We start from the raw sequence: 57332 nt of genomic DNA, 5'->3' as shown, positions 1-57332 counted from the left end.
TGGTGGCCCAGTCCTTGGAGCCCTTCCCCTCAACCATGTAGCAGGCGAGGGTGAACGGCGCCCCGCCGAAGCCGATGAGGGGAACCTTGCCGGCCAGCTCGTTGCGGAGGATCTTGATGGCATCGATGACGTAGGGGACATCTTCCTCGGGCTTGGGAATCCTGAGCCGCTCCACGTCGGCCATGGTGCGGACCGGATTCTCGAAGACCGGACCGGGGACGAAATCGAGCTTGAGCCCCATGGGCTCCACCGGGGTGAGAATATCGGAGAAGAGAATCGCCGCATCGACCCCCAGGATGTCCACCGGCTGGATGGTCACCTCGGCAGCCAGCTCCGGGGTCTTGCAGAGCTCCAGGAAGGTGCACTTGGAGCGCACCGCCATGTATTCGGGGAGGTAGCGCCCGGCCTGGCGCATGAGCCACACCGGGGTACGGTCAACGGGCTTTCCCCAGCAGGCGTCGAGAAAACGATTGTTCATTGAAAATCCTCCTCAGAGAAATTGTTTTGGAATTTTGATCAAAAACTCAGGAACGTGAGATTTGCGTCAGATTGGTGCACCCGCAGAAGCTCCCGCGGAGGCGTAGCAGCGCTACGCCGCACAAGGAGAGATTCGAGGACGGCGCCAAGATGGCGTAAATATCGCGTTCCTCCCTACGCCTTCTTCTGAAGGCGTATCGGCACATAATTGCAGAACGGCTCCTCCGCCATATAGTCCCCGTACACCGCGTCGGCCCTTGCTCGGCAGCCGCCGCAGACGTTGATGAACTCGCACTCGCCGCACTTCCCCTTGTAGGCCTTGAAGTTGCGCAGGTCCTTGAAGATCTCGGAGTTCTCCCAAATCTCCCGGAAGGGGGTCTCCTTCACGTTGCCGGCGGTGCGATGGAAGTAGGAGCAGGGCTTCACGTTGCCGAAGCAGTCGATGAGGCAGATGGTCTGGGCCGCGATGCACCCCTTGCCGCCGCCGGTGGAGAAGGTGAGGGAGCGGCGCTCGAATTTCACCCCCTCTTCCTTGGCCCGCATGGGTACCATCCGGTAGTAATGGGGGGCACAGGTGGGGCGCATGAGGATCTCGTCCTCCAGCTTCTCCTGCTGGTAGTGCCACTCCAGAATCTCCTCGTAATCCTCCTTGGAGATGAGCTCGTTCATGATCTCCTCGCCCCGCCCCGTGGGTACGATCATGAACATGTACCAGGCAGTGGCGCCCAGCCCCTTGGCCACCTTGAAGGTGTTGGCGATGTCGTGCTGGTTCCGCTTGGTGAAGGAAGAGTTGATGAGGAACTTCTGGCCGTTCTTGCGGAAGAGCTCCGCGGCCCGCACCACCCCTTCGAAGGCGCCGGGGCACTGGCGAAAGTCGTCGTGGACCGCGGCCGTTGAGCCATCCAGGGAGAGGGATACCATCTTGATGTCGGCCTTCCGCATCTTCTGGCAGATATCGTCGGTGACCAGGGCGCCGTTGGTGGCCATGCACATGCGCAGCCCCAGGGAGGTGCCGTACTCGGCCAGCTCGAAGATGTCCTTGCGCATGAGGGGCTCGCCCCCGGAGAGGACGACGACCGGCTTGGAGAAGTCGGCAATCTCCTTCAGGAGCTTCTTTCCCTCCTCGGTGGTGAAATCACCCTCGGAGGAGGTCAGGTCGGAGGAACAGCGGCAGTGGACGCACTTGAGGTTGCACTTCTGGGTGGTTTCCCAGGCAACCCACTTGGGAATGAATTCTTCGGCCATGGGTTCTCCGTTTCGTGTGGCAATCCTGTAAATCCTACTATGAATAACGCAGGCAGCACAAGCAGTTTCCCTGCCGGCACCGTCCCGCGGCAGGTGCCGGCCCCTGCGTGTCCATCAAAAAAGGGGCACCGACACCGATGCCCCTTTCAGACCTTGCCTCCCTGTCAGCAGGGGTGCACTGACGCACTACCCACCACACGGGGTGGCACATACCGTTTTTTCATGACAACACACCTCCTTATGTTTATGTTCCTGCGTGCACATCTGTTTTATGGCGTGTCTATACGGCGCTTCAGCTCCTTGACTATTTCAGCGATGGTATGCTGGTGGAGCTCCTTGATGCCGATAACCACCGAAGCCGATTTCCCTGTCCGCAGGTTGTAGAGATCGAGCCTGAGCTTCAGCTCCTGGATCATGCCGACGGTGGGGGCCACATTCTCGTCACGCTCCAGAATCTTGCCCGAAAGGATGGCATCGGGAGCCCACTTGAGCTTCAGCTGATCCTGCACTTCTTCAGGCGCTTTTGCCCGAAGGGCTGCCAAGGTCTGGGGACCTTTGCCGTATTCCCGCTCCATGGTGAAATCCGTCGTGTACAGCCCCTGCTTCTGGAGCTCCGAGGCCAGGTTCGCCTCATCCTCTCCGCGGCAGATGAAGTATGCCCCTTCAGCCTTCTCGAAGGGGGCGAAAACGAGCACCTGCTTCACGGCGCGGAAATCTCCGGCACTCCCTTCCGAAAACTCGAAAGCCTTCACGCCGTTGGTGGCACGCATCGCCTGCCCGATGATCGGACCGCAGCCGGCAGCAACCGCCAGGGCAAGGACGACACACACCACGGAGAATAATTTCTTCATTTCAACACCCCCTGCAGATTATGTGGCACTTCGTGCAATCGTCGCTGTTGGAATGGTGGGGCACCGACGCCACCTCATGGCACTCCAGACAGTTTTTCTGCTGCACCGCCTGCCGATGTGCCGCCGAATCGGGTATCCGCGGCGAATAGCGCTCCACCCTGGACGGGCATCCGGCCAATACAGCAACGGAAAATATACCAATCGTCAACCGGCAAAGCTTTCTGTACATACCTTCCCCCAATCCGGTCCATCCGGAGCAGTAAACGTTCCTATATTATACTTTTCCGACTATTAAAGTCCAGTATCAACAAAACGATGTCAATCGGCTTGATTGCGCATAATGCCGCCTCACTCCGCCATCTTCCGGTTGAAGATGGCCACCGTTGCGGCAAAGGCAACCAGGGCGGTTACGGCGAGGATTGAGATAAGGCTCCCGTCGAAACCGCCAGTCAGAAGCGCCCGGCGCGACCCCTCGAAGAGGGCGGTTGTGGGGATCGCCATGACGGCGGTTCTCAGGGACTCGGGATAGGAAGATACCGGAAAGAAAACCCCGGAAAGGAAGATGAGCGGCATGATGATAACCGCCTGGACCTTGCCGATGGTCTCGGGCTTGTCGAGGATGGTGCCGCAAACGGTACCGGCGCAGGAAAACACCATGGAGCCGAGGACGATGAACGCCAGGTATCCCGCCAGATGGGCCGGGTCGAAGCGGACTCCGGTCAGGAGGAAGATGACCGCAGCCACCGCCACCCCCTTGAGGGCTCCCTGGGTGAAACCGGAGATGATCTTGCCGATGACGATGTCGTAGACCGTGATGGGGGTAACCCGGTAGGCCTCGATGGTCTGCTGCACCTTGCGGTGGAACCACATGCTCCAGGCGCTTTCGTCGAAGGCGGCGGAAACGGCCGTCATGGTGATGAGGCCGGGCGCCATGAAGACGGTGTAGGGAACCCCCTCCACATCGGCGATGTAGCCGCGCAAACCGAAGCCGAAGGCAAGGTAGAAGGTGAGGGGTGAGGCCACCACCGCCACCAGTTCCGAGAAGAGGCTGCGGCGGAGTACCAGCATGTCCCGCTTCCAGATGGAAAAGGCGCCCTTCAACATTATTCCCGCACCTCCCGCCCCGTCAGCTCGATGAACACATCCTCCAGGGTCGGCTCCCGCAGGCAGATCTTGCGGATGTCTTCGGTGCCGATGGCATCCATCAGAGGCTTGAGGCTCTCCTCACCGGCAAGGGAGAGGCGGAAGAGGTCGCCGGTGCGCTGGAGTGAGCGGACAAAGGGAAAACCGGCCAGGACCGATTCGTAATGGTCGGTGTTGGCCCGGAACTGAAGCTCGTAGCAGTGGGCGTGGGCCATCCTGTCCTTGAGCTGGGCGGCGGTCCCGTCCACCAGGGCCTTGCCGTGGTCCATGATGACGATCCGGTCGCAGAGGGCATCGGCCTCGTCCATGTAGTGGGTGGTGAGAAAGATGGTCATGGAATCCTTCAGGGACTCGACATACTCCCACACGGCCCGGCGGGACTGGGGGTCGAGGCCGGTGGTGGGTTCATCGAGAAAGAGGACCCGTGGGGTGTGTACCAGTGCCCTGGCCACCACCAGGCGCCGCTGCATGCCGCCGCTGAAGGTGTCGGGAAAGTCGTTGCGCCTGCCGGCAAGCCCCACCAGATCCAGAAGCTCGTCCACCCGCCGGCTGGTCTCGGCAGCCCCCATGCCATGGAGCCGGGCCTGCATCACCAGATTCTCCCGGGCGGTGAGGTAGCGGTCGAGGTTGTTGTCCTGGGGAACGACACCGATGAGGCGCCGCACCTCCTTCCCCTGCCGCTGGACGTCGAATCCCCCCACCAGGGCCGTGCCGGAATCGGGACGAAGCAGGGTGGTAAGTATCCGGATAATGGTGGTTTTGCCGGCGCCGTTGGGGCCGAGAAGCGCGAAAATGGACCCCTGCTCCACTTCCAGCGAGAAGGAGTCCACGGCCGCAAGCGGGCCGAAGTGCTTGGTTATGGAGCGAAGAGTGAGGGCCGAGGCCATGGAGTTATCGCTCCTCCTTGCGATTGGGAATGATGCAGGTGTTGTCCATGGGGAAAAGAAGCGAGAACGCGCTACCCCGGCCATTTTCCCCCGGCTTCACCCAGACCATGCCGCCATGGGCGTCCATGATCCCCTTGACGATGGAGAGGCCGAGCCCTGACCCCTTTGACATGAAGCCGGTCCTGCCGGAAGAGTGGTAAGCGATGTCGCCGACGCCATAGAATTTCTCGAAGATCCGCACCCGCTCCTCGGGGGGGATGCCGATTCCGGTATCGGCGATTTCGAGCCGGTAAAAGGCGGGATGCCCCGAGATATTGGCAGGGAACTCCCGGTAAAAGGGACGGAGGTAATCGGCCTGGGGGAGGAGGTCGTCCAGGGAGGCAAGCTCGCCGCTGATGGTGATCCGTCCCCCGTCGGCGGTGAACTTGATGGCGTTTTCCAGGAGATTGCGGGTCACGAGCCGGCAAAAACCCTCGTCAGCCGGCACGCTGCAAGTGTCCTCGGCAATGGCTACCTGGATATCGCGCTCCGACAGGGGAAGAAGAAGGGTCTGCCGCACCTCGCCGCAGAGTTTGAGAAGGTTCACCATCCGCTTGTTGACGGCAAACCCCTTGGTTTCGATCCGCGAAATGGAGAGGAGATCATCCACGATGCCCCGAAGCTGGGTCGCCCCCTCGTAGACGGACTCCATCATCTCCTTCTGCTCGGGAGTCATCTCCAGTCCACTGTATTTGAGAAGGAACTGGAGCCCCCCGATGACCGAGGTAAGGGGGGTTTTCAGCTCATGGGAAGCCATGCCGATGAAGGTATTCTTGGCGGCGTTCAGGCGCCCCAGCTCCATGTTGGCCCGTTTCATCTCCTCCAGGTTCTCCCGGAGGGTCTGGCGGCTCTGGATCAGCTCCTGGGTGGTGAGCTCCTTCTCTTCTTCCATTTTCTTGCGATTGGTCACATCTTCAACGACATAGACGAAACCATGTTCATGTTCGGTGGGGTGCATGGGGAAACAGCACGCCTTGTACCACCCGGTTAACATGGGAAATTTTACATCGGAGCAATTTGTTTTGGGGTCGGTGCACTGGTCGAAGATGCTTTCCGGTGCCTGGTGCTTTCCGTAAAAGAGCTCGGTAATATCCCGATTGAGAATGTCGCTGTAAGTGGCGTTGAAATATTCTATGACCCGCTTGTTGCAGCGGATGATCGTGTTGTAGGGGTCCGTGAGAAGAACCAGGTCCGAGATGGTATCGAAGGCCGCTTCCCATTCCATCTTCCCCTGGCGGATCGACCGCTCGGCCCGGCGCCGGATACGGCGCTCCGCCGCCTCCCGCAACTCCCGCTCCACGGCCGGAATCAGGCGCGACAGATTCCCCTTCATGAAATAGTCATTGGCACCGGCCCGCATGGCATCCACCAGCATGTCCTCGGCTATTTTCCCCGAGACAATTATGAAGGGAAGATCGAGACCGCTTTCCTTGAGGGTATTGAGGGCCAACGGCGCGGAAAAGCGCGGCATCCGGTAGTCGGAGATGACAATGTCCCACTCCCGGCCGGCAAGGGCCTTTTTCATGGCTGCGCCGGTCTGTACCCGCTCACACTCAACCGCATACCCCCCCCGCTCCAGTTCCTTCAGGAGAAGGAATGCATCATCCTCCGAATCCTCTATCAGCAGTACTTTAAGTCTTGTTTCCGCCATTGACTATCCCTTGTCATCGTTCGCAGGAGAGTGTAATTCTCCCAGGGTAAAATAAAATGTAGCTCCCTCTCCGGTGCGGCTTTCGGCCCAGACCCGTCCGCCGTGCCTCTCAACCACCCGGCGCACCGTTGCCAGGCCGATGCCGGTACCCTCGAATTCGTCCACACCATGGAGCCGCTGGAAGGGATGGAACAGCTTGCCCACATGGGCCATGTCGAACCCTACCCCGTTGTCGCGCACGAAGAATACCGGCGCATTCTCCCCTTCGGCAACCCCGAACTCTATAACCGGACTAGGTTCCTTCCCAGTGTACTTCCAGGCATTCCCCAGCAGGTTCTGGAGGACGACCTGCAGAAGGGCGGGGTCTCCCACGGCCCGGACTCCCGGGGCAATGGCACAGGCCACTTCGCGCTCGGGTGCGGTCTGCATAAGTTCGGTTACAATAGCGCGGGCGATGTTGCTGAGACTCACGGGACGCCGATGGAGTTCGTTGCGGCTGACGGAAGCCAGTTGGAGAAGATCGTCGATGAGCTGTCCCATCCGGTTGGCTCCCGCGCAGATTCTGTTGAGGTAACTCTTCCCCTGGGAATCGAGCTGTCCGGCGTAATCCTCCAGAAGCATCCGGCTGAAGCCGTCGATGTGGCGAAGCGGCGCCCTCAAATCATGGGAAACCGAATAGCTGAAGGACTCCATCTCCCGGTTGGCCCGCTCCAGTTCGGCGGTCCGCTCCTCCACCCGCCTCTCCAGATCGGCGTTGAAGCGCAGTATCTCCTCCTCGGCCCGAATCCTGTCGGTAACGTCGCTGGAAAGAACCACCTCGGCGCGTCTTCCGGCAAAGTTGATGGTGTGGGAAGTTATTTCCACATGGATGATGGAACCGTCCTTCTTCCGGTGACGCCAGACACCGGCACGGTCGATGCCCGAGGTGACCTGCGCCACATTCTCCGTAAGCTTGTCAACGTCCTCCCTGGGGCGGATATCCTTGATCGTCATGGACAGGAACTCATCGCGGCTGTAGCCGTAGTGTGCCACCGCGGCGTCGTTCACTTCGAGGATCGACAGGGTTTCCAGGTCGTAAATCCACATGGGGTGCGGATTGCTGGAAAAAAGTATCCGGTAGTTTTCCTCACTCTCCCGGAGTTCATGCTGGCTGCGCTCGGACTCGTCCAATTGCTGGCGGAGTTCCTCCTCCACCATGGAGAGCTCCTCGTTTCGTGCCTGCAAGAGCTCTTCCCGACGCATTACTTCCTCGACGAAACGGCTAATCACCACATAGAGGAGAAGAGCGGTAACTGCAACGAACAGCCACCCCTTCACCGTCGCCAACCTGATCATGAGATCGTGGTCACGCACGAACAGGCCCAGGAACCAATCGGACAAGAGTATCCAAAGCCCGGCAAAAAGAGCGTAATACGCTGCAATTCTATAAGGTGCGCCGTGGTATGGCTGCTTCATGGACAAGAATCCTTAACGTAAGCGGTCAGTCTGCCTCCAGCGGGAAGAGCATGGAGAAGGTGCTGCCTTTTTCCTGTTCGCTCTCCGCCCAGATGAAGCCATGGTGGGCATCCATGACCTTGCGGCAGAATGCGAGGCCAAGACCGGTGCCGCTCGACTTGCCCATTTTCCGGTTGCGGGCCTGGACGAAGCGGTCGAAGATGGTGACGAGGGAATCGGATGGTATCCCCGCACCCGTGTCGCTCACCGTAACCAGGATATGGCCCCCATGCCGGGGAATGCTCTCCGGCGGATAGGCCGCGGCGGGAATGCGCTCGGCAACGGCACCGGCGTTTTCCAGTCGCTCCGCCCGCACCCGGATGCTCCCCTCATCGGTGAATTTCAGGGCATTGGACAGGAGATTCCCCACGAGACGCCCGAACTGCTTCGAATCCACCGCAAAGGTAACGGGATGCTCCGGGAGGTTAAGGACAAGATCAAGTCCGTTATTGCGGGCCACCGGCTCGAACCGGCTGACGATGCGATGCAGGAGCGGCCCGACTTCCACCTCCACCCTGGTGGTCACCATCCGCCCCGCTTCGAAGCGGTGTACATCAAGGAGGGTGTCGATCATATCCACCATCTCCGCGCAACTCTCCACGGCAGCTTCCAGGTACGACTTCTGCTCCGTGCCCACCGCGCCGAGCAGCCCATCCTTCACCAGGTCGATGGAGCCGACAATGGCCGTGATGGGGGTCTTCAGGTCGTGGGAAAGCATGCTGACGAAATCCTCCCGCTCCTGCTCCAGTGCCTTGAGGGCGGAAATGTCGCGGATGATTTCCACGCTGCCGATCATTTCTCCGGAGGCGTTCACCAGGGGGGAAGCACTGGAGAGCACCGGCACGACGCGCCCCGGCAAGACCAGTTCGTAGGCCACGTCCAGGCAGGGCTCACCGGTGGCCAGCACCTTGCGGCAGGGGAGCCCGCCGGAAGGGAGGGCGGTGGCAAGGAGCTCTTCCACGGGGCGGGAGTTGACCTCTGCCGGATCGATCCTGAAAAGTCCTGCGGCAGTGCGATTGATGCTCATGACGAGCCCCTGCCGGTCCACGGCAATGAGGGCTTCGGCCATGCCGTGGAGAATCGCCTCCATTTTGCGGCGCTCCTCCTCCACCTCCCGCTGCAGGCGCTCGTTCTCGAGCCGCGTCCGGTTGTACTGGATCGCCCGCTCCACCCGTTTCTTCATGTCGTCGGAGGAGAACGGCTTGGAGATGTAGTCCACCGCCCCCTTCTTCATGGCCTCAACAGCGATGTCCTCGCTGCCGTGGGCGGTCATCATCACCACCACCATCTCAGGCCAATCGCTCCTGATGCGCTCCAGTACCTCTATGCCATCCAGTCGCGGCATCCGGATATCCAGGAGAACCAGATCGAAGCTTTCACGGCCCAGCACTTCCAGGGCCTCCAGGCCATCCCGGGCGCGGGTCGTGCGGTACCCGGCGTCCTCAAGCTGAAGCTTCAGTATGAGGGCGATATCCGCTTCGTCATCGACAATGAGAATCCTGGCGTCGTTCATGATTGTTCCTCGTAGACGGGGACCGTGAAGGTAAAGACGTTCCCGCCTTCGTTCCCCTCGCTGTAAAAGATTCTACCATGGTGCCGCTCAACAATCTCCTTGCAAATGGCCAGTCCCAACCCTGTCCCGCCGCGCAGACGGCTTTCAGGGTCGTTCATCTGCTGGAATTTCTTGAACAGCTTGTCCCGGTCCGACCACTGAATCTCCCTACCCCGGTCTGCCACGGAAATCGCCACGTAGTTTGCCGTCCGCTTCGCCGTTACCACCACCTGTTCCCCGGGGGGAGAAAAATTAATTCCATTGGAAATCAGGTTGACCAGTACCTGCACCAGCCGCTCCCGGTCGCCGTAAATGGGAGGAAGGCCATCGTCGCAGCGGTTTTCGACGATAACCCCGTTCTCTTGGGAAAATGCCGCCAGTTCCTTGATGGAATTAGCAACCAGAGCCGGCACATTCTGGGGCACCAGGGAAAATTCCAAACGTCCCGATTCGATGCGGGCTATATCCAGAATATCGTTCACCAGGCTGATCAGCCGGTCGGTGTTGCGGAGGCAGACGCCGAGAAGCTCTCCCTCAACTTCGTCGACCCCGTTTCCCCGGTCATGGATGAACTGGAGCGAGCCCTTGATGGACGTAAGTGGAGTCTTGAGCTCATGGGAAACGGCGGAGATGAACTCGGTCTTCATCTGGTCCACCTTTTCCTCGGCAGTCACATCCCGCACCGACATGACGACACCGGCCAGGGTACCTCCCAGGTCGACGAGGGGGGAAAGATTGATTTGCAGCTTCTTCCCCTTCACGGCCAGGGGCACATCCCGGCGGGCTGTCAAATCGTTGTTTTCCCTCATGGTGCGGAAATATTCCACAAGGGGACAGAATTCCCCGGTCGAGCAGAGCTGTTCGAGCCGTTGTCCCAGCACCCGGTGGGGAACCATCTCGAATATCCGCTGGGCCGCGGGATTGAACAGGATTATCTTTCCATCCCTGTCGGTGACCGCGATACCTTCGACCATGCCGGTAATGATCGCCTCCAGGCGCCCCATCTCCACCTGAAGGGCAGCGGTCCGCTCGCTCACCCGCTTCTCCAGAAGCTCGTTCATCTCCTGGAGCCTGCGGTTGAGCGTCTCCTGTTCATGGGCCGTGGCGCGGATAGTACGGTCCCGCTCCTCAAGGCTAAGGGCCATGCGGTTGAAAGCATCCCCAAGCTCCCCCAACTCGTCTGAAGCGCTCACATCCACCCGCTGCCCCAGATCTCCGCCTTCAATCATCCGCACGCCGTCCGCAAGGGCCTTGACGGGCATGGTCAATCTGCGGGCTACGAAGTAGGCAATGAAGAAAGTGAGGACTATGCCGATGGCAGCTGAAGCGAGAATGTTCCGCAAACTGCTCTGGAGCATCCCCTTGAAGTCGTCGCGGGAGAGGGCGACATAAAGGGAACCCACATAATCACCGCGGCTGTTGGTGAGGGGATCGAAGGCCGTCTTGTAAACTTCGCCGCCGATGGAGGCTTCGCCGCCGAACGACATTCCCCGCTCCAGTTTGGCAAGGATTTTAGGGGCGATGGCGGCAGGGTAGGGGAAGGAAGGATTGACGCTTGCCGGTGCAATCATGTTTCCCCGGCTTACGGCCACCTTCACCTGTTTGCCGAAGATATCCTGCACGTGGCCCGACAGCTTGACATCCCGCTCGATGACGTCTCCGGCAATGATGGCGCCCAGGGGCTCCCCGCCGGCGGCAAACACCGGGACGACAACCGTGATCATGACCATGCCGTCATCGCCGGCAGAAGCTTGATCGGAACAGAATTCCCGAATTCCGGAACTGCAGAGAAACCCGGCGCTCACCAGTTCGGTGGCAATGACCGGTTGTTTTTCCCGCAGGGACCGTTTCACGATTGAAGCAAGTTCACCGGTATCCTGCGGCTCAGACTCGCTCCAGCTGGCCATGACCTTGCGGCTAGAGTCAACGAAAAGTAAAAGTTCGGCAAGGGGAAGGTTTTGCCGCCATCTCCGGGCGGCATCCCGGAGCCAAGCCCTGTCCCTCCCGGCCATCCGGTCTTTAACCGGCTGCGCCGAAGCGGGGAGCATAAGGGCGGCCTTCATCTGTTCAGCACGGGCGGAATACTGGTCCTTGGCGTAGTGCAGAGTCGCCGAGAGCTCCCTGGCCAGGTGGTCTTCAAGGGAAGCGTTAATGCTGGTGACGGTCGTCTGGATGAGGATGGCGTAGGATACAAAGAGAATGAGCAAAATCGCCAGAAAAAGCTTGTTTCTGATGGCAAGGCGCAGTTTCATTGCACACCCTCCGAGGGGCGCTGGCTAAATCCAGCCCTACCCCTGCTCCGCCTTCGGGTCCCGGGTCATGAGCTCCAGCACGGCCTGCCGGGCAGGCTTGTCCTCGTAGAGCACCTGGTAGACCTTCTCGGTTATGGGCATATCGACCCCCATGCGGCCGGCAAGGCGCCAGGCCGACTCTGCGGTTTTCACTCCCTCGGCCACCATCCGCATCTCGCCGAGGATTTCCGCAAGGAGCATCCCCTGGCCCAGCTTCATCCCGACGGTCCGGTTGCGGGAAAGGTCGCCGGTGCAGGTGAGGACCAGGTCTCCCATCCCCGCAAGCCCGGCAAAGCTGGCCGGGTCGGCTCCCATGGCGCGGCCGAGGCGGTTCATTTCGGCAAGCCCGCGGGTGATGAGGGCTGCCCGGGTGTTGTGGCCGAGCCCCAGGCCGTCGGAGATCCCCGCAGCCAGGGCGATAACGTTCTTGAGGGCGCCGCCGATTTCGACTCCCACCACATCGCTGTTGGTGTAGACCCGGAAATAGGGGGTGGTGAAGAGCCGCTGCACCAGGGACGCCGCTTCCGGATCGGCGGAGGCCGCCACCACCGCTGTCGGCATCTCCTGGGCCACCTCGCGGGCGAAGCTGGGACCGGAGAGAACGCAGAAGCGGGCGGCAATCCCGGGGGGGAGGACAGCAGCGCAAACCTGGTCCATGGTCATGAGCGTGTCGAGCTCGATCCCCTTTGAGGCGTTCACCAGGGTTACCCCCGGCCGGAGAAGGGGAACAAGCTGGGCGAGAACGCTGCGCATGACCTGGGATGGGGAGACCAGGACCAGCGCATCCTTCCCCTCTGCCGCCTCTGCCAGGGAGTTGGTGAAGGCGAGGTTGGGGGAGAGCTCCACGCCGGGGAGGAACAGGGTGTTGACCCGCGTGGCGCGCATCTCGGCAACCAGCTCAGGCTCATAGGCCCAGAGAGTTACGTCCAGACCCTTTTTCGCCAGAAGATTCGCCAGGGTCGTTCCCCAGCTCCCCGCGCCGATGACACCGATTTTTTCACCCATGGACAGTCCCTCGCTCATGTAGTTTTCTCTCAGTCCCATTCCCCATCCTCGTCATCCCAGGGGGTGGGTGGAAACTGGTAACCTTCGGCCCGGGCATCCCGCACCATGCCGATCAGCTCCAGAAGCCAACGGCGCAGGAACGGGTGACGATGGGGAGCTACGGTTCCCCGGGAAAGGCTCACGGCAACGGCCAGGGTCTGTGCCACAAGCCGCTTCTCCCTGCCGGAGCGGACCATGAGGTCGGCCGTGAGAAGTAGCCGCCGGACAATGCGCTCCAGCCGTGGCACCACTTCCCGGCGGCACCAGCGCTCAAGGAAGCGGTCAGCTGCCGGTTCGTCCTCCCTGGCAAAGGGGTCGTCCCCCAGTTGCTCCAGCTCCTCGGCCAGCAGCCTGGTCCGGCTGTCGAAAAAGAACCACCCGTCGAAATACCCGTCATCCAGAAGTGCGGCACTCCCGGCGACAAGGGACGGGTCATCCGCCGTATCCAGATCAATCCCCTCGAAATGCGGGATGTAGGAACGGGGGGTCAGGTCAATTCCGGCAAATATCCGTTGCCGCACATAGAACTCCGGAGGGAGATAAAAGCCCGTTGCGTGACTCCGCTCAAGGCTGTCCCCCACCAGTTCGGCAACGTATCCGTAATCCACCGCCACCAGGGTCTCTTCCACGGCGTTTTCCCGAAGAATATCACCGTATTCTTCCGGCGTCAGGCCGCTCCATCCCCAGGCATCCCGCAAGCCATCGGTTTCGTGGAGCTCCATGAAAAGGATATCAAGCTTTTCCTCCTCCGACCAGCGCGCCACCAGGAGGCAGCTGAGACCGGAAACATCGGGGGGGCTTGCCCAGGATGAATGGAACGGAAACTGCCGCTCCGCCCCTTCGTCACCTGTGTCGAGCCCCAGGAACCCCAAGCGTCGCAAACTCCGCTCGGCCAGAAGCCGGTCGTTGCCGGACGCTTCATACAGGTAATGCCGGAGCAGTCGCGCGGCACCGGGAAACCTCACCCTGCCGAGGGTCTCCACGACCTCCCGGTGGGTATCGGGCTCATCGAACGCCAGGAGAACGCCGAAGAGATCCACCACACGGGGATCATCCACAAAACTCAACTCGCGAACGATGGTTTTCTGGGCCTCCAGGGAGTAGGCGGCAAACTCCTCCATGAAGACTATCAGCCCATCCTCGCCCCGGTCAAGAAGGCGGGGAAGCGTCGTTCGCAGCGATCCGCCACTCCCTATGGCTTGAGTGAAGGGGGGAACCGAAACATCCACGCCATACCCGGCCAGGGCATGGATGAGGGCCAGCCGCCCCGGCTCTTCCAGATCCTTGCGGGTCAGGGCGAGCTGGATGAGCTGTTCCAGCCATCCGTCATCCTCGAAAAAACTGAGGAGAAAGGTATACCTGGAGATGACCGCACCGTCTTTTTCCCGCCAGAGGCGGCGGAAGAGGGGAGACAGGGCTCGCCGCCCCGCTGCGCGAAGGGTGGTGCCTATCTCGGTCAGCTCATCGGCGCTGACGTTCTCCTTAGTCAGCTGCTCCAGGAAGTTCAGGATGGTGTGGCGCTCCCTGAGGCTCGTGTCGATACTTCGATTACTTTTCATAAGCGGGGACCGGGAACCGGGGACCGCGGCCGGTAAAACCTCACAACCGGTCACGGGCCGGGTCCGTAGCGGCTACTCCTCGACAACCTCCACTTCGGGGAGTTCGTCATCACTACCTTCGTCCCCTTCATCCTTTTCGGCAAGTCTTGCCACGGCCACGATCCGCTCGTTCTGCTCGGCGGTCATAAGCCTCACCCCCTGGGTGTTGCGGCCGATGACCGAGAAGGGGGCCACCGGTATCCGGAGGATTTTTCCCTGGTCGGTGATGAGCATGAGATCGTTCTCGTCGGTCACCTGCATGATGTCCACCACGCAGCCGTTGCGCTCCGTGGTCTTGATGGTGATGATTCCCTTGCCGCCGCGGCTCTGGACCCGGTACTCGTCCAGTTCGGTCCGCTTGCCGAAGCCGTTCTCGGTTACGGTGAAGATGGTGGAGCCGGTGGCGCTGGGGTTGATGACCTCCATGCCGATTACCACGTCGTCATCCTCCAGGGTCATCCCCCGCACCCCGCGGGAGACCCGTCCCATGGGGCGGGCATCCTCTTCGTGGAAGCGGATCGACTTGCCGTTCCGGGAGGCCAGGAGGACATCCTGGCGACCATCGGTGAGGGCCACGGCGATGAGCTTGTCGCCGTCGTCCAGATTCACGGCGATGATACCGCCGCTCCGGATGTTGGCGTACTCCCTGAGGGGGCTCTTCTTCACGACGCCGAGCCTGGTCGCCATGAGGATGTTCCGCTCGTCGTCGAATTCCTTCACCGAAAGGATGGCGGTGATCTGCTCGCCGGCCTGGAGGTTCAGGAGGTTGACGATGGCCTTGCCGCGGGTCGCCCGGCCCCCTTCGGGGATCTCGTAGACCTTGAGCCAGTAGACGCGGCCCGAATCGGTGAAGAACATCATGAAGTCCTTGCTGGAAGCGACGAAGAGGTGCTCGACGAAATCCTCTTCCTTGGTCTTCATGCCGGTCTTACCCTTGCCCCCCCGGCGCTGGGAGCGGTACTGGGAGACGGCGGTCCGCTTGATGTAGCCGGAGTGGGAGACGGTGACCACCACGTCCTCTTCGACGATGGTATCCTCGAGGGATATCTCGGCGCTCCGGTCCACGATCTCGGTGCGGCGCTCGTCGCCGAACCGTTCTTTGATCTCCCGCAGTTCGCCCACGATAATGGCAAGAATCTCCGCCTCGGAGGCGAGGATTTCCTTCAGCCGGGCGATGTACTTGAGGATGTCGGCATACTCGTTGAGAATTTTCTCCCGCTCGAGACCGGTCAGGCGCTGGAGACGCATCTCGAGGATCGCCTGGGCCTGCTTGTCCGAGAGATGGACGCTGGCAGTGAAGGACGCCCCTTCGATTCCGAGCTTCTGCAGGAAGTTGGGGTCGGAGAAGTTGCCGGCCATGAGGCCGTTTTTCGCCTCGTCGGGATTCTTGGAAGCGCGGATCAGCTCGATGACCGCATCGAGCCAGTCCAGGGCGATCTTGAGACCTTCCAGAATGTGGGCCCTGGCCTCGGCCTTTTTCAGATCGAAGATGGTGCGCCGGGTGACTATCTCGCGGCGGTGGTCGATGAAGTGGCCGATGGCGTCCCGCAGGGTCAGGACCTTCGGCCGTCCCGCCACGATGGCGAGCATGTTGATGCCGAAGGAGGTCTGCATCTGGGTCTGCTTGTAGAGGTGGTTCAGGATCACCTGGGGATTCTCGTCACGCTTCAGGTCGATTACGATCCGCATCCCGTCCCGGTCGGACTCGTCGCGGATGTCGCTGATCCCCTCCAGCTTCTTCTCCCGCACCAGTTCGGCAATCTTGGTGATAAGGTTCGCCTTGTTCACCTGATAGGGAATCTCGGTGACGACGATGGACTGGCGCTCGGTCTTCTTGTGGGTCTCGACGCTGGCCCGGGCCCGCATCTGGACGATGCCCCGGCCGGTCCGGTACCCCTGGAGGATTCCCTCACGGCCGTAGATGAATCCCCCCGTGGGGAAGTCGGGGCCGGGGATAAGGGCCAGGAGCTCCTCGAAGCTGATGGCAGGGTTCTCGATGGTGGCGATGATCCCGTTGATCACCTCGGTGAGGTTATGGGGGGGAATGTTGGTGGCCATGCCGACGGCGATGCCGGAGGAGCCGTTCACCAGCAGGTTGGGGAACTTGGAGGGGAGCACCAGGGGCTCCGTGAGGGAGCCGTCGTAGTTGAATCCCAGATCCACGGTCTCCTTCTCCAGGTCGTTCAGGAGTTCGTGGGCCAGCTGTTCCATCCGGATCTCGGTGTACCGCATGGCCGCCGGAGAATCGCCGTCCACGGAGCCGAAGTTCCCCTGGCCGTCCACCAGGGGGTAGCGGAGCGAGAAGTCCTGGGCCATCCGGACGATGGTGTCATAGGCCGCCGTGTCGCCGTGGGGGTGGTACTTACCGATCACGTCCCCGACCACCCTGGCCGATTTCTTGTAGGGCTTGTTGTAGTCGTTCCCCATGTCGTACATGGCATAGAGGCAGCGCCGGTGCACCGGCTTCAGGCCGTCCCGCACGTCGGGGAGGGCCCGGCCGATGATGACGCTCATGGCGTAGTCCATGTACGAGCGCTTCATCTCGTCTTCGATGTTGACGGCTGTCTTGTTCAGGGTATGTTCAAGCATTGCAGGACCTCAAATAATTAACACTATTTAAAAACTGTTTTGCCACAGAGTCATCACAGAGAAAACCTGAAAACTTTTTAGGTTTTAAACCTTTAAAAGAGTTTTTTCGATTTTTCCGTTCTCAGTGTCTCTGTGACTCTGTGGCGGAAGTTCCGCCTTCGGGGCTATATATCCAGATTCGACACGTTCAGGGCGTTCTGCTCGATGAAGTCCCGGCGGGGCTCCACCTGGTCGCCCATGAGTATGGTGAATATTGTGTCGGCCTCTATGGCATCCTCTATCTTCACCTGGAGCAGTGTCCGGTTCTCCGGGTTCATGGTCGTCTCCCAGAGCTGATCCGGGTTCATCTCGCCGAGGCCCTTGTAGCGCTGGATGGAGAGCCCCTTCTTGGCGCTGTCCATGAAGAAGGAGAGGAGATCGAGTCCGATGGTGGTTGTGAAGAGCTCTTTCCCCTCGCTGGAAACCACGGCGCTGCCTTCGCCGAACATTTCCCGCACCTTCCGGAAACTTTCAACAAGGAGACCGTACTCGTAGGAGCCGATAAGGTCGAGGGTATGCTGATCCAGGGCTATCCTGAGATTGCCGAGGCGCACGATGACCCGCCCGTCATCCAGGGGGCTGAAGTCGCCGCCGTCGTAGACCCGGGATATATTCGCCAGGAACGGCACCAGCTGCTCCATGTCCTCGATGCCGGCCTTTACTCCCAGACGGAGCAGCACCCGGATCAGTTCCTCGTTGATCCCCTTGCGTACCACCTTGTCCAGGATGGTGCGATACTCCACCAGCTGCTTGAGAATCGGGATTATCTGCTTGCCGCTGTAGGTCTTCTCGCCGTTCTCCAGGAAGAGGACCATGTCTTCGGTCCCCTCCTCCAGGAGATAGGCCTGCATGGCCGCCTCGTTGCGGAGATAGAGCTCCTTGCGACCCCGCTTCACCTTGTAGAGCGGCGGCTGGGCGATGTAGAGATGCCCGCGCTCCACCACTTCGGGCATTTGCCGGAAGAAGAAGGTGAGGAGGAGCGTCAGGATGTGGGAACCGTCCACGTCGGCATCGGTCATGACGATGATCCGGTGGTAGCGGAGCTTGGCCACGTCGAAGTCTTCCTTGCCGATGCCGGTCCCCAGGGCCGTGATGAGGGTACCGATCTCCTGGGAAGAGAGCATCTTGTCAAAGCGGGCCTTCTCCACGTTGAGGATCTTACCCTTCAAGGGGAGAATCGCCTGGAATTTCCGGTCGCGCCCCTGCTTGGCGGAGCCGCCGGCGGAATCACCCTCGACGAGATACAGCTCGCAGAGCGACGGGTCCCGCTCCTGGCAGTCGGCCAGCTTGCCGGGGAGGTTGGAGATGTCGAGGGCGCCTTTGCGCCGGGTCAGTTCCCTGGCCTTGCGAGCCGCTTCCCGGGCCCGGGCCGCCTCGATGGACTTGCCGATGATGTCCTTGGCGATCTTGGGGTTCTCTTCCAGGAAAACCGCCAGCTGCTCGTTCATGAGGGATTCCACGTATCCCTTCACCTCGGAGTTGCCGAGCTTGGTTTTGGTCTGCCCCTCGAACTGGGGCTGGGGTATCTTCACGGATATGACCGCCGTGAGCCCCTCCCGCAGGTCTTCGCCGGAGATGGATACCTTCTCCTTCTTCATGAGCTCGTTGGCCGCGGCGTAGGAGTTCATGGAGCGGGTCAGCGCCGCCCGGAACCCCACAAGGTGGGTACCACCCTCGTGGGTGTTGATGTTGTTGGCAAAGGTGAAAACCTTCTCGTCGTAGGAGTCGTTGTACTGGAAGGCGATCTCCATGTCGATGCCGGCCTTCTCCCCCCGGAAGTAGACCGGTTTCGGGTGGAGCGCGGTACGGTTCCGGTTCAGGTACTCCACGAAGGAGACAATACCCCCCTCGTAGTGAAAGTCGTGGTGTTTTCCCTCTTCCCGCTCGTCGGTAATGGTGATCCGCACTCCGGCATTCAGGAAGGCCAACTCCCGCAGACGCTGGGAAAGGACATCGAAGGAGAATTCCGTGGTCTCGAAGATGGTGTCGTCGGGGAGGAAAGTGATCCTGGTCCCCCGCTTCTTGGTCTCCCCAACGATCTCCAGGGGAGTCAGCGGCGCACCGAAGGCGTAGAACTGCTGGAACACCTTCCCGTCCCGGCGAATTCCCAGTTCAAGCTTTTTCGACAGGGCGTTAACAACCGAAACGCCGACGCCGTGGAGACCGCCGGACACCTTGTAGGACGTGTTATCGAACTTGCCGCCGGCATGGAGAACCGTAAGGGCCACCTCCGCCGCCGGTTTCCCTTCAGTTGGATGCATCTCGGTGGGAATACCACGTCCGTTGTCCACCACCGTAATGGAGCCGTCCATATGGATGGTGACGTTCACCTCGTTGCAGTAACCGGCCAGGGCCTCGTCGATGGAGTTGTCGACGATCTCGTAAACCAGGTGGTGGAGCCCCTGGCTCGAAGTCGAGCCGATGTACATGGCGGGGCGCTTGCGAACAGCTTCGAGCCCCTCAAGGACCTTGATCTTGTCCGCTCCGTAATCGTTGTTCAGTTCGTCAGCCATACTTCTCCCTCTATGAAGGCGTTACCGTTCCACGTGAAACGTGAAAGGACGCATGGGTTGCAATCCCCGCCAGGCGGAGGGTTGAAACATCGGTGGTGGTGATAAAGACCTGCATCCGCTTTTCCCGGAGGAAGGTCATGAGATTTTCGTTGCGCTGCGGATCCAGCTCCGACGATATGTCATCCAGGAGCAGCACCGGCGGGGCTCCGTTCAGCCGCTCCAGGTACTCGATCTCGGCCATTTTGAGGGCCAGGACAAAGCTGCGTTGCTGTCCCTGGGAGCCATGGGTGCGGATCACCCGGCCGTTCAGGACAAAGTCCACATCATCCCGGTGGGGTCCGACCACGGTGGTCCCCCGGCGGAGTTCCTCGGCTTCATGGGCTTCAAAGAGCGCCAGCAAGGCGCCGTTCCCCTCTGCGGCAACCCGTTCCGGGCTCGTAAGATGCGGTCGGAAGGCGAGGCCAGCCTCTTCATCGCACCCGGCAATATCCCGGTAAAAACGCCGGACCAGCGGTTCTATCCCGGCCAGGTACTCAATTCGCTTTATCATGAGCCGGGTGCCGGCTTCGGCCAGCTGGCCGGTCCATATATCCAGCCCATCCCGGCTTCCACGTTTCAGCATGGCATTGCGCTGCTTTAGGAGCCGGTGATACTCATGATGGAGGAGCAGGTACCCCAGGTCGCTGCTGAATATGGCCCGGTCAAGGTAACGGCGGCGAAGATCCGGGCCGCTGCGGGCCATGGCGATCTCCTCCGGAGAAAATACCACGGCATTGACATTGCCGAAAAAATCAGCCAGCCGGGTCACCGGTTTCTGATCGACCCTGGCTTTTCTCCCTTCCTTCCCCAGGTAAAGCGCAATTTCCCTGCCGACTCCATCCCGTTCGGCCCACCCCCGCAGCAGTGCATGGGAAGCGTTCCAGGTAACGAGGTCGGGGGTCTTGGCCAGACGGAACGACTTCATGGTACCCAGCAGATAGATTGCTTCGAGAACCGATGTCTTTCCTTGGCCGTTGGCTCCGTAAAAAACATTCAGGCGCCTGTCGAAGAGGATCTCCGACTGGGCAATATTCCTGAAGTTACTTATCTGTATCTTCGTTACAAACATGGTGATTCTTCGGCCGAAAGAACGGCAAAAGGCCTCTCCCGGGGAGCGGCCTTTGCCTTCCATGGCATGCCGTTTACGGTTTCTACAGGCGCATCGGCATGATCACCGCAGTGAAGCCGTCCATTGCGGCAGGTTTAACGATTGCCGGAGAAAGTTCATCGCGCAGGACCAGAGCCACGTCGTTTTCATTGAGTACGGCAAGAACGTCAAGGAGGTACTTGGCATTGAAGCGTATTGAGAGAGGAGGGCCGCTGTAGGTGGCTTCCAGTTCCTCCGATGCTTCCCCAAGCTCCGGGTTGCTGGAGGAAATAATCATCTGCTCGCCGTTGATCTCCATCCGGATACCCTTGAACTTTTCGCTGGAGAGGATCGACATACGGCGAAGCGAATGGAGAAATGGATCCCGTGCCACCGTGACGATCTTGTCGTTGGCCACCGGCACTACGCGGGTGTAGTCGGGAAACTCGCCATCCACAAGCCGCATTACCACTACGGTATTCCCTTTCTTTATCACGGCACTGTTGTCCATGAAGCCCAGGGCCAGTTCGGTCGATTCCTCCTCGCTGATCTTTTTGAGCTCGAAGATACCTTTTTTGGGGAAAATGACCCCTTTTGACATTTCAGGCCCAACTGCGCCATGGAACTCCTTTTCAGCAATGGAAAGCCGGTGTCCGTCAGTGGCTACCATTCTCAGGATCGGCTTGTCGTCTTCGACGGTAGCCTTAACGAAAATGCCGTTCAGGTTGTATTTGGTTTCGTCGAAGCAGATGGCGTAGGAGGTCTTCTCGATCATGTCGGCCAGAAGAGCGCCTTCAATCCGGATGAGGCTCTCTTCGTTCACTTTAGGGAAGTAGGGAAACTCTTCCGGCGAGAGACCGACGATGCTGAAATGAGCTTTGCCGCAGCGAATTTCCACCCAGTCGTTTTCCTTGGTGGAAAAAGAAATTATTTCCTCCGGCAGCTCCTTGACAATCTCATATAGTTTTTTTGCAGCTACGGTTATCCGTCCCTCTCTGGTTACGGTAGTTCCGTAGGAGCTTTTCATCCCAACTTCCAGGTCCGTAGCCGTCAGCTCGATCCTGTCGGCGTACGCCTCTATCAGGACGTTTGAGAGGATAGGCATGGTATTTCTTTTTTCGACGATACCCTGGATTTTCTGAAGAGCCCGTAGGAAGGTTTCCTTGTCGATTTTGAATTCCATCGCTCCTCCTTTTCAACAACGCAGATTAGTATGTTTATTCTTTTTTTTAGTTCAGTAAAAGTAATAGTAGCTGTGAATTGGTGGATAACACGACAACTACCCGAATTTTGAAGTTTTTTACATCTCGTTTAATGTTGATTCAAAACCGGTTTTCACCAGGCCGCATCATAATAGCTACACGGCTGTTTATAACATGCAAAACCATCCACAGGTTTATCAAGTTCAGCTCAACAACCCCTTGCGTAGGGTTTCAATGGTATTTTTCAACTCAAAATCCTGAGTGAGAAGCTTGTCCACCTTTTTTACGGAATGAATGATGGTGGAATGGTCTTTTCCTCCGAATTTGTCTCCAATATCGGGATATGAGGCCTTTGTCATATCCCGGCAGAGATATATTGCTATCTGCCGGGGAACCACGAGAGCCTTGGTTCGCTTGTCCGACTTGAGATCAGCCACCTTGATGTTGAAGTGGTCGGCAACGTATTTTTGAATCATCTCCACGGAAACTTCTTTAGTCTTGTCGACGATGATGTCTTTCAGAACTTCACGGGCCATGTCGAGGGTAATGTTTTTTCCGGTCAGGCTTGATACCGCTCCAAGACGGATCAGCATTCCCTCCAGTTCCCGGACGTTGGTACTGGCGCTGGAGGCAAGGAAAAGAGCCACTTCGTCGGGTAGAAGAATACCGTCGTTTTCGGCTTTTTTCCTGAGGATGGCTACCTTGGTTTCGGTGTCCGGTGGCTGGATGTCGGCTATGAGGCCCCACTCAAAGCGCGAGCGAAGCCGCTCTTCCAGCCCGGGAATGTCCTTTGGAAACTTGTCCGAGGTGACCACGATCTGCTTGTGTGACTCGTAGAGGGCATTGAAGGTGTGGAAAAACTCCTCCTGGGTCCGTTCCTTGCCGGCGATGAACTGAATGTCATCGATTAGGAGGAGATCCATCTTGCGGAATTTATTCCTGAACTGGTCCATCTTCTGGTACCGGAGGCAGTTGATGAGTTCGTTCATGAACTTTTCTGAGGTATAGAAACAAACTCTTGCCTTGCGGTTCTTGGCCAGAACCTGGTTGCCTATGGCTGTCAGAAGGTGGGTCTTCCCGAGACCTACTCCGCCGTATATGAATAGTGGATTATACTTGCCGGCCGGATTATTGGCCACGGACTGGGCTGCTGCATGGGCGAACTGGTTGCTGCCGCCGCAGACAAAGGTCTCGAAAGTATATTTGGTGTTCAGGTTAGTGGAGAACTCGACAGGCGCGGGTTTTTCCGGATCCACCTCTTGGAGCTCGTTGCCGGAATTTGTTTTTCGAGAGCTTTTATGGGTTTTTTCCTGGGGTTTTGCCGCAATCTGGAGTTCGACCTGAAAGTGTGAGTCGGTGAGGGAGCGAACCGATTCCAGAATCATGGGAAGATAGCTTTCCCTGACCCTTTCCCGGATAAACAGATTCGGCGCTTCCAAAAGAAGAGTGTTATTCCGGGTTCCTGCAAACCGGATCGGTTCTATCCAAGTGGTGTATGTCTGGTGGGTGAGCACCTTGGCCAGATTGGATTGTGCCTGGAGCCAAACGTCTTCCATAAATGAACGATCTCGGGGACCAGTTATGCACATGTTTGTCAACAGATGTTTATAACCGGATTTTTGTAGATGAATTGAAGAGTTACGGGCGGAAAACAAATGATTCGCGAATGCTGGACATAGCCTCAGGATAGAGGAGACTAGCAGAGGAATGTGTCGTTTGCAAGGCCAAATGTACCGTATGCAGGTAAATTTATACTTGACAGAAAAATGCCGCTGTGATTAAAGATACTTCTTTGCATAATAAGCTAAATGTCACTGATTCAGGAGATAGCATATGAAAAGGACTTTTCAGCCGAGCAACACTTCACGGAAGCGGACCCACGGTTTTCGTGTCCGGATGTCCACCAAGAACGGCAGACTCGTTATAAAGCGTCGTCGCGCCAGGGGACGTAAGCGTCTTGCGGTAACCATTGCCAGCAAGTAATCCTTCGTTTGACTTCCGGCATCGGGAAGCGAACAAATGGAGCGGGGGAGATTCCTCTGTTCACGTTTACCAAAGACGAACGCCTGCTGAAGCGGGCCGATTTTCTCAGACTTTCGGATGGGGCGCGTAAAATCAATACCCCCTGTTTTCTAGTTCTTTGGACAACAGGCCCGGGTTCTGTCTGCCGGATAGGAATAACCGTGAGCCGCAAGGTTGGCAATGCGGTGACCCGCAACCGGATAAAGCGCTTTGTAAGGGAGTATTATCGTCTCCACAAAGCGCTGTTTCCTCCCCTCGATATAAATATTATCGCCCGGAGGGGAGCTGAGAAGCTCGACTACCGCGGAGTATGCCAGGAGCTGGACCGGGCGGTGGAGCGCCTCGCGGGCGTTACACGATCATGCTGAAGATTCTCATAAAGGTCATCGGCATCTACCAGCGTTACCTCTCGCCCCTTAAGGGGCCCACCTGCCGTTTCTATCCCTCCTGTTCAACCTATGCCAAGGAATCGCTCATGAAACACGGTCTTTTCAAGGGACTGTGGTACAGCGCCGTGCGAATAGCAAAATGCCACCCTTACCACCCCGGTGGCTACGATCCCGTAAAGTAATCATCCATCAGGAGCTGACATGGAAAAAAGGGCTTTGATTGCGGTTGTACTCTCTATTCTCTTCTTTTACGGATATACGGCCCTCTTTCCGCCGCCGAAAAAGGAGACCCCGGCCACCACTTCTCAGCAAGCGGTGACCAGTGCCCAGGCCACTGCGGCTCCGGCAACGGTTCCACCAGTTGCGGCTGCCGTGCCTGTGGCTGCTACGGCAGTCAGTGCCCCGCTGAAGGATATCACCGTCGATACTCCTGATTATACGGCGGTCTTTTCGACTCAAGGTGGGAGCCTTACCCGCCTTGTCCTGAAAAAGTATCGGGAAACCGCCGATACCCAAGGAAAACACGTAACCCTGGTTGAAGAGCGCGACCCGTCCGCCTACACCCTCTCCACCCGTGCTGCCGGCATTGGCCTCGATCCATCGGCCCTCTTCGTGCCGAGCGCCGATTCCCTGACCGTCGGGGCAGGAGAGAAGAAAGAACTGAGTTTCACTTGGATATCGCCTGCCGGCGTTACGGTCCGCAAGGTCTATACCTTCCAGGGCGGGAACTACGGCATCGATATGGCCTACCAGACGGCCAATTCCGGCGCGGCCCGGGCCGGCGCGGCAATCCAGACCGTCATGACCTATCCGGCAGTGCCCCGGGCCAAGGAGACACGCTTCGAAACCTTCGGTCCGGCCACCTTTGCCCAGGACAAGCTCACGGAAGAGAAGATCAAGGACCTGGCGGGCCAGGGGAAGAGCTATAGCGCTCCCCAGTGGAGTGGTTTTGCCGACAAGTATTTCCTCTCGGCCGTGGCGGCCCAGGGGGGGAGCATTGCTTCGGCCGCAGTACGCAGTACCCCGCGGGGGATGCTTGAGAACACCATAACCGCACCGGAGACCTCCTTGAACCCCGGCGAAACTAAATCCGTCGCCTATCGCCTCTACTTCGGACCCAAGGACCTGGACATTCTAAAGGGGCAGGGGAACAGCCTGGAGCGGGCCATTGATCTCGGCTGGTTCGCCATGCTGGCCAAACCGCTCCTGCACAGCCTCAAGTTCTTTTACAAGTACGTCCATAACTATGGTATCGCCATCATCATCATCACGGTTATTATTAAGATTATCTTCTATCCTCTGACCCATTCCAGCTACAAGTCAATGAAGGAAATGCAGAAGCTTCAGCCTAAAATGGCCGAGTTGAGGGAAAAGTACAAAAACGACCGCGATGCCATGAACAAGGCCATCATGCAGCTCTACCAGACCCACAAGGTGAACCCGGTTGGCGGCTGCCTCCCCATGTTGGTCCAGATACCGGTGTTCTTCGCCCTCTACAAGGCGCTCATGTTTTCCATTGAATTGCGGCATGCGCCGTTCATGCTCTGGATTCAGGACCTCGCCGGCAAGGATCCCTACTACGTGACTCCGATTATCATGGGTGTTACCATGGTGATCCAGCAGAAGATGACCCCATCCCAGATGGATCCGATGCAGCAGAAGATGATGATGGCACTTCCCGTTGTCTTCACCTTCATGTTCCTGAACTTCCCTTCCGGGCTTGTCCTCTACTGGCTCGTGAACAACGTGCTGACCATTGTTCAGCAGTACTATATCAACAAGAGCATTGCAGCGGCCGAGGCAAAATAGGAACACCATGTATTTCGAAGATACCATAGCGGCCATAGGCACGCCGGTGGGGGAGGGGGGAATCGGGGTAATCCGCATAAGCGGTCCCGATGCCCCCGCCCTGGCCCGGCGGTTGGTGCGGCGGGGCAACAAGAACGGTGACTTCGAGAGTCACCGTTTTTATTATGGTGCCGTGCAGGACCCCGACACGGGGGAGGCCGTTGATGAGGTGATGGCGGTCCTTATGGTGGCGCCCCGCTCCTACACCATGGAGGATGTCCTGGAGATCCAGTGTCATGGCGGCTACCTGGTTACCAGGCGGGTGCTGGACGCGGTGCTTCGGTGCGGTGTGCGGCTGGCCGAGCCGGGGGAGTTCACCCGGCGTGCTTTTCTGAACGGCAGGATCGATCTGGTTCAGGCTGAGTCCATAATCGACGTCATTCGCTCCAAGACCGAAGCGGCCCTCTCTTTAGCCCAGCACCAGCGGGAGGGGAGGCTTTCGGAGCGGCTCAACGAAGTGCGGCGTCTCCTTCGGCACGGCCTTGCCCTTGTGGAGGCGTTCATAGATTTTCCAGAAGAAGAGATCGATCCGGCCGCCCAGGTCGAGATCGAGGCAAAGGTACGGCAGGCTCTCGGACAGATCGAAGAGCTTCTGGACGGATTCGACGAGGGGAGGGTGCTCCGGGATGGAGTGTCGGTACTCATAGCCGGAAAGCCCAATGTGGGGAAGTCCAGCCTTCTCAATACGCTTCTTCAGGAGAAACGAGCCATTGTAACGTCGGTTCCCGGAACCACCCGCGACATTATCGAAGAAGTGGTAAATGTGCGGGGCCTTCCGCTCCGGATGCTCGATACAGCAGGGATACGTGAAACCGAAGACATTGTGGAGAAAGAAGGCGTTCGGCTCACCCTGGAGAAGATACCCCAGGCCGACCTCATCCTTTTCGTCCTTGACGGCTCACGCCCATTTGATGATGATGACCGGATGATTCTGGATGCGCTGTCGGGTCGTCGCTCAATAGTGGTGGTGAACAAGAGAGATCTCCCAGGGTTACTTCATCTTCCCGGCGAACTTGAAGGGATGCGTACCGTTGACATTTCCACCTCCACCGGTGACGGCATTGAAGAGCTGCGGGGGGCAATTTTCGAGACATTCATTCACGGCCGGGCCATTGACAGCCGGGAGTACGTGGCCCTTTCCCAGGCCCGGCACAGGGACGCTCTGGAAAAAGCGCGGGGAAAAGTTGCCGTTTTCCGCGACAATCTTTCTCTGGGCCTGGACCTGGAAATTCTGGCCGTCGATCTGAGAGAAGCCCTCGATGCAGTGGGTGAGGTTACCGGAGAAACAACGCCGGACGATATCCTTGATATGATATTTGCGAGGTTCTGTATCGGAAAGTAGTTGTGCGCTCGGTGCGGAACAGGTGGCATGAACAGGGAATGTTTCACGTGGAACAAATCGTATAACTATGCGTTTGCGCTGTTTAATTCGCTGGGATGCTGTATCCATTGAAAGCACCCGTGAAACAGAATGGAGATTGCACGAAAAAGATGGGATTCATCGACTACGATAAAAAATACGATGTCATTGTGGTGGGGGCCGGACACGCCGGTTGCGAGGCGGCCCTGGCGGCGGCCCGCATGGGGTGTGCTACCCTGCTCCTTACCATCAACCTGGATGCCATAGCGCTGATGTCGTGCAACCCGGCCATCGGCGGGCTGGCCAAAGGGCACCTCGTCAAGGAGATCGACGCCCTTGGCGGCGAAATGGGAAAGAATATCGACGCCACCGGCATCCAGTTCCGTATCCTAAATACCCGCAAGGGGCCAGCGGTTCGTGCGTCCCGGGCCCAGGCCGACAAGCAGCTTTACCGCCTCCGGATGAAGCACATCATGGAGCAGCAGGAGCGGCTCCACCTCAAGCAGGCCGAGGTGACCGGCATCGTGGTGGAAGAGGGTGAAGTGCGCGGCGTTGACACCAAGGTGGGGGTCCGCTACCGGGGAGCCACCGTTATCCTTACCACCGGCACGTTCATGCGGGGGCTCATCCATGTGGGGCTTACCCATTATCCGGGCGGAAGGGCAGGGGACCTTCCTTCCGTTGGACTGTCGGACCAGCTCAGGGACTTGGGGTTTGCCGTGGGGCGTCTCAAGACCGGGACGCCGGCCCGGCTCGACGGCCGCACCATCGATTTTTCCCGTCTGGAACCGCAGTACGGAGACGATCCGCCGGTGCCTTTCTCTTTTTCCACGGAGCGGATCGACCAGCCCCAGGTGCCGTGTTACATTGCTTACACCAACCCCCGCTCCCACGACATCATCCGCTCCGGCCTCGACCGCTCCCCCCTTTACGCCGGGGTGATCGAGGGGATCGGTCCCCGCTATTGCCCCTCCATTGAGGACAAGGTGGTCCGGTTCCCCGAAAAGGACCGCCATCAGACATTCCTGGAGCCCGAGGGGCGCGATACGGTGGAGTACTACCCCTCCGGGCTTTCCACATCCCTTCCGATCGACGTCCAGTGGGCCTTCTACCGGAGCATCGAGGGGCTGGAGAACGTGGAAATCATGCGGCCCGCCTATGCCATCGAGTACGACTACGTGGACCCGATTCAGCTCCACTCGACACTGGAAACGAAGCTGGTTCGCAACCTCTACCATGCCGGCCAGATTAATGGTACTTCCGGATATGAGGAGGCCGCGGGACAGGGACTAATGGCCGGGATCAATGCGGCGCTTCGGGTGAGGGGGGAGGCGCCGGTGGTGCTGGACCGGAGTGAGGCCTACATCGGGGTAATGATTGATGACCTCGTCACTCTCGGCACCCGGGAACCCTACCGGATGTTCACCTCGCGGGCCGAGTACCGGTTGCTGCTGCGGGAGGATAATGCTGACCTGAGGCTGCGGGAAGTGGGGCACAGGGTTGGCCTGGTGGGTGAGGGTGAGTACCGGCTGTTCCTGGAAAAGCGGGAACGGATCGGTGCCGAGCTTTCGCGGCTCAAGGGGGCGAAGCTTCTTCCCTCCGAAGCCGATCCGGCCTTCCTGGAGGAGTTCGGCATGGCCAACCTGCAGAATGCGCTCACCCACGAGCAGCTTCTGCGGCGTCCCGACCTCACCTATGAGGAGCTTTGCCGCATTGATCCCGTGGCTGCGCAGGTGCCCCCGGCGGTTCGGGAGCAGGTGGAGATCCAGATAAAATACCAAGGGTACATTGAACGGCAACTGGACCAGGTAGAGCGGGCGCGTAAAGTGGAGGGGACGGCCATTCCCGCCGATTTCGACTACATCGCCATCCCCGGCCTGTCTGCCGAGGTGCGCGAGAAGCTGGTGAAGTTTCGCCCCGATACCCTTGGGCAGGCTTCCCGCATACAGGGAGTTACCCCGGCGGCCGTGGGCATACTGGCCCTGGCACTGAAGGCTCGAGGATAGCATGAATCAGGATGCGAAGGATCTGCTGCTGCGTGGAGCGGCCCAGATCGGCGTGGAACTGACCGCAGACCAGATCGGGAAATTTGCTCTCTATGCCGATGAACTGAAAAAGTGGAACCGGAAGATCAACCTGACCGCCATTACCACCGAGCGGGAGATCGCCCTCAAGCATTTTGTCGATTCTCTCTCCATCAGCCGCGTAATCGGAAATGAAGGGCGCCTTCTGGACCTGGGTTCGGGCGGAGGTTTTCCGGTCATTCCCTTCGCAATCGTCAATTCCCGGATCGATGCGGTTTCGGTGGATGCGGTGGAGAAGAAGATTATCTTTCAGCGCCATGTTGGTAGAACCCTCGGATTGCGGCACTTCGAGGCGATCCATGCCCGGGGTGAGGAACTGGCTGCAAGGTACGCCTTTCACTTCGACTGGATTGTTTCCAGGGCTTTCTCCGATATCCCGGCTTTTGTGCGCATGGCGCTTCCACTACTTGCTCCCAACGGGACCATCGTTGCCATGAAAGGGCAGGGGGGGCGCGAGGAGGCCGGAACGGTCCGGCCGGCCCTGGAAATCCTCGGGTTGGAGATCCGTCAGATGCTGGAATTCCCCCTGCCGATCTCGGGTGACCGGCGGTGCCTCATTGTCATGGGACGAAAAACGGGCGAATAGACGGTAGTCGCATAAAACGCGCTATTTTCAGGCCTGGTTTGTTTTGGGTTAAAAGGTAGGTTGTGCCCTGCTTGTGCCGGAGAAAGCCCATTAAACGCCAAATATGGGTGCCGCTTTTTTGTGCATATTGATCCGTTGGATCGTAATTGCGTTGGGGCCGAAGGGTGATAAGCTATCCATTATCATATCGACAATGCTGCCAAGGAGTGAACAAGACATGAAACATGCCATCCTTAAAAAAGGCGCGACCATGATTATCCCGCTCATGCTCTTTTCCGCCTGCACCCCTTACCGGAGCCAGTACGTCGGTTTCCGGCCCGCAGAGGATTACGTGAACCGCCTCGTGGTGAGCGGAGTCACCATCGGGGGGGAAGCCTTTGCCGATAAGGGGGCGGCCCAGGAGGCCTTCGGTTTCGATATCAAGGGGAGCGGCCTGATTCCGGTGCAAGTGGTCATGACCAACCAGGGAACAAAGAATCTGGAGATCGTCACGAACCAGACCTTCCTTGTCAATGACCAGAACCGATACTTCCAGGTTGTCCCCAATGCCGTAGCCCTCGACCGGATCGAGAAATCGACCCAGTTTGCCTCCTTCTTCGGAAGCGAGGCCGGGAAAGGTGCCGTTCTCGGGGCTGTGGGCGGTGCAATTCTGGGAGCCGCCGTCGGCATAGTGACCGGCCAGAACGTTGCCGAGGCTCTCGGTAAGGGAGCCGCCATCGGCGGGGCCGGCGGCGCCGTTGCAGGCGGTGTCAAAGGTGGCACTTCAGGGGAGCGGGAACAGACCATCATCAACGATATTCGGGCCAAGGGGCTGGAAGGGAAAGTCCTCCCTGCCGGGAGTATCGCAAGCGGGTTCCTGTTTTTCCCGGCCGAGGCCGATACTGCGCGGGATCTGCGTCTGCAACTCCGGGAGCGCGAGACCGGCGAGGTCCACAGCGTAGTTCTGAAATTCAAATAACGGCATCGGGATGCCGAGCTAAAAGAGGCCGCCGGCCTCTTTTTTTTGCCATGGGAGGGTCTGATGGAGTTTCGTGTGTATTATGAAGATACCGATGCCGGCGGAGTGGTCTATCATGCCCGGTATCTGGGCTTCTTCGAAAGGGGGAGGTGCGAATTCCTGCGCCGGAAGGGGCTGTCGGTGCGGGCGCTGGCAGACCAGGGGGCGGTATTTCCCGTGGTGCGCATGGAAATAGACTTCAAGGCTCCGGCAGTGCTTGACGACCTTCTCCGGGTGGATACCGAAGTTGTCGAAGTGGGGAAGACCTCATTCACCCTTGAGCAGCGTGTGGTGCGGGCGGAAGACGGAAAGACGCTGGTTGGCGGGCGAGTCACCCTCGTCTGTGTTCGTCCGGGGATGAAGCCGAGACGTCTTCCGGAGGAACTGCTGGAAGCGCTCCAATCTGTAACCAAAATCGAATGACGGCACGCAAAGGAGGCGAAAAATCATGATTGGACTCGTCCTGAAACTCATAATCAACGCCGTGGCACTCTTTGCCGTAGTACGCCTTGTGCCGGGAATCACTGTTGCGGGGACCGGCAACCTGTTTATCTCGGCCCTGGTCCTGGGTTTTCTCAATGCAGTGCTGCGGCCGGTCATCTCCTTTTTTGCCCTGCCGGTAACGGTCCTGACACTGGGGCTTTTCACCCTTGTGGTGAACGCTGCCGTCTTTGCCATCGCCGCCTGGATCGTTCCGGGCTTCGGTGTCGCGGGAGTTGGGAGCGCCATTCTTGGAGCCCTCGCTTTCAGTGTTATCAGCTTCGTGCTCAATATGGTCGTAAGGCCGTCTTGAAGATGCCGGAAAGTCGTTAGGCGGTAATTATGAATAAAGTCTTGTAAATTAGCGGTATGATGATTAATATATTAATATTCTTGTATATATCGCTGAATGGTTAAAGGGGATGTTTTCATGGGAACAAGAATTGTCATAATCGGCGCCAATGCGGCTGGAGCAAAGGCTGCCGCCAAAGCACGGCGCATTGATCCGGGGGCGGAAATTACGGTTGTCGATCGGGGTGAATTCATTTCCTACGGGGCTTGCGGCATTCCATATTACGTTTCCGACACTGTCCAGGAAGTGGCTGAGCTCATGAGTACTCCGGTGGGAGTGATGCGGGATGCAGCCTTCTTCCGCAAAGTGAAGGGGGTTGAGGTGCTGACCGGGATGGAGGCGGTGGCCATCGGGCGAAAGGAGAAAACCGTAAGCCTGCGAGAGGATAGTACAGGTGCAATCAGGACGCTTTCATACGACCGGCTGGTTCTGGCTACGGGAAGTTCCCCGGTTACCCTGCCCCTGAAAGGAAAGGAGCTATCCGGAATATTCACGGTCAAAACCATAGAAGATGCGGAGCTTCTTAAGGAAAAGGCGTCCAGCAGCACCCGTGCCTGCATAGTCGGCGGAGGCCTGATCGGCCTTGAGACGGCCGAAGCTCTCCTGGAAAGAGGTTTAACGGTGACGTTGGTGGAGATGCGGAACCAGTTGCTCCCCGGCGTACTCGATCCCGAGATGGCGAGAATTGTGGAGAAACACCTGGCAGAGAAAGGGGTTGCCATCCATGTGGGGTGCACGGTCGAAGGTTTCGACGGCAACGGGAGGGTGGAGAACGTAGCTACTACCGCTGGGAATGTGCCTGCCAAACTGGTCGTGCTGGCTCCCGGGGTGAAACCCAATGTAACGCTCGCGCGGGAGGCGGGGCTGGAAATCGGCGCCACCGGTGCCATCGCCGTCAATGAAAGGATGCAGACGTCGGATCCCGCCATCTATGCCTGCGGCGATTGCTGCGAAACAACACACCTGGTGACGGGCCAAAAGGTGCACATTCCCCTGGGGAGCACCGCCAACAAGCAGGGGAGGGTGGCGGGGATAAACGTTGCCGGAGGCGATGCCGCCTTTGCCGGCGTCATCGGCACTGCCATCGTCAAGGTTTGCGACATGAACGCCGGCAAGACCGGCCTCACCGAAACCGAGGCCCGGAGCGCAGGTTTCATGGTGGAGACGGTGCTGGCGCCCGCGCCGGACCGCGCCCATTTCTTCCCCGGCGCAAAGCCCATTGCCCTGAAACTGGTGGCGGAGAAAGAGAGCGGCCGTATTCTCGGGCTCCAGGCGGTGGGGCTCGGGGCGGTGGACAAGAGGATCGACGCTGCCGTGGCCGCCATTACCTTCGGCGCCACCGCCGCACAACTGGCCCAGCTCGACCTTGCCTATGCCCCTCCCTATGCCGCAGCCATGGACAACCTCATTGTGGCGGCAGACATCCTCAGAAACAAGCTTGAAGGCCATGCCCGCGGTATCGCTCCGGCTGAAGTCAAGCGTAAGCTGGATGAGGGCGATGATTTCATCCTTCTGGATGTCCGGTCGCCGGGGGAACATTCAGAGGTTCGCATTGCCGGGGCGAAACTGGTCCCCCTTGGCGCCCTGCGTGAAAAAATGGAGATGCTGCCGAAGGATAAGGAGATCGTGACCTTTTGCAAGATCAGCCTCCGGGGGTATGAAGCCCAGAAAATCATGGAAGCGGCAGGATTCGGCGATGTCAAGTTCATGGATGGCGGAATCCTTACCTGGCCTTACGACCTGGAGCGGGGGTAATCTTGCCATTCCGGGAGCCATCTGCTAGAGTTGGTGGACTTGCCGCGGCATCTACCCGAATCGATCGTTTTCGAAGGAGACTTCCATGATGCAGAAGAAGAATACGGATTCCCTCGTCCACTATGCCGTCACCGTGGTCGGGAAAGATCGCCCCGGCATCGTGGCCGGCACTGCCGGTGTGCTCTACCGGCTTGGATGTAATATCGAAGATTCCAGCTCCACCATGCTTGGCGGCGAGTTTTCAATGATCCTCATCGTTTCCCACGAAAAGCCCTTCAGCAAGGGGAAACTCCTCGATGAATTCCGGGGACTGGCGGAGGAAATGGGGCTTACGGTGGCGGCACGGCCTCTCTCCATTGACGAGGTGGCGTACCAGGCCCCGCAGGGGGAGCTCTGCATGGTTTCGGTCTACGGTTCCGACCAGCCGGGGATCGTTTACCGCGTGACCAGGGAGTTGGCCGAGCGCAGGGTGAACATTACCGATCTCAATACGAAGCTTGTGGGCACCAAAGAAGAACCGGTCTACGTACTGATGCTGGAGGCGGTTCTGCCGGAGGAGATTGCCATCGAAGATGTGGCGGCTATGCTTGACGAGATTAAAAAGGAGTTGAAAGTGGAGATATCGGTGCGGTCAATCACCCCGGTCTCCCTCTGAAGCTATGTCCGTACAGCCCATTCTCTGTTATCCCCATCCCGTTCTCAAGAAAGTCAGCCACGCCGTAGAGGCTATCGACGACGAGATCCTGGGACTCATCGACGACCTCCTGGACACCATGGGAGCCGGTCCCGGATCCGTGGGGGTTGCCGCGCCGCAAATCGGCGTCACGCTCCGGGTCTGCGTGGTGGACGTTTCCGCAAGCCGTCACGGCAAGGAGAACAACCACGGCCTCCTCGTCATGGTGAATCCCGAGATAATCAATCGGGAAGGGGCCGCCATCATGCGTGAGGGGTGCATGAGCGTCCCCGATTACACCGGCGACGTGGAGCGGGCCACCGGCATTACCGTGCGCTTCCAGGATGGAGAGGGGGCGACGCGGGAGATAAACGCCACCGGTTTTGAGGCGGTGGCCATCCAGCACGAGATGGATCACCTGGACGGAATCCTCTTTCTGGACCGGATCGTGTCGCTCAAGACGGGATTGTTCCGGCGGAAGAACTATCGATAACCGCCGCCTGACAGCGGAAACTGCCTTAAGAGGGTTACGGAGCATGCCGTAGCCCTCTTTTCGTTTTCACGCAGTACGGTTCCCCCCGTGAGCGACGGAATACTCGAACTTGTAACCCACGCCATAAAGGGAGTGAATCAGTTCGGTACCGGGGCCGGCGCGGTCGATCTTTTTCCTGAGTTTTTTGATGTGGCTGTCGATGGTGCGGTCTGCCACGACCCGCTCATCGGGGTAGATATGGTCCATGAGCTGATGGCGGCCGTAGATCCTCCCCGGGTGGGCGGCCAGGAAGTGCAGGAGCTTGAATTCCACGGCGGTGAGCTCAAGGTCATGGCCGTTGAAGGTTGCCCGATAGCGGGACTCGTCCAGTTCCAGGCCCGCGGCCATGGTGGTGTGGGCGCCACCGGTCCGGCGCAGTACCGCCTTCACCCGGGCCACCACCTCGCGGGGGCTGAATGGCTTGCAGATATAATCGTCGGCTCCCAGCTCCAGCCCCAGGAGCCGATCCAGTTCCTCCACCCGGGCCGTGACCATGATGATCGGGACGGATGAAAAAGAGCGGATCTCCCTGCATATTTCCATTCCGTCACGCCCGGGCAGCATGAGGTCCAGAAGGATGATGTCCGGCCCGTGCTCCCGCACCCATGGGACCGCCTCAATCCCGTTCTCCAGCCGGTGCGTATCGAAACCCGCCTGTTCGAGATAATCTCCCATGAGCCCGGCCAGCTTCGGCTCATCTTCCACTATAAGGACTCTGCCCTTCATTGATGTCCCTCCGCCAGGGGGATGGTCACCCTGATCCACAAACCTCCCCGTGGGGAATGTTGCGCCTCTATGGTGCCGCCATGGGCTTCGACGATATTCCGGCAGATGGCGAGACCGAGACCCGCCCCTCCTGCCGCACGGCTGCGGGATTCCTCCACCCGGTAGAGCCGTTCGAAGAGCCTTCCCATATCCCGGTCCGGGACGCCGGGCGAGGAGTCCTGGAAGTCGATGGTGGCGTATCCCTCGCGGCAGCCCAGGCCTACGGCCGCTTCCCCGCCGTGGTCGGTGTAGTTCAGGGAATTGGAGAGAAGGTTGGCGAAGAGCTGGCGCAGACGTTCCTCGTCGCCGAAGGCGGTCGTCGGGCCTTGGCGGGGAAGCTCGCCGGAAAGGGATATCCCCTTGGCCTCGAATGCCGGATGGAACGTGGCTAGGGACTCGGCCAGGAGCCCTGCCAGGTCCAGGTCGGTTTTACGGTAGGTTAGGGCCCCCAAGTCGGAAAGGGAAAGCTGGTAAAGGTCGTCCACCAGCCTGCCGAGGCGAAGCACCTCTACGTGGAGCGAGTGGACGGCGTCGGGGGTGGGCTGCCGAATGCCGTCCAGGAGCGCCTCGATCTCGCCCTGGAGAATCGCCACCGGCGTGCGAAGCTCGTGGGATATGTCTGCCACCCAGTTGCGGCGCGCCTTCTCGTTCTTTTCCAGGGTCAGGGCCAGGGAGTTGAAGTCGGCGGCGAGCTGCCCCACCTCGTCACGGGAGGAGACCGGCACGCGGACCGAGTAGCTCCCGGCAGCCAATTGATGGGTTGCCAGCGCCAGTTCCCGCAGCGGGCGCACCAGCCGTTTCGCCAGGATGAGGGAGAGTCCGGCGGAAAGGGCGACGACGATTCCGGCAACCAGGGCAAAGGCGAGGCGCTGTTCCTTCAAAAAGCGCTGCTGGTGTCCTTCCGAGAGGTTGGTGCGGGGGAGAAGCCCCAGGAAACCAACGGTGCGGCCGTTATGGCGAAGGGGCGTCGCCTCGCTGTCGGCGGGGACCGCCACCTGGCCCACCAGAATCTTCCGGCCGGCATCCAGCAGAAACAAACGCTGGGCAAAATTGTGGGCCAGGTGGGGAGGGAGTAGCCGTGGAGGAGGACCGTCCTCGCCGGTGGGGGGGCGCGGCGGGGAAGCATGGGGGGCGTCCTCCGGCGGAGGATGACCTTCCTCCGGAAGAGACGCGATTACCACCTGCCGCCACCTGGACGGGTCACGGCTCACAAAATCCCACGACAGGTCCCGGGCATAGCCATCTTCCAGCTTCGCGGCCAACCGGGAGGCGCTGCTTTTCTCCACGGTGTTGATGTAGCGCAGAAACCCCCGGCTGAGGCTCCATTGCATGATGAGGACCATGCTGACCACCGCCAGGCTGGCGGCCAGCAGAATCGCCAGAAACAGCCGGTAAGTTATTCCTGTTTTCATCGGTATTCCCCCGTTCGCTCCATGCCGTACATGTCTATTTTTACCACAGGCCTGTGGTCACGGGGCAAGGGGTCATTTTCAACACCGGCACATTTCCTCATTTCGTCCACATTTTTTCCTCGGATTCTTGATAACTCTGGAGTCAGCCATTGAAGACGCCCCGGAGCGGGGTGTCAGCTCAAGCAGAGAAAGGAGACTGACGATGACAGGAAAACTCATTGCTGCAGTCGCGCTGGCGGCCTCCATGGCCGGCGCAGGCACGGTTCTGGCGGGGCACGGCCCCGGATTTCCCCCGCCGGGAATGGATGGCGGGGCAGGGGGTGGAGTATTGCGCATGGCTGCGGCGCTCAAGCTGACCGACGCCCAGAAGAGCCGGATAAAGACCGTTCTTGACGATGAGCGGGAAGAGGCCGGGCCGCTTTTGGACACGATGCGGGAAAAGCGGAAGCTGCTCCAGGCGGCGGCTGATGCGACCACCTTCGATGAGGCTGCCGTGCGCAGCATCGCCGTTGCCCAGGCTCGGGCAGAGACGGAGCTGATCGTGTCCCGCACAAGAACCCAGAGCCGGATCAACGCCATCTTGACTGCGGAGCAGCGCGAACTGCTGAAAAATCTCCGGCCCGTTCCGGATAAGCGGCCGTTGCCGCCCGATGCCGGCGATTGAGAAAAATGCAGGGTATTTCCTTATTCTTTGCACATTTCTTCCTTATTCCCGCCCGATAAGACTAACCGGAAAGAGATCTTACGGGCGAGAGGAGGTGAAAGGGGTGTAACGGGCCGCGAAGCGGCAAATCACTTAATTACAGCGACTGAAAGGAGTTCAGGCATGACAAGCTCAATAGGTGGAATTGGCGGCGGAGTGAGCGCCGCCCTGCTTCAGAGGATGCAGGAGGAGATGTTCAAAACGGCCGACGCCAATGGCGATGGGACCATCTCCAAGGATGAGCTGGGCCAGGTGGCGAAGTCCGGGGAAAATCAGGACGGTACCAACGTTGACACTCTGTTTTCCCAGCTTGATTCCGACAGCGACGGGGCCATCAGCAGGCTTGAGTCCGATGCGGCCATTGCCAGGCTCGGACAACAGATGCAGAGCCAGGGGATGCCGCCGCAAGGGCCGCCTCCCGGTCCACCGCCGGGTGAGAGAGCAAATTCGTCATCGGACTCATCGGAGAGCAGCACCGAGGCCTCGGCCATTTTCGATGCCATGGACACCAACCAGGATGGAACCGTCAGCCTCGAAGAGCTGACAGCCGCCCTTGAGAAAGCGAAAAACTCTTCAGCATCGGCATCGGGCCCGGAATCTCTGCTTGATAACCTAGCGGCGGCTTTGCAGTCGGGAGACATTTCCGCGGCTAAAGAGGAGCTTGCCGCCCTGCAGGAGGATCTTTCGGCCCATAACGGCGGCCGCAGCGATGACCCGTTCAGCAAGGACCTGCAAACCCTGTCGGAGGCCCTGGAATCCGGCAGCCTGGAGGATGCCCGGAGCATCGTTGCGGGCATTCAGGATAAACTCTCGTCGCGGCCGCCCCACGGGCCGGCCCCGGAGCAGTCCCAGGACCAGGACGGCAGCTCCAGGGATGCCGTGGCGGCCACGTTGCAGTCCGTAATCGACGCCCTCGAAAAGTCATCATCTTCAACGTCCGATACGATCACCGCCGGTACGCTGAAAAGCATCTTCACTGAGGCTTTGGCCAGTTACCGGCAACAGAGCGCGGGGAGCTATGCCCAGGATTCCGGAGACAGCGCGGTTTTATCCGCCACGGCGTGAAATCGTCCCGGCTTGATCATGTGGCGGCCGTGGATTCGTCCTCGGGTTCGCGGCCGCTGCTGCATATTTAGGGAACCCATTCTCAATGAACTACTTGACTCATATACCACGCATGTTGACGATCGCAGGTGCCCTGGCCCTTACGGCGTGCGTTACGGTCGGCCCGGATTACAGGAGCCCGGCGCCGGATGCGCCGGCAGGCTGGAACAGTATCGATGCAACGGCGCAACCGGCCCTGAAAACCGATGCAACGGGAGATCTGAGCCGCTGGTGGCTTTCTTTGAACGATCCGCTGCTGTCGGAGCTGGTGGACGGCGCCCTTAAGGCAAGCCCCGATCTGCGGAGCGCAAAGGCAAAGCTGCGCGAGGCCCGCGCAAGGCGGGCAGTGGCCGGGGCCGGGCTTTTTCCCGAGGTGACGGCATCGGGTAACGCCAGCCGCAGTCATTCCAGCGAGGAAACCGGCAGCGGCGACACGCGCAAGCTGTACACGGCGGGCTTCGATGCCAGCTGGGAGCTGGATCTGTTCGGCGGTATCCGCCGCGGAATCGAGGCGGCCGGCGCCGATCTCGAAGCTTCAGTGGCAAGCCTCCACGATGCGCAGGTCTCGCTGGCGGCCGAGGCGGCACAAAACTACGCGGATATCCGTACCCTCCAGATTCGCCTAGGCATCGCCCGCGACAATCTCGCCACCCAAACCGAAACGCTCCAGATCACCGAGTGGCGAGGCCAGGCCGGTCTCGTCAGCAGCCAGGACGTGGAACAGGCGCGCAGCAGCCGGGAGCAGACCAGGGCGCAGATTCCCAGCCTTGAAACCAGTCTGGCGGAGGCGGAGCACCGCCTGGAGATTCTCCTGGGAAAGGCTCCGGGGGCGCTCCATGAGCGTCTTGCCGTCCCGGGCAGACTTCCGGACGTGCCTGACCGGATTGCGGTCGGCATTCCGGCCGATACCCTGCGTCAGCGCCCCGATGTCCGGGCGGCGGAGCGGACGCTGGCCGCGGAAACCGCCCGCGTCGGCGTGGCCCGGGCGGAACGCTATCCCTCATTTACCCTCACCGGCTCCATAGGCCTGGAGGCCCTGACCCTGGGAGCTCTCGGCAACGGCGGGGCCGCCACCTCGTCGCTGCTTGGCGGCATTGCCGCCCCGATCTTCAATGCCGGGCGGCTGCGGAGCCAGGTGGAGATTCAGGATGCGGTGCGCGAGCAGGCCCAGGTGGCCTATGAGCAGGCAGTCCTCAACGCGTTGCAGGAGGTGGAAAACTCTCTGGTTTCCCTCACCAGAAACCGCGAACGGGCCGAGTCCCTGGCCAGTGCCGCCGATTCTGCGCGCAATGCGGCGGAACTGGCCCGGCAGCGCTACGGTGCCGGGCTGATTGATTTCCAGCCGGTGCTCGAAACCCAGCGGAGCGTGCTCTCCGTCGAGGACAGCCTCGCCGTCACCAGGGGCGATGGCGTGCGGGCACTCATCAGTTTGTACAAGGCGCTGGGTGGCGGCTGGTCGCCGCAAAACGACACCTCCGCCGGCAAGGATACCCCATGAAAGACGCTAACGATAACCAACCATCACAGGATGCCGCTCTGAAGCAACTCATTGAAACCAGCCACGGAAAGCTGCTCACGAATCGCCGGCTGTGGCTGGCCGGTGCCTTGGTCGCGATTGCCGTTGCGTTCCTGCTCTTCCTGCGCTTCGGCAAGGAAGAGGCCGGACTCAGCTACGTGACTGAGCAGGCAGTGACCGGCACCCTGGTGGTCAAGGTTTCCGCCACCGGCAACCTGGAGCCCACCAACAAGGTGGATGTGGGGAGCGAGTTGTCAGGCATAGTCGACAAGGTTTTCGTCGATGACAATGCCCGGGTCGAAAAGGGGCAGGTGCTGGCAATCCTCGACATCTCAAAGCTGCGGGACGCCGTGACAAAATCGCGGGCAAACCTGGCAGCGGCCAGGGCGCAGGTGCTGCAGGCCGAGGCCACCGTGGCGGAGACCCGCGCGAACCTGGCCCGCTATCGGCAGGTTTCAAAGCTTTCCGGCGGCAAAGTGCCCTCCAAAAGCGAGATGGACACCGCCGAGGCCAACCTGAAACGCGCCGAAGCCAATGAAGCGAGCGCCAGGGCCGGCGTATCCCAGGCGCGGGCGGAGCTGCAATCGGACGAAACCAACCTCACGAAGGCCAGTATCCGCTCCCCCATCAACGGCGTTGTGCTGAAGCGCAGCGTGGAGCCGGGGCAGACGGTGGCCGCTTCCTTTCAGGCGCCGGTTTTGTTCACCCTGGCCGAAGATCTCACGAAGATGGAGTTGCAGGTTGATGTGGACGAGGCCGATGTGGGGCAGGTGCAGGTGGGGCAGAAAGCCACCTTTACCGTCGACGCCTGGCCGGGCAGGCGGTATTCGGCGGTCATAACCCGCGTCAGCTACGGTTCCCAGGAGGAGGATGGCGTAATCTCGTATCTTACGGTTCTTGAAGTTAAGAATGAGGATATCAGTTTGCGGCCGGGGATGACCGGCACCGCCGAAATAACCACCCTGATCCGCCAAAAGGCTCTGCTGGTGCCGAACGCAGCTCTGCGCTTCACTCCGCCGGCAACGGCTGCTGAGCAGGGAAAATCCCGGGGGAGCGTCCTGGGGGCATTGATGCCGCGTCCTCCGCAGCAGGAGAAAAAAACGGCGGCAACAACCGGTAACGATGCGCCGCGGGTGTGGGTTCTGCGCGGCGGCGTGCCGGTTCCCATCGAAGTCCGGACCGGCGCCACCAACGGACGTGTGACCGAAATTACCGGAGGTGGACTCAAGGAAGGTATGGCGGTGATAACCGAAACCCGGGGGAACGCGTCATGAGCGGCACCCCTCTTATCCGGCTGTCCGGGCTTACCAAAACCTATGGCAGCGGCCAGGCCGCCTTCCAGGCCCTGAAGGGGATCGACCTCACCATCGAGGAGGGGGATTTCGTGGCCATCATGGGCCCCAGCGGTTCCGGAAAATCCACCACTATGAACATTCTCGGCTGCCTCGACACGCCGACTGGCGGCAGCTTCCAATTCCTGGGGGTTAGCGTGGAGCAGATGTCGCGCAACCAGCGGGCACTTTTGCGGCGCCATTATCTAGGCTTCGTGTTCCAGGGATTCAACCTGCTGGCTCGCACCACCGCCCTTGAAAACGTGGAATTGCCCCTTATTTACCGCGGCGAGCCCGCCGCCGTGCGCCATGCCGCGGCCCGCACCGCTTTGGAGCAGGTGGGGCTCAAGGGGTGGGAGCACCATACTCCCGCCGAGCTGTCGGGGGGGCAGCAGCAGCGGGTTGCCATTGCCCGCGCCATAGTCACCCGGCCCACAGTCCTGCTGGCCGACGAGCCCACCGGAAACCTCGACAGCCGCAACAGCCGGGAAATCATGGAGTTGATTACGGAACTCAATCGAGAGCAGGGTATCACAGTGCTCATGGTGACCCACGAGCCCGACATGGCGGCCTATGCCAAGAGGGTCATCCACTTTGTGGACGGCGTGGTGGAGAGCGACCGGCGTAACGGGGAGGGTGACTGATGTTCTGGAATACGCTGCTGCTTTCAATGCGGGCCATCCGGCGCAACCTGATGCGTTCGTTTCTCACCATCCTTGGCATAGTCATCGGCGTTGCCGCCGTCATCACCATGGTAACCCTCGGCAACGGCGCCACCAAATCCGTCTCGGACCAGATTTCCGCCATGGGGAGCAACCTGCTGATGCTGATGCCGGGGCAGCGGTTCGGACCCGGCTCGGAAGGGGCGCCAAGCTTCAGGATTGCCGATGTCGAAGCCGTGCGCAGCCAGATAACCGCCGCCGAGCGCGTGGCTCCCATGGTGAGCAAGACAGTTACCACCGTCTACCAGGCCAACAACTGGTCCACGGTCATCAACGGCACCAACAACGATTACTTCCAGTCGGGTAACTGGGAGCTCTCTGCCGGCCGCACTTTTACCGATGCGGAAGAGCGGGCGGGCAAGGCGGTCTGCGTCATCGGCGAAACGGTGCGGGAGAAGCTGTTCGGCCGCCAGAACCCTGTGGGGAGCGAAATCCGCATAAAACAGTTCTCCTGCGAAGTTATCGGCCTCCTCAAGTCGAAGGGGCAGTCCGCCATGGGGTCCGACCAGGACGACATGGTCGTCATGCCGCTGCGGGGGGTGCAGCGCCGTTTGACGGGCAGCCAGGACATAGGCCGGTTGACCGTTTCGGTGAAGAATGGCGCCTCCATCGATGACGCTAAAGAGCAATTGACCCTGCTCATGCGCGAACGGCGGAAAATCGCCGCCAACGAGGAGGATGACTTCCGCGTGATGGATACCCGCCAGATTGCGGAAACCCTCACCAGCACCACCAAGATCCTCACCATGCTGCTTGGCGCGGTGGCTGCGGTGAGCCTGCTGGTGGGGGGGATAGGGATCATGAACATCATGCTGGTTTCGGTCACCGAACGGACGCGGGAGATAGGAATCCGCCTTGCCATCGGTGCCCTGGAGCGGGAGGTGTTGCTGCAGTTCCTGATCGAGGCGGTGGTATTGTCGAGCCTCGGCGGCCTGGCCGGCATCGCCCTGGCCACCGGGGCCTCCATCGGCCTCGCCAGGCTCATGGGGATACCGTACCTCTTCGACTTCGGTATCAATCTGCTCTCGTTCCTGTTTTCCGCGGCAATCGGCGTGATTTTCGGCTTGTTCCCGGCCCGCAGGGCCGCGGGCCTGAATCCCATCGATGCGTTGCGGCACGAGTGAGGCGGATTGGAAGGATCGGCCCGGCACGAAGAAAAAAAGCCGTATCTCCCGGGGGGTACGGCTTTTCCAGTTTGTCGCCCTGAATTGGTCGGCGGCTAGCGATTCTTCAGATGGGCCACCACCTCGTCGGCGGTGCGGTCGGCGGATGCGGCGCAGTCGTTGAGGCCGATGCCCCGGTAGGAGTTGCCGGTGAGGAAGAGTCCCGGCAGGGCCGAGGCCTGCTCATGGAGCGCGGCAAGGCGTTTGGCATGCCCCACTGTGTACTGGGGGATGGCCTGGGTGTGGCGGAATATCCTCATGAAGGAGGGTTCCGCCGTGATTCCCATGATTGCCTTGAGGTCCGCTTTCACCCGCTGCGTCACTTCCGCGTCGGAAAGCTTCACGTAGCCGGGGAAGCAGGCGCCCCCCATCATGCTCCTCAGGAGCACCTTTCCCTCGGGAGCCCGGTTCTCGAAGATGCTGGAATCCCAGAGGGTGCCGAGGGTGTTCATCCCCTCTTCCTTGGGGATCAGGTAGCCGAAGCCGTTGAGGTCATAGGCGATCCGCTCCCGCTCGTAGCCGAAGCAGACCACGGTCATGGATGCGTAGGGTATCTCGCCAAGGACCTGGGCCATGGCGGGGTCCACGCTGCCGACTATGCCGGTGGTGGCGTGGGCCGGGGAGGCGAGAATCACCACGTCGGCGTCTATGTCGATGCTCCCGGTCTGAAGGCGCCAGGGGGTGCTGTTCCCTTTCTTTAGTCCTGTCACTGCCTGCCCGGTAACAATGGCCTCGGGGCCGAGCTGTTCCGCCAGGATATCGGTAAGTTCCTGGATGCCCCCCCTGAAGGAGGTCAGAACCCCGCCGGGGCCCGCGGCGCTCGACACGCTCTTTCCCTGGGCCGCTTCCTGTTTCTTCTTCTTGGCCAGTTTGATCATCGCCTTGATGAGGCTGCCGTATTCGTCCTCAAGCTCCGCAATGCGGGAGAAGCAGGAGCGCAGTGACATGGTCTCCGGGTCGCCGGCAAAGATGCCGGACACCATGGGGGAGATGAGCTTCTGGAGGGCCTCTTCGCCCAGGCGGCGCCGGCCGAAGGAGGCGAGGGTCTCGTCGGCGCCGTCGGTCCGCTTCGGGATGAAGGGCTCCATGGCGAGGCGCAGCTTCCCCGGCCACGAGATGAGCTTGCTCTTGAGGAACATTGGGCCGTTTTCCGGCAGCCGGTTCAGGGCGCCGCCGGTGTAGATGAAGCGTTTGCGGGCGTTGTCGTTGCTCCGCAGGAGCCTCTCCGATACGCCCAGGTCACGGCAGAGATCCAGTGTCTGGGGTTTGGAGTCCAGGAAGCCGTTGGGTCCCCACTCGCAGAGATACCCCTCCTCCTTGATGCTCCAGATCTTGCCGCCGACCCGCTCTTCCTTTTCCAGCAGGGTCACGTCCAGCTCTACGCCTGCCTCTGCTCCCTTTTTGCGCAGCAAGAATGCCGTTGCGAGCCCCGAGATGCCGCCACCCACCACGATTACTTTCTTCATCGACACTCCTCACTGATTGGATAAATAGTGTATTCTTGCCATTGATAGCCCCTGTACGGATTGCTGTCAAGGAAGTAAACATGCCGGGGCCATGCAGTTGGGCCGTTGACAGGTTCCCCGGTTGCGCTTACATTCAGAAAAGATTCGAGGAAAGGATTTCACATGGCTCAAACCGACTATTACGAAGTGCTCGGCCTGAAGAAAGGGGCCTCCGAGGCGGAGATAAAGAAGGCCTACCGGAAACTGGCCGTCAAGTACCATCCCGACAAGAACCCCGGCGACAAGGCCGCCGAGGATAAATTCAAGGAAATCAACGAGGCCTACGCCGTTCTCTCCGATGCCCAGAAGCGGGCCCAATACGACCAGTTCGGCTCCAGCGGCTTTCACCAGCGCTACAGCCAGGAGGATATCTTCCGGGGCTTCGACGTGGGGGATATCTTCAAGGACATGGGGTTCGGCACCGATGACATATTCTCCCGAATTTTCGGCGGTGGGGGTGGTTTCCGCCAGGGGGGATTCGGTTTCGGCGGCGGCTCCAGGCGGGGTGAGGACTTCAGCATGGAGGTTTCCATAACGTTCCGCCAGTCATACGACGGCGACGAGAAGCGGGTGGCGTTCATGCGGGACGGGAAGCGGGAGGAGCTTTCCGTCAAGATACCGGCCGGAGTTGAGGATGGTGCCAGGCTGAGGGTGGCGGGGAAGGGGGGATACGGCCACGGAGGCGGCCCTACCGGTGATCTCTATCTGGTCATAAAGGTTGGGAGCGATCCCCACTTTACCCGTGAAGGGGACAATATCGTTGTGGATCGGCAGATACGATTCACCGATGCCGTTCTTGGCGCATCCCTCGACGTGCCGACACTTGAGGGGACAAAGCGGATCAAGGTGCCGGCCGGCATCCAGCCGGGGACCAAGGTGCGCCTAAAGGGGCTTGGCTTTCCCCACATGGGCAAGTCCGGAAAGGGCGATCTCTTCGTGCGTATCGATGTGACGGTGCCCGAGGGGCTCACGGCCGACCAGAAGGCACTGGTGGAGGAGTTGCGGGCAAAGGGGCTGTAAAGGCGGGACCAGGACGACAACCGCATCTGAGCCGGGGTCGACGAGGTACGGGTGAGGGACGATTTACGGTTTTGCCGGTTCCTGGTCCCCGGTCCCAGGTTCCGGCCTTATCTCAATGGCTGCGTCTTTGCGAAGGTCGGTTACCCATTGGTTGAAGCGATCCTCCGACTTCTTCCGGTAGAGGATGTCCTCAACTTCGGCTTTTACCTGCTCGAAGGGTTTCGGGGTGCCGGCGAAACGTTCCTCAAGCTTGACGATATGAAGACCGCCGGTGACGTAGATCAGGTCGCTCACCTCGCCGGGCTTCATCCTGGTGAGGCTTTCCTCGAATTCAGGGAGGATATCTCCCTTGCGGAAGGTTCCCAGGTCCCCGCCGGTGGTTTTGGCCGACGGTTCCTCTGAATATTGGCGGGCCAGTTCCGCAAAATCCTTGCCGGCGCGGGCTTCGTAGAGGACGGACATGGCGGTGGTCATGACTTTTTTGACCTGGTCGGCGGGCATCTTATCATCCAGTTTGAAGTAGATATTGCGTGCCCTGAAGTTGTCTTCGCCGCCGAACCTGCCGGGGTTCGCCTCGTAATACTCCCGCATTTCCCGTTCGCCGACCTGAATTTTGGACCGTACTTCCTGGCTTACGAGCCGCAGCCTTTCCAGTTGCTCGCGGATCTGGACCTTGTACTGGTCGAAGGAGAGGCCCTGGTTGGCCAGTGCCGACACCAGCGACTCCTGGGAGAGCTTGTTCTGGCGCTTCACATCTTCGATGGCCTGGCGGACCTCTTCTTCAGTGATACGGATATCCAGTTCCCGAACTTTCTGCTCCACGAGTTTCTTGTCGATAAGCCTGTCGAGGGCTTTTTCGTCAAGGCGGACCAGGGTCTGGGGGTCGGGCGGGGGCTGTTGGCGCTCCGCTTCCTTGAGGATGGATGCCTTCTCCTTTTCGACCGCGTAGGAGGTTATGATTTCGTCATTGACGACTGCGACAATCCTGTCGACCACTTCGGCGCCAGCCAGTGACGGTAGTGTGGCGACAAGGATAAGGGTAGTTGTGATGAGGGTTTTGATCATGGTTTCCGTTGGGGAGGGGGCATGGGGCTGTCGATCTTCAAACCGACAGCCCCGCTGCTCTTACTTTTTATCTGCCGGTGCGCTTGCGCCGCCTGTTGCCGGGAGTTCCGCGGCGGCTGAACCGCCGATGCCCTTGATGACATCCTCTTTGATGGTGACTTTAGCGTCCTTCTTGATATCGTCCTTGAGCTTCTGGAAGACCTCCTGCTGTTTGCTGGGGAGAATGGCGGTCCTGATCTGCTCTTTTACTTCGTCGAAGGTGCGGATGCCGGCCGGGCGCTTGCCGATTACCTTGATGATGTGGTAGCCGAACTGGGTCTTGGTGAGGCCGGAAATTTCGCCATCCTTGAGGCCGAAGGCCACTTTTTCAAATTCGGGGACCATGGAGCCTTTGCTGAACCATCCCAGGTCGCCTCCCTTGGCCGCTGCCCCGTCGATGGAGTGCTTCTTGGCAAGCTCCTCGAAGTTGCCACCTTCCTTGAGCTCCTTGAGAACCTTCTGGGCCTCGTCTTCGCTCTTCATGAGGATATGGCTCGCATGGACCTGGGCGCCGGTCTTGAACTTGTCCTTGTTCTCTTCGTAGAACTTCTTCATCTCTTCGTCGGAGACTTTGGCCTGCTCTTCCACCTTCTTCTTCAGGAATGCCTCAACCACAACCCGCTTCTTCAGCTCTTCCAGCTTCGCGGCCACCTCGGGGCTCTTGTCGAGGCCGTCTTTTCTGGCCTGCTGAAGGATCAGCTCGCGAACCACCATGGTGTCGAGGAGCTCCTTCTTCCCTTCAGGAGTGTCGGCCATGGGCTTCAGGTAGGGGGGGAGATTCTCCAGTTCCTTCTGGAAATCTCCGGTGGTGATGGTGTCGCCGTTAACTTCAGCAATGACCTGCCCATCCTTTTTGGCGGGGGATGAACCGGTGCCGGTTCCGGTATTCCCCTTGCAGCCGGTAAAAACGGCGGCACAGATGGTGGCCGAGATAATTGTCAGGAGCGCGGTTCTTTTCACGGTGAAACTCCTTTGCAGACTCATTAAGTATTGAAGAATCTTACGGAAGCTAGCACATCAACCAAGCCTTTTCAAGAGATTTCTGGCCTCTTCCAGGACCCCCTCGAAGGAGGTGTCGGCAAGCTCCGCCGTAAGCCGGAAGTCCGGTGAAAACTGGTACTTCTTCGGGTTGCCCCGGATGAGGCCGATGATGGTATCCGGGGGGACCGGCGTCTTCTGGTGGAAGCTGAGGCAGAGACGCCTGCCGTCGAATTCTGCCATGGTTATCAGGAACCTCTTGAAGTGAATCCGCAGCTTCATCACCTCCAGGAGGTACGTGGCGGCCAGGGGGAGTTTCCCGAAACGGTCCACCAGCTCTGCCATGACTTCGTCCACTTCTTCCTCGTTTTCGGCCTGGGTGAGCTTCTTGTAGATGATAAGCCGCTGGTTGGGCTCTTTGACGTAGTCCTCGGGGACGAAGGCGGGGATGCGGAGGTTGATCTCCGGCTCCACCCGCTCCAGCCGCTCCTCACCCTTCAGGTTCTGGATCGCCTCCTCCAGGAGCTCCGTGTAGAGGTCGAAGCCCACGGCGGCGATGTTCCCCGACTGCTTGGCCCCCAGGATGTCGCCGGCGCCGCGGATTTCGAGATCGTGGGTGGCGAGCCGGAAGCCGGCACCCAGCTCCGTCAGCTCCTGGATGATTTTCAACCGCTCCCTTGCGTCCGACGAGATGGCCCCCTCGCCGGGGATCAGGAGGTAGGCGTAGGCCCGCTGCTTGGAGCGCCCGACCCGCCCCCGGAGCTGGTAGAGCTGGGCCAGGCCGAAGGTGTCGGCCCGGTCGATGATGAGGGTGTTGGCGTTGGGGATGTCGAGCCCCGACTCGATGATGGTGGTGCAGAGGAGCAGGTTCGTCTCCCCGTGCATGAAGCCGAGCATCACCTTCTCCAATTCCCCTTCTTCCATCTGGCCGTGCCCCACGGCGATTTTCGCCTCGGGGACGATGCGGCGCAGATGCTCGGCCCAGTTCATGATGGACTGGACCCGGTTGTGGACGAAGAAGACCTGGCCGCCCCGGCGCAGCTCCCTCATGACCGCCTCGCGGATGAGGTCGTCGGAGTTGCGGGCCACGAAGGTCTTTACCGCCAGCCGGTCCACCGGCGGGGTGTCGATGATGGAGAGGTCCCTGATTCCCATCATGGACATGTAGAGGGTCCGGGGGATGGGGGTGGCAGTGAGGGTCAGGATATCCACCACTGCTTTGTATTTCTTGAGCTTTTCCTTGTGGGTGACGCCGAAGCGCTGCTCCTCGTCCACGATGAGGAGCCCCAGGTCCTTGAAGCTGACGTCGCTCTGGAGCAGCCGGTGGGTGCCGATGATGACGTCGATGGCTCCTTTCTTTACCTTCTCCAGGATTTCCTTCTGTTCCTTGGGGGTGCGGAAGCGGGAGAGCATTTCCACGGTGACCGGGTAGGCGCCGAGCCTGGCCTTGAAGGTCTCCAGGTGCTGCTGGGCCAGGACTGTGGTGGGGACCAGCACCGCCACCTGCTTCCCGTCCATGACCGCCTTGAAGGCCCCCCGCATGGCCACCTCGGTCTTGCCATAGCCGACATCGCCGCAGACGAGGCGATCCATGGGTTTCGGGCTCGTCATGTCGCCGATGACGTCCATGATGGCCCCCATCTGGTCCGAAGTCTCCTCGTAGGCGAAGGAGGCCTCGAACTCCCGGTAGAGGTCGTCGGGGGGAGAGAAGGCGTGCCCTTCGTGGAGCTGGCGGGCCGCGTAGATCTGCAGCAGCTCCCCGGCCATCTCCTGTACGGCGGCCCGGGCCTTCCCCTTGGCCTTTTCCCAGGAGGTACCCCCCAGCTTGTCCACCCTGGGTTCGAGCCCCTCGGCCCCCACGTAGCGCTGGACGAGATTCAGCCGGTCAACGGGGAGATAGAGTTTGTCCCCTCCCGCGTACTCGAGGAGGATGAAGTCCCCGGCGCAGCCGCTCAAAGAAATGTGCTGCAATCCCCGGTAGATGCCGATGCCGTGGTCCAGGTGGACCATGTAGTCGCCGGGCTTCAGCTCGGCCAGCGACGTCATGATCTGCTTCTTGCGCAGCTCCGAGACCCCGCGCCGCTTCTGGCGGCGGCCGAAGATTTCCTCCTCGGCGATGACGATGAGTTTCCCTTCGGGGAGGCGGAACCCCCGGGAGAGGTCGCCGATCACCACGTTCACCTTGCCGTCGTCCCGCTCCAGTTCGGCGGGGAAGGGGCGGTCGGAGATGTTCAGGGGGAGGGGGTAGTGGGAGAGGAGTTCGTAGAGGCGCTGGGCCTGGCCCCGCTGGTGGCAGGCGATTATCACCCGCTGCCGTTCCTCCAGCCAGCCGTTGAGCCGCGTCACCAGGGGCTTCAGGACGCGCTCGCTGTCGGAGGAGACATCCACCTTCAGGTCGGTGTTTTCCTGGATGTCCAGTGCTATGGCTGTTTTCCCGGTGCTCTCTCCGGCAACGGTCAGGTAGGGGATGGTCACGAGCCGTCCTGCTTCGATGCTGCCGGCAGTTTCCGGGGCTGTCAGGAAGAATTCCGCCGGTGATGCGAAGAGCTCTCCCCGCTCCTGTGCCTGGGCCGAGGCCGTTTCCAGTTCGGCGTCGAGCCGCGCATTCTCTTCGGCCAGGGCGTCAGGGTCCAGTATCACCCGGACTGCGTCGCCGGCATAGTCGAAGAGGGTCTCCAGCCGGGGATGGAAGAGGGGGAGGAGCCACTCCACGCCGGTGGGGTAGAGGCCTTGCTGCAGCTGCTCCAGAAGTTCCCGCCGGGCCACGGGGGATATCTCCAGTTCGTCGCAGCGGCTCTTGATCCGCGGGGTGGCGGCCTTCAGCACGTCTTCGGTCAGTATCATCTCCCTGGAGGGGAGGAGGAGGAGCTCCTCCAGGGGGGCGAGGGAGCGCTGGGAGAGGGGATCGAAAGCCCTGATGGTCTCCACGAAGTCGCCGAAGAACTCGATTCTCACCGGCTGTTCGAAGCCGGGGGGGAATATGTCTACGATTCCTCCTCGTACGGCGAAGGTTCCCCGGTCTTCCACCAGCGGGACGTTCAGGTAGCCGAGAATGACGAGTTTTGCAAGAAATTCATCCCGATTGCTCTCCTCGCCGGGAAGAAAATAAAGGGATGCGCTGTCAAGCATCGTCCGGGAGAGCACCCTTTGCCTGAGGGCTGCCGGGGTGGTCACCACGGCGGCAGCCTTGCGGTCCATGAGCCGTCGCAGGCAGGCGAGCCGCTGGCCTGTCACGTCGGCGTGGGGTGAAGCCTTCTCGAAGGGGGAGACGTCCCAGGATGGAAAGGAGAGGATGTCGGAGGGGCGCCCGCTGTAGAATCTGGTTTCCGCGCAGATTTCAGAGGCTCTTTCAGCGTCTGGGGCAATTATTAAGAGTTGGCGGCCGGACTCTGCCATGAACCGTGCCAGAAGGTAGGCCGGAGATGATCCCCGCAGTCCGGTCAGGGTGGCCCGGCCGGAACCGGGATCGAGAAGCCCGGCTATGCGTTTGGTTATATGGGTGTCGGCAATGGCCATTCCGTCTCCCTTTCCGTCATCCGGCGGATCAATGGACATAGTTGATAGGATGTGCGCCGATTGAAGGATGTGATGCCCCCCTGATCGTACCCAGGGGGGTAGGGCGTATAGTCGATGGGTACGGCAATTCTGGTACGATAACAGCACGGTTTTGAAAAGGCAAGGCTCCCCGGCTGCATGGCCCCGTGCCGGCCGGTGGTTAAAAAAAGCTCAAGTTCCTCCGGCGGTGGCCGATAAATGAAGAGAGGGATACGGCGGCTTGCTTTGAGCGGAGTATCTCTCGCTTCAATCCGCCGGAAAGGAAAGGCCTTTCATGAAGTGCCCCATGCTCCATCGTTCAGGAATTGCATCCGTTGTGCTCATGCTTCTTATCTCCGTCGGCAGTGAAACCCCGGCCGCTGCCTCCTCTCTGCGAGAGTCGAAGCCGGTGCCGGTGGGTGCCGATACCGCCTCCTCCCGCACAAAGCCTGCCCTCCCCTATGCGGAATACGTGCGGCTCGTGAGCAGGCGCGGAGTCGTTGGCCACGGCCATGCACGGAAAAAAGCAGCGAAGGCCGCGAAGGTTGCCCAAACGGTCAAAAAGGGGGTTAAGGGGAAAAATGCCGGGAAAGCTGCGGCGCCGGTGGTGGCGGCCCGGCCGGTCCCCCGTCCGACGGAGGTTGTGCCAGTTGTTGTGGCGAAAAAAGATAGTCCCGGGAGTTGGACCCCCAGCGTTGCGGAAGTGCGCGAAGTGCTCCGTGGCAGCCGTGATCTGTCCGGTGCCAATCTGCGGGGGATGAATCTTGCCGGTTTCGATTTGCGGAAGACCTCACTGGTCAATGCCGATCTCTATCTGGCCAATCTGGAGGGGAGCCGGCTCGATGGTGCGAATCTGCGGGGGGCATCTCTGGAAATGGCCAATTTGCGGGGGGCGACCCTGAGAGAGGCGAAGCTGTCGGGAGCAGGCCTCTTTATGACGAATCTCGAAGGCGCCGACCTGAAAGGGGCTGACCTGACCTGCGTTTACGCCGTGGGCGCCAACCTGCGGGGGGCTGCTCTTGCCAGTGCAAACCTGCGCGGAGGAATCTTCACCAATGCTGCCACGGAGCCCGGTAACTCCAACGTATCGCTGGTGGCGGAGAGTGATGGTGAGGGGGATGTGGCAAACGCCAATGCTTTGCGCGACGTCAGTCACCCTGATGGTGACGAGCGGTTTTCGACCCTGAGGTTCTAACCCCATTTTCAGGTTTTGATAACAAAAGCCGGCATTCCCCAAAGGGAATCCGGCTTTTATTTATTGTCAGAGCGTGGCGTTTGCTACGGCTTGTCGTCCAGATACTCCCGGGAGTATCTGACATAGTTGCCCGCCGACCGCTGGAGCCAGGCGATCTCGTCGGGGGTCAGGTCCCGCTTGTACCGGGCCGGTGCCCCCACCCAGAGTGTATGGGGGGGGATGACCGTCCCCTCGGTGACCAGTGCCCGGGCTCCTACCAGAGCGCCTTCCCCCACCACCGCCTTGTCCATGACCATGGCCTGCATGCCGATGAAGGCGCCGTTTTCGATGGTGCAGCCGTGGAGGGTGACGCTGTGCCCCACGGTCACGTCATCGCCGATGATGAGCGGAGCGCCGGGGTCGTCGGCGTGCTTCTTGTGGGTCACGTGGAGCATGGAGAGGTCCTGGATGTTGCTCCGGGCGCCGATGCGGATGAAGTTCACATCCCCCCGGGCCACCACGTTGTACCAGATGCTGCTTTCGGCCCCCATGGTCACGTCGCCGATGACCACTGCGGTTTCGGCAATGAAGGCGGAGGAGTCGATCTTGGGCTGCATCCCCTGAAATGAACGGATCATTGAATAACCTCGATGGGTTGGATTTTACCGGTCACGGGTCCCCTATTCTCAGTCCCGGGGGATGGCGATCATCCGGTCCAGAGCCCGCTTGGCCGGTATCCTGATCTCTTCCGGAACCTTCACCACCGGTGCCATGGTCGTGAGGGCTGCCAGGATGTCCTCCAGGGAGGTGAGCTTCATGTTGGGGCAGACCAGGGCCGGTGAGGCGAGGATGAACTCCTTGCCGGGGTTCTCCTGGCGGAGCTTGTAGAGGATTCCTGCCTCGGTGCCGATGATGAAGCGCTTGGCCGGGCTCTTGCGGCAGTAGTCGTACATGCCGCTCGTGGAGCAGGCGTGGTCGGCCAGGGCCACCACCGCCGGGTTGCATTCGGGGTGGCAGATAAAGAGAGCGTCGGGGTTGTCGGCTTTTAGCCTGGCCACCGCATCGGCCTTGAGCCGCTCGTGGGTGGGGCAGTAGCCGTCCCAGTAGTGGAAGGTCTTATCTGACTGTTTCGCCACGAATTGGCCCAGGTTCCGGTCGGGGACGAAGATAACCTCCCGGTCCGGGAGGGAATTGACCACCTTCACGGCGTTGGCCGAGGTGCAACAGATGTCGCTCACAGCCTTTACGGCCGCCGATGAGTTCACGTAGGTGACCACCGGCACCCCCGGATGTTTTTCCTTCATTGCGAGGAGGGCATCCACCGTCACCATGTCGGCCATGGGGCAGCCGGCATCGAGCCGCGGCAGGAGCACCGTCTTTCCGGGAGAGAGGATGGAGGCCGATTCTGCCATGAAGTGGACGCCGCAGAAGACGATCACGTCCGCATCGGTTTTGGCGGCCTCCTGGGATAGCCCCAGGGAGTCGCCGGTGATGTCGGCGATTTCCTGTACTTCGTCCCTCATGTAGTTGTGGGCCAGGAGGACGGCGTTTCGCTCCTTGAGGAGCCTCCGGATTTCCTGCTTGATGTCATCGGCCTGCATGGGCGTGTTTCCTTTCACGCTCACCCGTATACGGGCGAAATTGACTGATACTAAATCAACGCCCTGCCCGATGTCAAACCCTTTGCCGGGCCACCGGCAAGGCCTCGGCATGGCACGCTTGACACGACTCGGCCCACACTCTATTATTTTCACATTCGTTTGGTCAGGATTACCACAAAAAGAGAGTTGCTGCGCGGCGGGCCGGATGTCCCGGCTACCGCCACGGGAGGTATATAATATGTTTGGAATCGGCATGCCGGAGTTGATCGTCATTCTCGTAATAGCGCTGATTGTCATTGGACCCCAGAAGCTTCCCGACATCGCCCGGTCCCTGGGGAAAGGGCTGGCCGAGTTCAAGCGGGCCTCGGATGATTTTCAGAGGAACATGGCCGAAGAGGTCAGAAACCTCGATGAGAAGGAAAAGGGGGGAAAAGAAGCGCAGGATGCGGAGCCGGAGGGCAAGCGGGACCTGGCTGCGGAGGTTAAGGCTTTCGAGGATGAGGCAGGCGAGGCAAACCCGGTGGGGAAGGAAGCATCGGACGATGACCGGGGGGACGGCCGGACGAAGTCTGCATGAGATAGTTGCCTTATGGCATATTAGCAATAAAAAAGGCGGGTTTTTAGACCCGCCTTTTTTTATTTCAGCGTCTTGAGCCTTTCCTTGGCCCGTTTACCCTCTTCGGTGGCGGGGTGCTCGTCGGCAAGCTTTCGCAACACGTAGCGGGCGCTCTTCGTATCGCCGATTTCGTTGAAGGCGGCGGCCTGCTTCAGCATGGCGGCAGGAACCTTCTCCTTGCCGGGGAAATTCTTGATAACATCCTGGAACTCAAGGATGGCCTGTTCGTAGTTTTTCTCGCTGTAGTAGGCTTCGCCGGACCAGTAGTGCGCATTCACCACGAGGTCATGTTTCGGGTGCTGCTCCAGAAAACGGCTGAAGGTTTCCCGCGCGGCGGCATAGCTGCCGTTCCGGTAAGCATCCAGCCCCTTCTGGTAAAGGGCTTCCGGGGTCGCCGGCTCGGGGGGCTTTGCCTGGGCGGTTTCCAGGTTAGTCATTTTCTTCTGCAAGGCCGAAAGCTTTTCTTCAATGGCCGTCAGACGCCGCTCCAGGTCTTCCTTCAGGAGGTTTATCTCGTCGGCCGGCTTCTTGGCGACCAGAGACAGGTCATCAACCTTTCCTTCCATTCCCTGGAGGTCCACCTTCATCCCGTCCATGGCTGCCTGGAGGTCGGCCAGACCTTTGCGGGCATCCGCCCTCTCCCTCTCGAAATCCTGCAATGTTGTTTCGATGCCGGCCCTGGTTTCGGTCCGTACTCCGCCAAGGTCTTTTTCAAGACGGAAAAGGCGGCTTTTCAACTCGTCGTTGTCCCGCCGGACCACATCCAGGTCGCTGCGCATTGCGCACCCGGCAAGGGCCAGCAGTGCGATGAGGAATATGCTCCTCGCGATCTTCATTGGTACCTCCGCAATGCGTAAGTCCGTGAAAATGGCAAGGGCGCCGGCAGCGGCGCCCTTACTGACTACATTCCTTATTTTACGATGAGAAACTCGACCCGGCGGTTTTTAGCCCAGGCCTCGTCGTTTTGTCCCTGCTCCAGGGGTTTTTCTTCACCATAGCTGATGACGGACAGGCGATTGGCGTTGACCCCAAGGGTCACCATGTAATCACGGGTCGCCCTGGCCCGTTTTTCACCGAGAGCCAGGTTGTATTCGTCGGAGCCCCGCTCGTCGCAGTGCCCTTCCAGCAGAACACGGCTATTGGGCTGTTTCTTGAGAAGATATTCGGCGTTCCGGGAGAGGATATCCCTGGAAGCCTGGGACAGGACGAATGAGTCGAATTCGAAGAAAATACGCTCAAGAGATGTCTCTACGGCGTCCAGAGCCGTAGCCGGCTGGAGGGATTCAGGTGCGATAGGCGTTTCAGCAATGGGCTGGGCGGTAATCGGTTCAGTTTTCGGTGGTTGAACCGGGGTAGCGGGCTGGGTGGCAACTGCGGGAGGTACCGCTTCTTCCGGTTTTACCATCTCCTTCTTGGCGCAACCGGCGGCAAAAAGGCCGCAACAGAGCAAGGCAACGAGACCGAGGGTACTTTTACGCATAGAAATTCTCCTTTTGATATATAGGTTATCGCCTGTGGTGACAGGCTGCCGAAACTTCCGCTTATTATAGAGAAAAGAGCTTAGTTTTCAACCGATACCTCACCAACGCGGTGACCATGTGGGGTGGGAGTCCCTCGCCCGGCCGCTCGAGACTCGAGTCTGTCCGCTTCCGTCGGCTCGCATGACGTATATTCCCTCGGCGCCGTCGCGTGTGGAGCTGAAGGTTATGAACCGTCCGTCGGGGGACCAGCGGGGATGCTCGTTGCTTCCGTCACTGGTCAGCCGGGTGTCGTTGGAGCCGTCCGGACTGATGGAGTAAATCTGGAATCCCCCCTCCTGGCGGCTGTAGACAATCCGGTCCCCTTTGGGGGACCAGCGGGGACTCACGTTGTAGCTGCCGTTGGTGGTCAACCGCCGGACGCCGGTACCGTCGGAATTCATGATGAAAAGCTGTGGCTTGCCGAGGCGGTCCGAGACGAAGACGATCTGGCGGCCGTCGGGGGACCAGGCCGGTGAAACCTCGATGGCGGCGGTGTTGGTGAGCCGCCGGGCATCCTTTCCGTCCGGGCCGATGGTGTATATTTCCGAATTGCCGTCCTTGCTCAGGGTCAGGGCTATGGACTTGCCGTTGGGAGCCCAGGCTCCGGTGGCGTTGATACCACGGTGGGAGGATATCCGCGCCTCGGCCCCGGTAAAGAGCTCGCGCCGGAAGAGGTCCGGGTTCCCCAGCCGGTAGGAGGTGAAGATGATTTCCCGCCCGTTGGGGGAAAAGTCGGGGTTCAGGT

50 protein-coding genes (2 of these 50 cut by a window edge) are annotated in these 57332 nt (G+C 59.9%); 22 read left to right on the top strand and 28 right to left on the bottom strand.

Annotation, left to right across the window (positions count from 1 at the left end; all coding sequences use genetic code 11):
• The 17 genes from hemE to dnaA all read right to left on the bottom strand — a co-directional run.
• Positions 1–478 carry the start of a uroporphyrinogen decarboxylase gene (hemE, locus tag JZM60_RS05550; protein ID WP_207164516.1) on the bottom strand. The gene continues 545 nt to the left of window position 1, outside the view, so only the first 478 of its 1023 coding nucleotides appear in the window; the start codon lies at positions 476–478; its stop codon lies beyond the left edge, outside the window.
• Between the two features lie 173 nt (positions 479–651).
• Complete coding sequence (locus JZM60_RS05545) at positions 652–1722, bottom strand: radical SAM/SPASM domain-containing protein (protein WP_207164515.1); 1071 nt, start codon at positions 1720–1722, stop codon at positions 652–654.
• A 269-nt stretch (positions 1723–1991) separates the two neighbouring features.
• Entirely contained in the window at positions 1992–2573 is a 582-nt protein-coding gene (locus JZM60_RS05540) for a hypothetical protein (RefSeq protein WP_207164514.1), read from the bottom strand.
• Position 2574: 1 nt separating this feature from the next.
• Entirely contained in the window at positions 2575–2802 is a 228-nt protein-coding gene (locus tag JZM60_RS05535; RefSeq protein ID WP_207164513.1) for a hypothetical protein, read from the bottom strand.
• Between the two features lie 119 nt (positions 2803–2921).
• Entirely contained in the window at positions 2922–3677 is a 756-nt protein-coding gene (locus JZM60_RS05530) for an ABC transporter permease (RefSeq protein ID WP_207164512.1), read from the bottom strand.
• On the bottom strand, positions 3677–4603 hold the full coding sequence (locus tag JZM60_RS05525) for an ABC transporter ATP-binding protein (RefSeq protein WP_207164511.1): 927 nt from the start codon (positions 4601–4603) through the stop codon (positions 3677–3679). Before JZM60_RS05525 ends, JZM60_RS05530 begins: the two co-directional genes overlap by 1 nt.
• 4 nt (positions 4604–4607) lie before the next feature.
• Entirely contained in the window at positions 4608–6293 is a 1686-nt protein-coding gene (locus JZM60_RS05520) for a hybrid sensor histidine kinase/response regulator (RefSeq protein WP_207164510.1), read from the bottom strand.
• Positions 6294–6296: 3 nt separating this feature from the next.
• The gene (locus tag JZM60_RS05515; RefSeq protein ID WP_207164509.1) at positions 6297–7748 is read right to left on the bottom strand and encodes a sensor histidine kinase; all 1452 of its coding nucleotides are present in this window, start codon (positions 7746–7748) and stop codon (positions 6297–6299) included.
• Positions 7749–7773: 25 nt separating this feature from the next.
• Positions 7774–9300, bottom strand: a complete 1527-nt coding sequence (locus tag JZM60_RS05510; protein ID WP_207164508.1) for a response regulator — start codon at positions 9298–9300, stop codon at positions 7774–7776.
• Positions 9297–11591 (bottom strand): ATP-binding protein, encoded by a 2295-nt coding sequence (locus JZM60_RS05505; protein WP_207164507.1) that lies wholly within the window; start codon positions 11589–11591, stop codon positions 9297–9299. The genes JZM60_RS05510 and JZM60_RS05505 overlap by 4 nt, the downstream gene beginning before the upstream one ends.
• A gap of 36 nt (positions 11592–11627) precedes the next feature.
• Positions 11628–12635, bottom strand: a complete 1008-nt coding sequence (locus tag JZM60_RS05500) for an NAD(P)H-dependent glycerol-3-phosphate dehydrogenase (protein ID WP_207165501.1) — start codon at positions 12633–12635, stop codon at positions 11628–11630.
• A gap of 29 nt (positions 12636–12664) precedes the next feature.
• A complete protein-coding gene (locus JZM60_RS05495) occupies positions 12665–14233 on the bottom strand; it encodes a HEAT repeat domain-containing protein (RefSeq protein ID WP_207164506.1) in 1569 nt (522 codons plus the stop codon).
• A 72-nt stretch (positions 14234–14305) separates the two neighbouring features.
• On the bottom strand, positions 14306–16861 hold the full coding sequence (gyrA, locus tag JZM60_RS05490) for a DNA gyrase subunit A (protein ID WP_207164505.1): 2556 nt from the start codon (positions 16859–16861) through the stop codon (positions 14306–14308).
• A gap of 164 nt (positions 16862–17025) precedes the next feature.
• Positions 17026–19413 (bottom strand): DNA topoisomerase (ATP-hydrolyzing) subunit B, encoded by a 2388-nt coding sequence (gene gyrB / locus JZM60_RS05485; RefSeq protein WP_207164504.1) that lies wholly within the window; start codon positions 19411–19413, stop codon positions 17026–17028.
• 10 nt (positions 19414–19423) lie between these two features.
• The gene (gene recF, locus JZM60_RS05480; protein ID WP_207164503.1) at positions 19424–20521 is read right to left on the bottom strand and encodes a DNA replication/repair protein RecF; all 1098 of its coding nucleotides are present in this window, start codon (positions 20519–20521) and stop codon (positions 19424–19426) included.
• 82 nt (positions 20522–20603) lie between these two features.
• Positions 20604–21722, bottom strand: coding sequence for a DNA polymerase III subunit beta (dnaN, locus tag JZM60_RS05475; RefSeq protein WP_207164502.1), 1119 nt, complete (start codon positions 21720–21722; stop codon positions 20604–20606).
• 222 nt (positions 21723–21944) lie between these two features.
• Positions 21945–23297 carry a chromosomal replication initiator protein DnaA gene (dnaA, locus tag JZM60_RS05470; protein WP_207164501.1) on the bottom strand — a complete coding sequence of 451 codons (1353 nt, stop codon included), beginning with the start codon at positions 23295–23297 and terminating at the stop codon, positions 21945–21947.
• A 277-nt stretch (positions 23298–23574) separates the two neighbouring features.
• Here dnaA and rpmH point away from each other — a divergent pair, with 277 nt between their 5' ends.
• The 13 genes from rpmH to def all read left to right on the top strand — a co-directional run bounded on the left by rpmH (position 23575) and on the right by def (position 34780).
• Positions 23575–23724: a 50S ribosomal protein L34 gene (gene rpmH, locus JZM60_RS05465; protein ID WP_207164500.1), complete on the top strand. Its 150-nt coding sequence runs from the start codon at positions 23575–23577 to the stop codon at positions 23722–23724.
• A gap of 56 nt (positions 23725–23780) precedes the next feature.
• Positions 23781–24131, top strand: a complete 351-nt coding sequence (gene rnpA / locus JZM60_RS05460) for a ribonuclease P protein component (RefSeq protein ID WP_207165499.1) — start codon at positions 23781–23783, stop codon at positions 24129–24131.
• The gene (yidD, locus tag JZM60_RS05455; RefSeq protein ID WP_207164499.1) at positions 24125–24334 is read left to right on the top strand and encodes a membrane protein insertion efficiency factor YidD; all 210 of its coding nucleotides are present in this window, start codon (positions 24125–24127) and stop codon (positions 24332–24334) included. The genes rnpA and yidD overlap by 7 nt, the downstream gene beginning before the upstream one ends.
• Positions 24335–24353: 19 nt before the next feature.
• The gene (gene yidC, locus JZM60_RS05450) at positions 24354–25961 is read left to right on the top strand and encodes a membrane protein insertase YidC (protein WP_207164498.1); all 1608 of its coding nucleotides are present in this window, start codon (positions 24354–24356) and stop codon (positions 25959–25961) included.
• 7 nt (positions 25962–25968) lie between these two features.
• Positions 25969–27342, top strand: a complete 1374-nt coding sequence (gene mnmE / locus JZM60_RS05445) for a tRNA uridine-5-carboxymethylaminomethyl(34) synthesis GTPase MnmE (RefSeq protein WP_207164497.1) — start codon at positions 25969–25971, stop codon at positions 27340–27342.
• 149 nt (positions 27343–27491) lie between these two features.
• The gene (gene mnmG / locus JZM60_RS05440) at positions 27492–29366 is read left to right on the top strand and encodes a tRNA uridine-5-carboxymethylaminomethyl(34) synthesis enzyme MnmG (protein WP_207165497.1); all 1875 of its coding nucleotides are present in this window, start codon (positions 27492–27494) and stop codon (positions 29364–29366) included.
• Between the two features lies 1 nt (position 29367).
• Positions 29368–30030 carry a 16S rRNA (guanine(527)-N(7))-methyltransferase RsmG gene (gene rsmG, locus JZM60_RS05435; protein ID WP_207164496.1) on the top strand — a complete coding sequence of 221 codons (663 nt, stop codon included), beginning with the start codon at positions 29368–29370 and terminating at the stop codon, positions 30028–30030.
• Between the two features lie 217 nt (positions 30031–30247).
• Positions 30248–30988, top strand: a complete 741-nt coding sequence (locus JZM60_RS05430) for a glycine zipper family protein (protein WP_207164495.1) — start codon at positions 30248–30250, stop codon at positions 30986–30988.
• Between the two features lie 63 nt (positions 30989–31051).
• Complete coding sequence (gene ybgC / locus JZM60_RS05425) at positions 31052–31450, top strand: tol-pal system-associated acyl-CoA thioesterase (RefSeq protein WP_207164494.1); 399 nt, start codon at positions 31052–31054, stop codon at positions 31448–31450.
• Positions 31451–31475: 25 nt separating this feature from the next.
• Positions 31476–31820 (top strand): phage holin family protein, encoded by a 345-nt coding sequence (locus JZM60_RS05420; protein ID WP_207164493.1) that lies wholly within the window; start codon positions 31476–31478, stop codon positions 31818–31820.
• Between the two features lie 117 nt (positions 31821–31937).
• Positions 31938–33614 carry an FAD-dependent oxidoreductase gene (locus JZM60_RS05415; RefSeq protein WP_207164492.1) on the top strand — a complete coding sequence of 559 codons (1677 nt, stop codon included), beginning with the start codon at positions 31938–31940 and terminating at the stop codon, positions 33612–33614.
• Positions 33615–33699: 85 nt separating this feature from the next.
• Entirely contained in the window at positions 33700–34269 is a 570-nt protein-coding gene (locus JZM60_RS05410) for a glycine cleavage system transcriptional repressor (RefSeq protein WP_207164491.1), read from the top strand.
• Positions 34270–34273: 4 nt separating this feature from the next.
• Positions 34274–34780, top strand: coding sequence for a peptide deformylase (def, locus tag JZM60_RS05405; RefSeq protein WP_207164490.1), 507 nt, complete (start codon positions 34274–34276; stop codon positions 34778–34780).
• A gap of 66 nt (positions 34781–34846) precedes the next feature.
• On the opposite strand, the gene JZM60_RS05400 is transcribed toward def, so the two are convergent.
• Together JZM60_RS05400 and JZM60_RS05395 are read right to left on the bottom strand one after the other, a co-directional pair.
• Positions 34847–35545 carry a response regulator gene (locus JZM60_RS05400; RefSeq protein WP_207164489.1) on the bottom strand — a complete coding sequence of 233 codons (699 nt, stop codon included), beginning with the start codon at positions 35543–35545 and terminating at the stop codon, positions 34847–34849.
• Positions 35542–36996, bottom strand: coding sequence for an ATP-binding protein (locus tag JZM60_RS05395; RefSeq protein ID WP_207164488.1), 1455 nt, complete (start codon positions 36994–36996; stop codon positions 35542–35544). The genes JZM60_RS05400 and JZM60_RS05395 overlap by 4 nt, the downstream gene beginning before the upstream one ends.
• A gap of 202 nt (positions 36997–37198) precedes the next feature.
• Here JZM60_RS05395 and JZM60_RS05390 point away from each other — a divergent pair, with 202 nt between their 5' ends.
• From JZM60_RS05390 to JZM60_RS05365, 6 genes are all read left to right on the top strand, one after another.
• Entirely contained in the window at positions 37199–37660 is a 462-nt protein-coding gene (locus JZM60_RS05390; protein WP_207164487.1) for a Spy/CpxP family protein refolding chaperone, read from the top strand.
• Between the two features lie 162 nt (positions 37661–37822).
• Entirely contained in the window at positions 37823–38764 is a 942-nt protein-coding gene (locus JZM60_RS05385; RefSeq protein ID WP_207164486.1) for an EF-hand domain-containing protein, read from the top strand.
• Between the two features lie 112 nt (positions 38765–38876).
• Complete coding sequence (locus tag JZM60_RS05380; RefSeq protein WP_241426378.1) at positions 38877–40301, top strand: efflux transporter outer membrane subunit; 1425 nt, start codon at positions 38877–38879, stop codon at positions 40299–40301.
• Positions 40298–41593 (top strand): efflux RND transporter periplasmic adaptor subunit, encoded by a 1296-nt coding sequence (locus JZM60_RS05375; protein WP_207164484.1) that lies wholly within the window; start codon positions 40298–40300, stop codon positions 41591–41593. The genes JZM60_RS05380 and JZM60_RS05375 overlap by 4 nt, the downstream gene beginning before the upstream one ends.
• Positions 41590–42294, top strand: a complete 705-nt coding sequence (locus JZM60_RS05370) for an ABC transporter ATP-binding protein (protein WP_207164483.1) — start codon at positions 41590–41592, stop codon at positions 42292–42294. Before JZM60_RS05375 ends, JZM60_RS05370 begins: the two co-directional genes overlap by 4 nt.
• Entirely contained in the window at positions 42294–43496 is a 1203-nt protein-coding gene (locus tag JZM60_RS05365) for an ABC transporter permease (protein WP_207164482.1), read from the top strand. Before JZM60_RS05370 ends, JZM60_RS05365 begins: the two co-directional genes overlap by 1 nt.
• Before the next feature lie 95 nt (positions 43497–43591).
• Here JZM60_RS05365 and hemG read toward each other — a convergent pair whose 3' ends face one another.
• Positions 43592–45001, bottom strand: a complete 1410-nt coding sequence (gene hemG, locus JZM60_RS05360; protein WP_207164481.1) for a protoporphyrinogen oxidase — start codon at positions 44999–45001, stop codon at positions 43592–43594.
• Between the two features lie 162 nt (positions 45002–45163).
• On the opposite strand from hemG, the gene JZM60_RS05355 reads away from it, so the two are divergent.
• Positions 45164–46060 carry a DnaJ C-terminal domain-containing protein gene (locus JZM60_RS05355; protein ID WP_207164480.1) on the top strand — a complete coding sequence of 299 codons (897 nt, stop codon included), beginning with the start codon at positions 45164–45166 and terminating at the stop codon, positions 46058–46060.
• 63 nt (positions 46061–46123) lie between these two features.
• On the opposite strand, the gene JZM60_RS05350 is transcribed toward JZM60_RS05355, so the two are convergent.
• Genes JZM60_RS05350 through mfd form a run of 3 tightly spaced genes read right to left on the bottom strand, consistent with a single transcriptional unit; the run spans position 46124 to position 51658 of the window.
• On the bottom strand, positions 46124–47125 hold the full coding sequence (locus JZM60_RS05350; RefSeq protein WP_207164479.1) for a peptidylprolyl isomerase: 1002 nt from the start codon (positions 47123–47125) through the stop codon (positions 46124–46126).
• A gap of 60 nt (positions 47126–47185) precedes the next feature.
• Entirely contained in the window at positions 47186–48124 is a 939-nt protein-coding gene (locus JZM60_RS05345; RefSeq protein WP_207164478.1) for a peptidylprolyl isomerase, read from the bottom strand.
• A gap of 57 nt (positions 48125–48181) precedes the next feature.
• Positions 48182–51658 (bottom strand): transcription-repair coupling factor, encoded by a 3477-nt coding sequence (mfd, locus tag JZM60_RS05340; RefSeq protein ID WP_207164477.1) that lies wholly within the window; start codon positions 51656–51658, stop codon positions 48182–48184.
• Positions 51659–51971: 313 nt separating this feature from the next.
• Between mfd and JZM60_RS05335 the strand changes: the two genes are divergently transcribed.
• Positions 51972–52871, top strand: a complete 900-nt coding sequence (locus JZM60_RS05335) for a pentapeptide repeat-containing protein (protein WP_207164476.1) — start codon at positions 51972–51974, stop codon at positions 52869–52871.
• Positions 52872–52954: 83 nt separating this feature from the next.
• On the opposite strand, the gene JZM60_RS05330 is transcribed toward JZM60_RS05335, so the two are convergent.
• Both JZM60_RS05330 and nadA read right to left on the bottom strand, forming a co-directional pair.
• Positions 52955–53488 carry a gamma carbonic anhydrase family protein gene (locus JZM60_RS05330; RefSeq protein WP_207164475.1) on the bottom strand — a complete coding sequence of 178 codons (534 nt, stop codon included), beginning with the start codon at positions 53486–53488 and terminating at the stop codon, positions 52955–52957.
• A 48-nt stretch (positions 53489–53536) separates the two neighbouring features.
• Positions 53537–54451, bottom strand: a complete 915-nt coding sequence (nadA, locus tag JZM60_RS05325; RefSeq protein WP_207164474.1) for a quinolinate synthase NadA — start codon at positions 54449–54451, stop codon at positions 53537–53539.
• A gap of 238 nt (positions 54452–54689) precedes the next feature.
• Between nadA and JZM60_RS05320 the strand changes: the two genes are divergently transcribed.
• Positions 54690–55028: a TatA/E family twin arginine-targeting protein translocase gene (locus tag JZM60_RS05320; protein ID WP_207164473.1), complete on the top strand. Its 339-nt coding sequence runs from the start codon at positions 54690–54692 to the stop codon at positions 55026–55028.
• Between the two features lie 59 nt (positions 55029–55087).
• On the opposite strand, the gene ybgF is transcribed toward JZM60_RS05320, so the two are convergent.
• The 3 genes from ybgF to tolB form a co-directional block, all read right to left on the bottom strand.
• A complete protein-coding gene (gene ybgF, locus JZM60_RS05315; protein ID WP_207164472.1) occupies positions 55088–55903 on the bottom strand; it encodes a tol-pal system protein YbgF in 816 nt (271 codons plus the stop codon).
• Between the two features lie 74 nt (positions 55904–55977).
• On the bottom strand, positions 55978–56547 hold the full coding sequence (pal, locus tag JZM60_RS05310) for a peptidoglycan-associated lipoprotein Pal (RefSeq protein WP_207164471.1): 570 nt from the start codon (positions 56545–56547) through the stop codon (positions 55978–55980).
• Between the two features lie 99 nt (positions 56548–56646).
• On the bottom strand, positions 56647–57332 hold the 3' portion of the coding sequence (tolB, locus tag JZM60_RS05305) for a Tol-Pal system beta propeller repeat protein TolB (RefSeq protein ID WP_207164470.1). The gene runs 598 nt beyond the window's last position; 686 of the gene's 1284 nt are visible here — the last part of the coding sequence; its start codon lies off the right edge, out of view; it ends in the stop codon at positions 56647–56649.

The sequence above is a fragment of the Geobacter benzoatilyticus genome, from assembly GCF_017338855.1.
GTDB classification, from domain to species: domain Bacteria; phylum Desulfobacterota; class Desulfuromonadia; order Geobacterales; family Geobacteraceae; genus Geobacter; species Geobacter benzoatilyticus.
Note: the sequence above shows the minus strand (reverse complement) of the source record. Positions and strands in the feature narration are given on the sequence as shown.

Excerpts from the sequence above, each read along its gene's own strand:
- JZM60_RS05545 (WP_207164515.1), bottom strand. The coding sequence starts at position 1,722 with ATGGCCGAAGAATTCATTCCCAAGTGGGTTGCCTGGGAAACCACCCAG.
- JZM60_RS05540 (WP_207164514.1), bottom strand. The coding sequence starts at position 2,573 with ATGAAGAAATTATTCTCCGTGGTGTGTGTCGTCCTTGCCCTGGCGGTT.
- JZM60_RS05535 (WP_207164513.1), bottom strand. The coding sequence starts at position 2,802 with ATGTACAGAAAGCTTTGCCGGTTGACGATTGGTATATTTTCCGTTGCT.
- JZM60_RS05530 (WP_207164512.1), bottom strand. The coding sequence starts at position 3,677 with ATGTTGAAGGGCGCCTTTTCCATCTGGAAGCGGGACATGCTGGTACTC.
- JZM60_RS05525 (WP_207164511.1), bottom strand. The coding sequence starts at position 4,603 with ATGGCCTCGGCCCTCACTCTTCGCTCCATAACCAAGCACTTCGGCCCG.
- JZM60_RS05520 (WP_207164510.1), bottom strand. The coding sequence starts at position 6,293 with ATGGCGGAAACAAGACTTAAAGTACTGCTGATAGAGGATTCGGAGGAT.
- JZM60_RS05515 (WP_207164509.1), bottom strand. The coding sequence starts at position 7,748 with ATGAAGCAGCCATACCACGGCGCACCTTATAGAATTGCAGCGTATTAC.
- JZM60_RS05510 (WP_207164508.1), bottom strand. The coding sequence starts at position 9,300 with ATGAACGACGCCAGGATTCTCATTGTCGATGACGAAGCGGATATCGCC.
- JZM60_RS05505 (WP_207164507.1), bottom strand. The coding sequence starts at position 11,591 with ATGAAACTGCGCCTTGCCATCAGAAACAAGCTTTTTCTGGCGATTTTG.
- JZM60_RS05500 (WP_207165501.1), bottom strand. The coding sequence starts at position 12,635 with ATGGGTGAAAAAATCGGTGTCATCGGCGCGGGGAGCTGGGGAACGACC.
- JZM60_RS05495 (WP_207164506.1), bottom strand. The coding sequence starts at position 14,233 with ATGAAAAGTAATCGAAGTATCGACACGAGCCTCAGGGAGCGCCACACC.
- gyrA (WP_207164505.1), bottom strand. The coding sequence starts at position 16,861 with ATGCTTGAACATACCCTGAACAAGACAGCCGTCAACATCGAAGACGAG.
- gyrB (WP_207164504.1), bottom strand. The coding sequence starts at position 19,413 with ATGGCTGACGAACTGAACAACGATTACGGAGCGGACAAGATCAAGGTC.
- recF (WP_207164503.1), bottom strand. The coding sequence starts at position 20,521 with ATGTTTGTAACGAAGATACAGATAAGTAACTTCAGGAATATTGCCCAG.
- dnaN (WP_207164502.1), bottom strand. The coding sequence starts at position 21,722 with ATGGAATTCAAAATCGACAAGGAAACCTTCCTACGGGCTCTTCAGAAA.
- dnaA (WP_207164501.1), bottom strand. The coding sequence starts at position 23,297 with ATGGAAGACGTTTGGCTCCAGGCACAATCCAATCTGGCCAAGGTGCTC.
- rpmH (WP_207164500.1), top strand. The coding sequence starts at position 23,575 with ATGAAAAGGACTTTTCAGCCGAGCAACACTTCACGGAAGCGGACCCAC.
- yidD (WP_207164499.1), top strand. The coding sequence starts at position 24,125 with ATGCTGAAGATTCTCATAAAGGTCATCGGCATCTACCAGCGTTACCTC.
- yidC (WP_207164498.1), top strand. The coding sequence starts at position 24,354 with ATGGAAAAAAGGGCTTTGATTGCGGTTGTACTCTCTATTCTCTTCTTT.
- mnmE (WP_207164497.1), top strand. The coding sequence starts at position 25,969 with ATGTATTTCGAAGATACCATAGCGGCCATAGGCACGCCGGTGGGGGAG.
- mnmG (WP_207165497.1), top strand. The coding sequence starts at position 27,492 with ATGGGATTCATCGACTACGATAAAAAATACGATGTCATTGTGGTGGGG.
- rsmG (WP_207164496.1), top strand. The coding sequence starts at position 29,368 with ATGAATCAGGATGCGAAGGATCTGCTGCTGCGTGGAGCGGCCCAGATC.
- JZM60_RS05430 (WP_207164495.1), top strand. The coding sequence starts at position 30,248 with ATGAAACATGCCATCCTTAAAAAAGGCGCGACCATGATTATCCCGCTC.
- ybgC (WP_207164494.1), top strand. The coding sequence starts at position 31,052 with ATGGAGTTTCGTGTGTATTATGAAGATACCGATGCCGGCGGAGTGGTC.
- JZM60_RS05420 (WP_207164493.1), top strand. The coding sequence starts at position 31,476 with ATGATTGGACTCGTCCTGAAACTCATAATCAACGCCGTGGCACTCTTT.
- JZM60_RS05415 (WP_207164492.1), top strand. The coding sequence starts at position 31,938 with ATGGGAACAAGAATTGTCATAATCGGCGCCAATGCGGCTGGAGCAAAG.
- JZM60_RS05410 (WP_207164491.1), top strand. The coding sequence starts at position 33,700 with ATGATGCAGAAGAAGAATACGGATTCCCTCGTCCACTATGCCGTCACC.
- def (WP_207164490.1), top strand. The coding sequence starts at position 34,274 with ATGTCCGTACAGCCCATTCTCTGTTATCCCCATCCCGTTCTCAAGAAA.
- JZM60_RS05400 (WP_207164489.1), bottom strand. The coding sequence starts at position 35,545 with ATGAAGGGCAGAGTCCTTATAGTGGAAGATGAGCCGAAGCTGGCCGGG.
- JZM60_RS05395 (WP_207164488.1), bottom strand. The coding sequence starts at position 36,996 with ATGAAAACAGGAATAACTTACCGGCTGTTTCTGGCGATTCTGCTGGCC.
- JZM60_RS05390 (WP_207164487.1), top strand. The coding sequence starts at position 37,199 with ATGACAGGAAAACTCATTGCTGCAGTCGCGCTGGCGGCCTCCATGGCC.
- JZM60_RS05385 (WP_207164486.1), top strand. The coding sequence starts at position 37,823 with ATGACAAGCTCAATAGGTGGAATTGGCGGCGGAGTGAGCGCCGCCCTG.
- JZM60_RS05380 (WP_241426378.1), top strand. The coding sequence starts at position 38,877 with ATGTTGACGATCGCAGGTGCCCTGGCCCTTACGGCGTGCGTTACGGTC.
- JZM60_RS05375 (WP_207164484.1), top strand. The coding sequence starts at position 40,298 with ATGAAAGACGCTAACGATAACCAACCATCACAGGATGCCGCTCTGAAG.
- JZM60_RS05370 (WP_207164483.1), top strand. The coding sequence starts at position 41,590 with ATGAGCGGCACCCCTCTTATCCGGCTGTCCGGGCTTACCAAAACCTAT.
- JZM60_RS05365 (WP_207164482.1), top strand. The coding sequence starts at position 42,294 with ATGTTCTGGAATACGCTGCTGCTTTCAATGCGGGCCATCCGGCGCAAC.
- hemG (WP_207164481.1), bottom strand. The coding sequence starts at position 45,001 with ATGAAGAAAGTAATCGTGGTGGGTGGCGGCATCTCGGGGCTCGCAACG.
- JZM60_RS05355 (WP_207164480.1), top strand. The coding sequence starts at position 45,164 with ATGGCTCAAACCGACTATTACGAAGTGCTCGGCCTGAAGAAAGGGGCC.
- JZM60_RS05350 (WP_207164479.1), bottom strand. The coding sequence starts at position 47,125 with ATGATCAAAACCCTCATCACAACTACCCTTATCCTTGTCGCCACACTA.
- mfd (WP_207164477.1), bottom strand. The coding sequence starts at position 51,658 with ATGGCCATTGCCGACACCCATATAACCAAACGCATAGCCGGGCTTCTC.
- JZM60_RS05335 (WP_207164476.1), top strand. The coding sequence starts at position 51,972 with ATGAAGTGCCCCATGCTCCATCGTTCAGGAATTGCATCCGTTGTGCTC.
- JZM60_RS05330 (WP_207164475.1), bottom strand. The coding sequence starts at position 53,488 with ATGATCCGTTCATTTCAGGGGATGCAGCCCAAGATCGACTCCTCCGCC.
- nadA (WP_207164474.1), bottom strand. The coding sequence starts at position 54,451 with ATGCAGGCCGATGACATCAAGCAGGAAATCCGGAGGCTCCTCAAGGAG.
- JZM60_RS05320 (WP_207164473.1), top strand. The coding sequence starts at position 54,690 with ATGTTTGGAATCGGCATGCCGGAGTTGATCGTCATTCTCGTAATAGCG.
- ybgF (WP_207164472.1), bottom strand. The coding sequence starts at position 55,903 with ATGAAGATCGCGAGGAGCATATTCCTCATCGCACTGCTGGCCCTTGCC.
- pal (WP_207164471.1), bottom strand. The coding sequence starts at position 56,547 with ATGCGTAAAAGTACCCTCGGTCTCGTTGCCTTGCTCTGTTGCGGCCTT.